The following is a 55,659-nucleotide window of genomic DNA, read 5'->3' on the forward strand; positions in this document are numbered from 1 at the left end:
TTTCGATGATCGCCTGGCGGCGCTTTTCCTGCTTGATCTCCGTCGCACGCTCCAAAAGCGTGTCGAGGTCGCCATACTCAGCCAGAAGCTGCGCAGCTGTCTTAGGGCCGATGCCGGGGATGCCCGGTACGTTGTCGACCGAGTCGCCGGTCATCGCCTGAAGATCGATCATCTTCTCGGGCGCCACGCCCCATTTTTCGATGACATCGGGAACGGCGATCTGCTTGTCCTTCATGCTGTCGTACATGTGGACGTTCGGCGTGACGAGTTGCATCAGATCCTTGTCCGAGGACACGATGGTCACGTCGGCGCCGACCGCTTCGGCCTGGCGAGCATAGGTCGCGATGATGTCGTCGGCCTCGAAACCTTCGGTCTCGATGCACGGCAGGTTGAAGGCGCGCGTCGCGTGGCGGATGAGGCCGAACTGAGGAATGAGTTCATCGGGTGGCGTCGAGCGGTTTGCCTTGTAGGCGTCGTAGAGATCCTTGCGGAACGTCTTTGCCGAATAATCGAAGATGACGGCCAGATGCGTTGGGGTCACGCCAACCGATGTGTCGCGCGCATCGGTCAGGAGTTTCCACAGCATGTTGCAGAATCCCGACACCGCGCCCACCGGCAAACCGTCGGACTTGCGGGTCAGGGGCGGGAGTGCGTGAAAGGCTCGAAAGATGAAACCGGAGCCGTCGACAAGGAAAAGATGATCGCCTTTTTTCATGGCGTCATGGATAGCGCGGCCACCCCGGAAGGTCCATATAAAGTTCCGAGGCGAAAAGATTCTGCCTCACCAAACTGTTACTAATTTGTAATAGTCAATCTTTAGCTTTCCCTTGAAAAGCCACATTCGCGATCACAAATGATTACTACCGGCGTTTGATCGTGTTGATCGCGTCGAGGGTCTGATAGCTGGCTTGTCCCCCGCCGCATCGGACTTGGACAAAGGCCTTATCCCCTCTCCGGGCCTTTGTCCCCATTTTAGAGCCGCCATAGCCACACCTCCAGGCTATGGCGGCTTTGTTTTTCTGCTCTATCTTCCGACCGACAGCCTGCGATGAAAGTATTTGTGGTACATCGCATGCGATTTGTTGAATTGTTTTGTCGAGTATTTTGCGCCTAACTGAGAAAATGGGAATTATACCAGCGTGAGCGATCTCTGACTCTTTTTGAGGTTTCCAAATCAGTTGAGTTCTGAATCAATACCGCAAACGGAGGTTTGCGGATGACATCAGGAATTCCACTGCGCGATGACTTCGACGGCTTCGCTCTTCGGGCGTTGGCCAAAGGCACGAAGGATGCGGCACAGGCTCGGCGGCTTCTTGCCCTTGCCGAAATCTATGATGGCCATTCCCGCAGCGATGCGGCCAGGATCGGAGGCGTGACCCTGCAAATTGTCCGCGACTGGGTTATTCGCTTCAATGCGCGTGGCCCGTCGGGGCTCATCAATGGCAAAGCACCCGGCAATCAAGGAAAGCTTTCCGACGTGCATCGCCAGGCTTTGGCAAAGATCGTCGAAAGTGGCCCGATACCGGCGGTGCATGGCGTTGTGCGCTGGCGGCGCAAGGATCTTGCTCAATGGCTGTTCCAAGAATATCGGATATCCGTCGATGAAACGACCATTGGCCGCGAATTGAAGGCGCTCGGCTTTGCAAAGCTGTCTGCCCGCCCGCGCCATTACGCCCAGAACGAAGGCGACCTGGAGAGTTTTAAAAAAAGTTCCCCGCCACACTGGCAGCCATCAAAGGCAGGCTCCCGAAGAACGTCGAGATTGAGCTCTGGTGGGCCGACGAAGCTCGGATAGGCCAAAAGAACAAGATCACCCGGCGATGGGCACGCAGGGGAACAAGGCCTTCGGCACCACACGATCAACGCACGATGTGGACCTATATCTTCGGCGCTATCTGCCCCAAGAAGGGCAAAGGTGCGGGTCTCGTTCTTCCCTACTGCGACACCAGCGCCATGAACCAGCATTTGATCGAAATCAGCCAGGCCGTCGATGACGGCGCTCATGCCGTGCTGATCGTTGATCAGGCGGGGTGGCATGTCACGCCGAAGCTCGATGTGCCCGACAACATCACACTGCTCTTCCTGCCGCCACGCTCGCCCGAATTAAATCCCGTCGAGAACGTGTGGCAATTTCTGCGTGACAACTGGTTGTCCAACCGGATCTTCAAAGATTACGAGGACATCGTCGCCCATTGCTGCGACGCATGGAACAAGCTGGTCGCTCAGCCGTGGAAGATCATGTCGATTGGAATGCGTGACTGGGCGCACCGGTTTTGATTAGCGCTCGTTGGTATTAATCGTATGGACTCGGGAGCCTATCTTGCCAGCCAGCTGGCCAAGGGCTTCGCTCGTTCGCTGCAGCAGCGCGCGGCGAGGCTCGGCTTTTCGCCAGGGCAATTCCCGGTTCTTCTCGAACTCTGGGCCGAAGACGGGCTCACGCAGAAGCAGTTGCTGGCTCGCGTCGATATCGAACAGGCGACCATGGCGAACACGCTTGCACGCATGGCGCGCGACGGGCTGATCGATCGCCGTCCGCATCCGTCCGACAAGCGCGCCCAGCTGATCTTCCTCACGGACAAGGCCAAGGGCATGGAAGACGACGCGATCGAGGCGGCGCGTGAAGCCGACCTCGCGCTCTTTCAGGGCTTCAAAAGCTTCGAACGCGAATTGACCCTCGAATATATCCGCCGTCTTCTAGACAATGCCAAGAAGCTCAGAGTTGGCGCAATTCCGCTGGTGTTATGGTCGTCGCGTTGCAAGGGCGGTCAAACCCGTCTCCGCGCACTGAAAGAAAGTTCTCGCGCGAGCCAGCTTCACGCTCGGTTCGATATCAGGCTTGCCGAGAAGCAGACCCTGCAACTGTTCGCAGCCTTCCTCGATAACGATCTGGCGCTGGAGTTCCGTTTCGACACCTTCGGTCACGACCTGAATCCCCAGGCTGTGACCAAGGCCGATGATGGCACGTACGATGGAACGGGCGGCCGCATCGTGCTCGAGGATGCCTGTGAAGCTCCGGTCCACCTTGATCTTGTCGAAGGGCAGGGCACGCAGGTTCGAAAGTGACGAGAAGCCCGTTCCGAAGTCGTCCATGACGATGCGTGCCAAGCCCGTGCAGACGCATCAGCGTTGCGATGACATTGCTTCGGTCGCGCACGAATGCAGCCTCGGTCATTTCCGGCTCCAGCCTATGAGGCGCCAGACCGGTCTCCTCGAGGATTGCTGCGACCCGTTCGCAGAGGTTCGGAAGCATGAACTGCACCGGCGAGACGTTGACGGCGATCGACAGCGGCTGCGGCCAGCGCGCCGCTTCGGTACAGGCCTGGCGCAGCACCCATTCACCCAGCTGCACGATCACGCCGCTTTCCTAGGCAATGCTGATGAAAACCTCGGGGTCACTCATGCCGTGCCCCAGCCGGTTCCACCGCATCAGCGCTTCATAGCCGGTGATTGAGCCGGTTCTGCTGTCGAGAATCGGCTGGTCATTCACGGATAGCTGGCTGCGCGTCGTCGCGTGCCGCAACTCGGCCTCGATCTGCCGACGGGCGCGGACTGCCCCGTCCATCTCCGCGTCGAGGAAGCAGGCCTTGCTGCGACCAGCATGCTTGGCGCGGTAAAGTGCAGTGTCGGCATTGTCGCTCAGCTGCTGTGCGGTGCTCCCATCCGTGGGATAGATCGCAATGCCGACGCTGGCGCCGACGGCCGTCGGATCGCGGGCGATGTCCATTTCGGCCGCCAGACCGCCAAGGATGAGATCGGCGAGCCTGCGCGCCGCGTCCGGCTGCTGCTTGCCCGTCTGGATGATCGCAAACTCGTTGCCGCCCAGACGGGCAACGGTATCGCCTTCGCCTGCCACGCGCTGCAGGATCGCCGAGGCCTTGCAGAGGATCCGGTCGCCTTCGGCGTGTCCAAAGATGTCGTTGACGGCATTGAAACGGTCGAGGTCCAAACAGAAAACGGCAATCTGCGTGCGCTTGCGCTGTGCCAATTGAAGCGCATGCCGGATACGTGTGTCGAATAGCGAGCGGTTCGGCAATCCGGTCAAAACATCGTGCTGCGCCAGATGTTCGATCATTTTCTCGGCGCGCTTGCGCTCGGTCAGATCGCGAAGCACGAGAACCTCGCAGTTGCGTCCGCGGTAGACCATACGGGGGGCCATGGTTTCCACCGGAATCTCGCGTTCGTCCCTGGTGGTCAGCAGCGTTTCCTGATGGGAGATCGTTGCACGCCCATCCATGCTCATCAGCAAGGAGGTCGCATCAGTCCCGACCAATTCGACCAGTTGCCAGCCTGACATTTCCTGGAAGCGCTCATTGGCGTCGACGATTCTCCCTTCGCGCAGGATGAACAGTCCTTTCGACGCGTTTGCAAGGCCTCGGAGATCGGTCAGATGGCTCTCCAGGAACGCTCCGACGAGCGCAACCAGGATCAGGGCTGTCGATACTGCCATGATGATTGCGGCGAGTGTCTTTGGCTCAACAACCGTTGCCGTCACGTCTCGCCCAGCCTGCGGAACGAGAGCTATAGTGCTCATGGATGTGAAATGCATCGCGGCGATGGCGAGCACCATGGCGATCGCCGACACGCGCAGTCGCTTCGCGCCGGTCAGTTTCTTGAAAGAGAGAAAGGCAAGGCTGGAAAGCACGGCACCTATCGAGAGAGCAACGAGTGTTGTAGACGATGTCGACCTGTGCCTCGATCGCCTCCATCCCCGTCAGGTGCATCGACCCGATGCCCAGCGCCATCAAGACTCCACCCGAGACGAAAGAATAATCGCTCGCTTCCTCGGAGGCGACAAGAATCGCCAACCAGGAAACGCATATGGCGAACACGACGGAGAGCGCCGTCAGGCCGAGCCCGGAGGTGATCGTAAAGCCACCATCGTAGGCGAGCATTGAGATGAAATGTGTGGCCCAGATGCCGACGCCGCAGGCAAATGCCGAAGCCATGATCCAGTTTCGTTGCTGCCCAAGATCGCATTCACGGGCGCGAGACAGAAGCAGTATCGAGGCAAGGTTGCCGATTAGGCAAACGACGACGGCGGCAATGATCACGCGCCAGTCATGGTTGTCGCCAATGCAGGTGACCACAGAGAACATATCTCACTTCGAACAACGATTGGCGACAGATTATTTAGGCTCTCCTGGATTACTGTAAATTGTATCTGCGATTTCATACCCTCATCTTCCGGTATCCCTGAGCTTTGTTCTTTTTCAACCGACACTTTTTTGCCCGGTCTTTTTCGCCTCGAAAGCGATCGACCTTTGGTCTATCGTCCCGCGGAATTTCGAAAGGAGTCGGAAATGACCGATGTTATGCCAGTGCTTTCGCGCGCGGACCAGAATTTGCCATCAAGCCTCGACAAGCTGTTCGAACTCTTGCGGATCAAATCCATCTCAACCGACCCGGCCTACAGGGCCGAGTGCCGCAAGGCGGCCGAATGGCTGGTTTCCTATCTCAAGACGCTTGGGTTCGATGCTTCTGTGCGCGACACGCCCGGTCATCCCATGGTTGTCGCCCATCACGCCGCTGCGAGCGCCGACGCGCCGCATGTGCTGTTTTATGGTCACTACGACGTGCAGCCGGTCGATCCCATCGAACTCTGGGAGAACGACCCTTTCGAGCCGTCGATCAAAGATCTGGGCAACGGCCGGAAGATCCTCACCGGTCGCGGTACCGCCGACGACAAGGGCCAGTTGATGACCTTCGTAGAGGCCTGCCGTGCATATAAGGAAATCAATGGTGGGTTGCCCTGCCGCATCACCATCCTCTTCGAGGGCGAAGAGGAATCGGGTTCGCCTTCGCTGAAGCCATTCCTTGACGCCAACGCCGTGGAATTGAAGGCGGACTACGCACTCGTTTGCGACACCGGCATGTGGGATCGTGATACACCGGCGATTGCCGCAGCGCTTCGTGGTCTTGTCGGGGAGGAGGTCGTCGTAACCGCGGCCGATCGCGATCTGCATTCCGGCCTCTTCGGCGGTGCGGCGGCAAACCCGATTCACATCCTGACTGCCGCGCTTGCCGGGCTGCATGATGAAACCGGCCGCATCACCCTTGAAGGCTTCTATGACGGCGTCGAGGAAACCCCGGCCAATATCAAGGCATCCTGGGAAACTCTCGGCAAGACGGCGGAGACCTTCCTCGGCGAGGTCGGTCTGTCGATCCCCTCTGGCGAAAAGGGCCGGTCGGTCCTTGAGCTGACATGGGCGCGTCCGACCGCCGAGATCAACGGCATCTGGGGCGGCTATACGGGCGAGGGCTTCAAGACGGTGATTGCAGCCAAGGCCTCTGCCAAGGTTTCCTTTCGCCTCGTCGGCACGCAGGATCCGGATGCTGTCCGGGAAAGCTTCCGCCGCTACATCAGCTCGAAAATCCCCGCGGATTGCTCGGTCGAGTTCCATCCGCATGGCGGCTCGCCGGCCATCCACCTCTCCTACGATTCTCCGGTGCTGACGAAGGCCAAGAATGCGCTTTCTGACGAGTGGCCGAAGCCTGCCGTTGTGATCGGCATGGGCGGATCGATCCCGATCGTCGGCGACTTCCAGAAGATGCTCGGCATGGAGTCGTTGCTCGTCGGCTTCGGTCTCAGCGACGACCGCATCCACTCGCCGAACGAGAAGTACGAACTCGTCTCCTACCATAAGGGTATCCGCTCCTGGATTCGAATCCTGGACGCGCTGGCCAAGTAACGGGCTGGAAAGGCGTTCTCATTCGAACGTCAGAAAAACAAAAAGGCCGGAACAAACCGGCCTTTCGTCATCCGCTCCACTTCGATGCCAGTACATCCGTGGTCAAGGGGGAAGCGAATGTTGCAGCCAAGGTGATCTGGAAAGGTTAACGATTGGTTAACGGCAGCCACGGCCAGATCGATGGAAGCGGCAACGTTGCTTGCGCGCACAGCTTTCCATCAGCTGCAATATGTTGGCCATCATGTCGCAATGCGGCGGCCGTATTTCAAGTAGGGCAATGCATTTCGAGGCTTTCTCTCGTTCAACTCGGGTTCATCCGAGCGAACTACAAATCATTGAAAGAAAAAGGTGATTGAGGTGAGATCGGCGCGAGGCGGCGAATGCCTAAACCATGCGCGAGATACGCTGGCACCCTTTCGGAAAACGCGGGCAGCACGGTTGCCTGCGTCGTCAAAGGAGTTGAAACGTGAAGTCCATACTGATGCAGGCCGCCGCGGCGGCCGCGCTTTTACTCGCACCGGCGATTGCTGAGGCAGCCGAGGGATTTGCGACAGCCAACGTCAACATGCGCGCCGGACCGAGCACGCAATATCCCGCCGTAACTGTGATTCCCGCCGGCGAATCGGTAGAGATCCATGGTTGCCTCGCGGATGTGCCGTGGTGCGATGTGGAATTCCATGGCGGTCGTGGCTGGGTCGCCGGTCGCTATGTCCAGGCACTCTATCAGAGCCGGCGCGTCTACGTCGGGCCAGAATACTACCGCCCCCTCGGAATTCCGACCGTGGTCTTCAGCGTCGGAAACTACTGGGATCGCAACTACCGCAATCGCGATTTCTATCGCGACCGCGATCGTTGGCGCCGTAACCCCGTCTATGATCGCCCGCCGGCTGTCGTTCGCCCAGTACGCCCCCCGGAATTCGACCGAAATCCTGCACCCGGTCGCCCACGGCCTGATTTTGACCGGGGACCCGACCCGCGGCCGGACTTCGGTCGCGGCCCGGATCGCAGGCCCGACGGAAGCCGCAGGCCGGACCGTCGCCCGGAGCAAGGCTTATCACCTGCTCGGCAGCCAGATTTCGACCGCGGCCCCGGCCGTCAGGATTTTCAGGGACGGCCCAATGACAATCGTCGGGACTTCCAGCGACCGCCGCAGCGAAACGATGACGCAAATCAGCGTCGCCGCGGCGATGGCGGTCGTGGGCCGCCTCCTTGCCAGCCGGGTGATCCGGCCTGCGGCAACCAACAGTGATGAATCCGGGCGGTTGCAAGGCCGCCCTTCTTGCAGCCGACATGAGAAGGCCCGGCGCTCTGGGAGAGACGCCGGGCCTGATCGCGATCGGCACGTTTGAGGGGAGACGGCCGACCCGTAGCGAAACGTGTAGGGCGTGTTTCGCTACGGAATTAATTCACTAGTTCGCTAATAGTTCCCTGCTACCAGAGAGAAACGGAGTTCTGCCGATAGACGAGCAGCTCGCGCATCTCTGCGAACGGGCCGTGCAGCATCTTCAGGCGGCTTTCTTCCATCTTTGTCAGCCGGTAGCGGCGCGCAAACTCATGCACGCTCCAGACTTCGCGCAGCTTGAATTCTTCGATATTGCTAATGTCGATGCTCATAAATGCCTACATCTGCGCGCTCTGCGCTAATCCTAGGCGCAATTCGACGTGCTATATGTCAGATTTGTGACGGTAGCAACGAATGGCAGCTATGCCATAAAAGCGTGGCTTGATAAGCTAAATGAAGCAAAGCCCGGGCCGAGTGGGCGCCGGGCTTTGCTTATCTTTATCAGCGCCAATCGCCGTCACGTCCACGATCCCATCCGTAGGATCTCTCATAGCGCCAACCATAGCGGGGCGGGGGACCGCGCCATCCATAGCGGCGGTCGTCGCGCCATCCGTAGCGCGGCGGCGGCGGCCGGTTCCAGTTCGGTCGGCAATTTCCCCACCGAGTGAGATGATAGCCGCGACCGCAAGCATAATCGACAAGCACCGTATTCTCGGCCGCAGCACCGTTTACCGGCGCGACCGGCATCGCTTCAGCCGCGGAAACACCAAATCCACAAATGGCGATCGCGGCTGCAATCATTCTCATACGCATCTCTGCACCTCTGTTATGCAAGTCCCTTGCACGTGGATTAGAGAGCTCGTTGGGTGAACGGGGGCTGAACCAAATTTGACATTGTTGGGGCAATCGTTGGCCCCGTTCTAACCACGTCTTAACCACCCCTTAAATCGCCGCATTTAAAGTTCAACCGACTGGAGAACCGTTTGGCAAAACGCGGTTTCTGCGATGTTGCAGCTTAGAGCGAAGATGGGGTGCACCGGGTACTAGATGGCGGGCGGAGGCAAATCACGCGACAGGATCGAACCGTCTTTCAGCGGCCGCGACGACCGCGACGATGATGACGATTTCTCGCTCGATGCCGACGACCGTGTGGTGCGTGGACGCTCGAGCAAGCGGGTGGCTCCAAAATCGTCTCGCACACGGCAGCCCGAGAGACGCAAGCGCGGCCGCGGGGAACGCGAAGGTGGAAGCTTCTTCGGCTTCATCCGTCGTATTGTCTACTGGTGTATCGTTTTTGGCATCTGGGCCGGCATCGGCATTACCGGCCTCGTCGTCTACTACGGATCGCGCATGCCAAGCGCCAGCACCTGGGCCATTCCCGAGCGCCCCCCGAACGTCAAGATCACTGCGGTCGATGGCAGCGTCATCGCCAATCGCGGCACGACAGGCGGCGAAGCGATCGCGCTCGAAGACATGTCGCCATACATTCCCGAAGCGATCGTGGCCATCGAAGACCGCCGCTTCTATTCGCATTTCGGCGTCGACCCGCTTGGCCTCGCACGCGCCTTCGTCACCAACCTGACGACCGGGCACATGGTCCAGGGCGGCTCGACGCTGACGCAGCAGCTTGCAAAGAACCTCTTCCTGTCACCGGACCGCACGCTCGAGCGCAAGGTGCAGGAAGTCCTGCTCGCGCTTTGGCTCGAGCAGAAATATACCAAGGATCAGATCCTTGCCATGTATCTTAATCGCGTCTTTTTCGGATCGAACGCCTATGGCGTCGAAGCTGCCTCGCGCCGCTACTTCAACAAGTCCGCACGTGATGTGAACCTTGGCGAAGCCGCTCTGCTAGCTGGCCTTGTTAAGGCGCCGTCGCGCCTTTCGCCGGCGCGCGATCCGCAAGCGGCGAACGCCCGTGCGCAGGTCGTGCTGCAGACGATGCGGGATCAGGGCTACATCACCGATGACGAAGTGAAGACCGCGATGTCGCAAACGCCGGCCAAGGCGAAGCGCTATTGGTCGGGCGCCGGGCACTATGTGGCGGATATGGTCATGGACCAGCTGCCCGGCCTGATTGGCGACGTCAAGGAGGACATCGTCGTCGATACGACGATCGACAAGACGCTGGAGAAGCGGGCCGAGCAGTCGCTGAACGACGTGTTGGGCAAGGATGGTGCCAAGCTCGACGCCTCGCAGGCTGCGTTGGTCTCACTCGACGGGACCGGCGCTATCCGCGCGCTCGTCGGCGGCAGGGACTATGCCGACAGCCAGTTCAATCGTGCGGTCACGGCCAAGCGGCAGCCGGGTTCATCCTTCAAGCCTTTCGTGTATGCGGCGGCGCTGGAAAAGGGCCTGACGCCGTTCTCCGTATTCAATGACGCGCCGATCCGCATCGGCGATTGGACGCCCGAGAACTACGAGAAGAAGTATAATGGCGAAGTGACACTTGCGACGGCCCTTGCAAAGTCGCTGAACACCGTCGCCGCCCAGCTCGTCATGTATGATGGGCCGGACCAGGTCATCAAGCTGGCACACCGTCTCGGCATCGAATCGGAACTGCAGCCCAATGCCTCTATTGCGCTCGGCACGTCGGAAGTGTCGTTGACCGAGCTCACAGGCGCCTATGCAGCGTTCATGAACGGCGGCTATAAGGCAACGCCGCACGTGATCCGGCGCGTGACGACGGCTGACGGCAGCAAGGTGCTGTATGAGAACACCTACGACAACCCGCCCCGTGTGCTGTCGGAAGCCATTGCCGCCAACATGAATACGATGATGATGGGCGTCATCAACCAGGGAACGGGAAAAAGTGCCAAGCTTTCCGGTTGGCAGGCAGCCGGCAAGACCGGCACCACCCAGAATTCCCGCGACGCGCTGTTCGTTGGCTTCACCAGCAACCTGACCACCGGCGTGTGGTTCGGCAATGACGATGGCAAGCCGATGAAGAAGGTGACAGGCGGCGGGCTGCCGGCCAAGGCATGGCAGGAGTTCATGGTCGCAGCCCACAAAGGTCTGTCGCCGGCACCGCTGTTCGGCAACGGGCAGTTTATGGCAGACCCGGCCAATTCTGGCTTCGGCGATCAGCCGGTGGCGTCTGCCGAGCCCGGTGTGGCGCCGCCGCTTGAGGAGCCGACGACGATTGGCAGCATCCTTTCTGGTGTCTTTGGCGAATCGGCCGATGTGAGCGGGCGTTATCCACAGGCGCCCGACCGGCCAAAACGGCAGCCGATGGCCCCGACCCATGGCGGCCCGATCCCTCCCGCCGATGTCGCTCAGGATGGTGGCTACGGGGACGGCGATGCGCTTCCGCCGGGCGATATTGGCGAGCCTGAACCATCGCCGGGCGGTCGTCCGAGACGGACGACTCTCCTCGACCTGATTATGGGACAATAGTCAACGAGTTTTGGCCAGGAAAACGCGATCGTCCTATGCCCGTCAAAATTAATTGTTGGGCGCTTGTTTTGCCGGTTTTCTGGCTGGTTCTCGCCTTGCAGTCCCGAAAACCGCTCCTTATATACGCGGCATCACCGCAATCACGATTGCGTTAATCTTAAAGACCCATCCCGTAAGGGGCTGTCAGGGAAATGCCTTCTCGGGGTTCCGACAGCTTGCTTCAAGGAGAGAATGACATGGCAAAAGTAATTGGTATCGACCTCGGAACGACAAATTCCTGCGTCGCGGTCATGGACGGCAAAGACGCAAAGGTCATTGAGAATGCGGAAGGTGCGCGTACGACCCCTTCCATGGTGGCATTTTCTGACGATGGCGAACGCCTCGTCGGCCAGCCGGCCAAGCGCCAGGCGGTCACCAACCCCACGAACACCCTCTTCGCAGTAAAGCGCCTGATTGGCCGCCGCTACGAGGATCCGACCGTTGAGAAGGACAAGAGCCTCGTCCCCTTCCATATCGTCAAGGGCGACAATGGCGACGCATGGGTCGAGGCCCAGAGCAAGTCCTATTCTCCGGCACAAATCTCCGCGATGATCCTTCAGAAGATGAAGGAAACCGCCGAATCCTATCTCGGTGAAAAGGTCGAGAAGGCTGTTATCACCGTTCCCGCATACTTCAACGACGCACAGCGCCAGGCAACCAAGGATGCCGGAAAGATCGCTGGCCTCGAAGTTCTGCGCATCATCAACGAGCCGACGGCGGCTGCACTCGCCTACGGTCTCGACAAGAAGGATGGCAAGACGATTGCCGTTTACGATCTTGGTGGCGGTACCTTCGATATCTCGATCCTCGAAATCGGTGACGGCGTCTTCGAAGTGAAGTCGACCAATGGCGATACCTTCCTCGGCGGTGAAGACTTCGACATGCGTCTCGTCGAATATCTCGTTGCCGAGTTCAAGAAGGACAACGGCATCGACCTCAAGGGCGACAAGCTTGCTCTGCAGCGCCTCAAGGAAGCTGCTGAAAAGGCGAAGATCGAACTGTCGTCGGCCCAGCAGACCGAAATCAACCTGCCGTTCATCACGGCTGATGCGACCGGCCCGAAACACCTGACGCTGAAGCTGACGCGCGCCAAGCTCGAAAGCTTGGTTGATGATCTGGTCCAGCGTACGATCGCACCGTGCAAGGCAGCTCTGAAGGATGCAGGTGTCACGCCTGCTGAAATCGATGAAGTCGTTCTCGTTGGCGGCATGAGCCGCATGCCGAAGGTCCAGGAAGTCGTCAAGCAGCTGTTCGGCAAGGAACCCCACAAGGGCGTCAACCCTGACGAAGTCGTGGCACTCGGCGCAGCCATCCAGGCCGGTGTTCTGCAGGGCGACGTCAAGGACGTTCTGCTTCTCGACGTAACCCCGCTGTCCCTCGGTATCGAGACCCTTGGTGGCGTCTTTACGCGTCTGATCGAGCGTAACACCACGATCCCGACGAAGAAGTCGCAGACCTTCTCGACCGCCGACGACAACCAGCAGGCCGTCACCATCCGCGTTTCGCAGGGCGAGCGTGAAATGGCTGCCGACAACAAGCTGCTCGGCCAGTTCGACCTCGTTGGCCTGCCGCCGGCACCGCGTGGCGTTCCGCAGATCGAAGTCACCTTCGATATCGACGCCAACGGCATCGTCCAGGTTTCGGCCAAGGACAAGGGCACCGGCAAGGAACAGCAGATCCGCATCCAGGCCTCGGGTGGTCTCTCCGACGCCGACATCGAGAAGATGGTCAAGGACGCCGAAGCCAATGCTGAAGCCGACAAGAAGCGTCGCGAAGGCGTAGAAGCCAAGAACCAGGCCGAAAGCCTGATTCACTCCACGGAAAAGTCGCTGAAGGATTACGGCGACAAGGTCTCTGAAGCCGACCGTACTGCGATCTCCGACGCGATCGCTGCTCTGAAGTCTGCCGTCGAAGCAACCGAGCCGGATGCTGAAGACATCAAGGCAAAGACCCAGACCCTCATGGAAGTTTCCATGAAGCTCGGTCAGGCGATCTATGAAGCCCAGCAGGCGGAAGCCGGCTCTGCCGACGCTTCGGCGGAAGGCGGCGATGACAATGTCGTCGATGCCGACTACGAAGAAGTCAAGGACGACGACCGCAAGAAGTCCGCTTAAGCGAGGCGAAGCGGTCAAGCTTGAAACTGACATTCCGGCTGTCTTTGCGGCAGCCGGAAATCCATTTCCGGGGTCTAATCCTTAATGGCAAAAGCCGATTTTTACGAAACGCTGAGTGTCGCCAAGACGGCGGACGAAAAAGAGCTGAAAAGCGCCTTCCGCAAACTCGCCATGAAGTACCATCCGGACAAGAATCCGGGCGACCATGACGCTGAGCGCAAGTTCAAGGAGATCAACGAAGCCTACGAGATGCTCAAGGATCCGCAGAAGCGCGCGGCCTATGACCGTTACGGTCACGCAGCCTTCGAACACGGAGGCATGGGCGGTGGTGGCGGTTTTGGCGGCGGCGGATTCTCCGACATTTTCGAGGATATCTTCGGTGAGATGATGGGCGGCGGCCGTCAGCGCCAGCGCTCTTCCGGCGGCCGCGAGCGTGGCGCCGATCTTCGCTACAACATGGAAATTTCGCTGGAGGAGTCCTTCTCCGGCAAGACGGCGCAAATCCGGGTTCCGACATCGATTACCTGCGACGTCTGTTCCGGCTCGGGCGCAAAGCCCGGCACGCAACCGAAGACCTGCGGCACCTGCCAGGGTTCGGGCCGCGTGCGTGCTGCACAGGGCTTCTTCTCGATCGAGCGCACATGCCCGACCTGCCATGGTCGCGGTACGATCATTCCCGATCCCTGCACGAAGTGCCACGGCCAGGGCCGCGTCACCGAAGAGCGGTCGCTCTCCGTGAATATTCCGGCTGGCATCGAAGACGGCACGCGGATTCGCCTGCAGGGCGAAGGCGAAGCTGGCATGCGCGGCGGTCCGGCGGGTGATCTCTATATCTTTCTGTCGGTCAAGCCGCATGAATTCTACCAGCGTGACGGCGCGGACCTCTACTGCACGATCCCGATCTCGATGACGACGGCCGCTCTCGGCGGTACCTTTGACGTAGCGACGCTCGACGGCACGAAGTCACGCGTGACGGTGCCGGAGGGCACGCAGGCTGGCAAGCAATTCCGCCTGAAGGGCAAGGGTATGCCGGTGCTGCGTTCGCCGCAAACGGGCGACCTCTATATCCAGATCCAGATTGAGACGCCGCAGAAACTGACGAAGCGTCAACGTGAACTTCTTCAGGAGTTCGAGCAGCTTTCCTCGAAGGAGAACAATCCGGAATCGACCGGGTTCTTCGCGCGAATGAAGGAATTCTTCGAGAACTGATCAATCATCGATGAAACGTCGCAAAGGCCCGGTTGTTGTAACCGGGCCTTTGTTATTTGCTGTTCCGGCTCGACTATACACGGTTGTTGCGCTGGCTCGACGTTCACATTCAAAATCGCTTTATTATCCTGGATCAACCAAATGATTGGTGGGACATTGAGATAATAAAAGGTTAAATTGGTGAGCCTAGCAACATCGCAGCGCCGGGGGACACTTGGAACGCCGTCTCGCAGCCATCCTCGCAGCAGACATCGTCGGCTACAGCCGATTGATGGGCTCAGACGAATCCGGGACCCTGAGCGCGGTGAAAAACTGCCGCACGGAGCTTCTCAATCCGAAGATTGCGCAGCATCGCGGCCGCGTCGTCAAGCTGACCGGCGATGGCATGCTGGTCGAATTCTCCAGTATCGTGAATGCCGTCGCCTGCGCCGATGAGGTGCAGCGGGAAGCTGCTCAGCGAAACCTGTCGGTCCTGGAGGAGGACAAGCGCATCGAATTTCGCATCGGCATCCATCTGGGCGATGTGATCGTTGAGGAGGGCGATATCTTCGGGGATGGCGTCAATGTTGCCGCCCGACTGGAAACACTGGCTGAACCCGGTGGCATTGCCGTTTCCGCCTCGGTCAGAGACCATGTCGGTTCACGGCTCGACCTGTCCTTCGAGGATCGCGGTGAACACAGGCTCAAGAACATCAAGGAGCCGGTCCGGGTCTATGCGATCTCCCCGCGGCGGGCATTGCCATTGAAGGTGAACAAGGCCGCGTTGACCGCTGCCAGGGAAAAGCACAAGCAGCTCGTTGCCGTGCTGCCTTTCACCAACATGAGCGGCGACGCCGAGCAGGAGTATTTTTCGGACGGCATCACCGAAGACATCATCACCGATCTCTCCAAGGTTTCGAACCTTTACGTCGTCGCGCGCAATACCGCCTTCACCTACAAGGGCAAATCCGTGCAGGTGAAGCAGGTCGCAGCCGAGCTTGGCGTCGATTTCGTTCTCGAGGGGAGCGTGCGCAAGGTCGGGCAGCGTGTCCGCATCACCGGGCAGCTGATCGATGCGAGGAATGGTGGTCACCTGTGGGCCGATCGGTTTGACCGCGATCTGACCGATATCTTTGCCATCCAGGACGAGATCACCCACGCGATCGTCGATCAACTCAAGATCAAGCTGCTGCCCGAGGAGCGGCGAGCGATCGAAGCCGAACCGACATCCAATGTCGAAGCCTATACCTATTATCTGCGCGGCCGGCAGCTTTCCCACACCTGGACAAGACCTTACCTGCTTCTGGCGCGGCGCATGTTTGCAACGGCGGTCGCGCTGGATCCGGAATATGCGCGTGCCTTTGCCGGCATGGCGGATTGCGAGTCGGCGCTGCGCGACTGGCACGCCGGTGAGTATACGCTGCAGGGGATTCTCAGCCTGAGCGCCAAGGCGCTCGCACTCGATCCAAACCTTGCGGAGGCACATGCCTCGCGAGGCTTGGCCTTGCACCAGGACGGCCGAGACGAGGAGGCGCTTGTCGAGTTCGAGAAGGCTCTCGCTTTGGAACCCGATCTCTATGAGGTCAACTTCCATTACGGACGCTTCCTCTTCATGCAGGGCAAGTTCGAGGGCGCGATCACCTTTTTCACCAGGGCAGCCGAGATACGCCCCGACGACTATCTATCGCCGATCCACCTGATGAGCGCCTGTCGGTCGCTTGGGCTGATGGAGGAACGGGAGCATTGGGCGCGCGTATGCATCGAGCGCGCCGAGCAGGCGTTGGAGCGCCATCCGGAAAATTCGGGACCCGCTCATCGTGGAGCGCTTGCGTTGGCTCACCTGGGCGACGCCGAAGGAGCAAAGGAATGGGTTAAGCGTGCCCAGATGATCGATCCAGACGACATTGTTGCGCAATACAACATCGCGTGCGTCTATGCGCTGCTGAACGAATGCGACGCCGCGCTCGACCTGCTGGAAGCGCTACTGCCGCAGTCGTCTTGCTATCACATCCTGTGGTTCAAGCATGATTCGGACCTCGATTCGGTGCGCGATCATCCGCGATTCGAGAAGATGCTGGATGCGATAGCGGCATGTTCGGCCTCGATGGACTTCAAGGAGGCATCGGAATAGCGTCGTCGCCCGCCGACTGCTCCATAATGAAACAAGCGCGCCCGCGCTTCTGCCTTGCGTTAACGCAGGCAGTGAATGGCGCTTTGCAAAGATACACAAAGCCACCAGTATCTTCCCGGGGATCAACCAAAAAACCGAGGGCAACTTCCATGACGGCAGCAGCCACTTCTTTGTCTTTCCAGTCTGACGATGTCGATGTTCTTGCCGGCGCGCTCTATGCTTGGTGTGCCGAGCGCAACATCAAGCTGCGCAGCCAGCAGGGACTTTCCATCGCCAGCATCGCGATCGATCTCTATCATGCCGGCCATCAGACACAGGACGATCTGCTTGTCGCGCTTCACGAGTGCGAACTGCACTGACTGACTGCAGAACTCAGCCCAAAGCCTCGGCGTAGCTGTCACCGGTCATGATCGACAGGATGGTTTTTACGGCCTCCTTGCCCGCCGTGGAGCGAAGCTTGTCGTAGTGGAGGGCGAGCTCATAGGCTTCGGGACTCAGCCCCGGTCGCGCTAATCCGTCAGTCGGGTTGGCCCCCTCGAACAACTCCGAAATATCCACGCCGAGAAAGACCGCGATCTGGTGAAGTTTGCTTGCAGATACGCGATTGGTGCCTTTCTCGTATTTCTGAATCTGTTGAAAAGTCAGCCCCAGCGCCTCTCCCAGTTCCAGCTGCGATATGCGTCGTTTGGCCCTGAGTGTCCGTACATTTCTGCCGACAATAATATCTACCGGATCTGGCACTGCTGTGTTCCCTTATAATACAATCAAATGCGCTAGTACTATGCCCGCCTTTTGTAATATCGCAACCTGATAGTTGCAAACTTCATCCTGCTTTTGCTGTGGTTTTTGAGCCTGCAGCCATACACTTTCGGCGTAGGCATAGACTGTAACGTGCACGCTATTCCGATGCCAGTTAAGGGCGGCAAGCGCGTGCGAATGGCAGGTCATTTTACTTGTCGTGACCGTCCACTGATTCTCTCTCGCTTCCATGCCCTGGCAAACTTGACCGAAGCGTCGGCGACTCTTATTTTAGAACGGTTCTAAAATCGAGGTTGTCATGCTGCGCAAGCTTTTGAGGTTATCCAAGCGTTCGTTCGATTCTTTGTCCGAACAGGAAATACTCGCACTCGCGATTGGGTCCGAGGAGGAGGATGCGCGCATCTATCTCGCCTACGCCGACATGTTGCGCAGCAACTATCCCGCGTCTGCGAAAGTCTTCGACGAGATGGCCGAGGTCGAAGACACGCATCGCAAGTCCCTGATTGCAATCTATCGCCAGCGGTTCGGCGAGCGCATCACGCTCATTCGTCGAGAGCATGTGCAAGGGTTTTATGAACGCAAGCCCGACTGGCTGCGGCGCAGCCTTCCGCTGGAAAAGATCCGGAGCGAAGCCGAAGCGATGGAGCGGCAGGCCTATCGCTTCTATGTCGAAGCGGCCCGGCGCGTCACGGATGCGCAGACCCGACAGTTGCTCGGTGACCTCGCATTGGCGGAGCAGGGCCACGAGGACATTACCCGCATCCTGGGCGACAAGCACACGCCTGCGCAGGTCAAGGCGGAGGAAGATCACGCCGCTCGCCGCCAACTGGTGCTCACCTATGTGCAGCCCGGCCTTGCCGGCCTGATGGACGGCTCGGTGTCGACGTTGGCCCCGATCTTCGCAGCCGCCTTTGCCACTCACGACACCTGGCAGACCTTTCTTGTCGGCATGTCGGCATCCGTGGGCGCCGGCATCTCGATGGGCTTCACGGAAGCGGCGCACGACGACGGTAAGATTTCAGGCCGCGGTTCCCCGATCAAACGCGGTATCGCCTGCGGTGTCATGACCGCGCTTGGCGGTCTCGGTCATACACTGCCCTACCTGATACCGAATTTCTGGACCGCAACGACGATGGCCGTGGTCATTGCGATCTTCGAGCTCTGGGCGATTGCCTTCATCCAGAACAGGTACATGGAAACGCCATTCCTGCGCGCCGCACTGCAGGTGGTCGTTGGCGGCAGCCTTGTTCTCGGTGCCGGCATTCTGATCGGCAATGGGTGAGGCGAGGTCCGACGCAGCCGGAGCAATTCGATCCAGTGAATCGATTGCTACACCTAGCGCCTGAGCCTTAGCGAAGCCCGGGATATGGTGCTGCGAAGTTCCCAACGAGTAAAGGCCGGCATCTCGCCAGCCTTTATTCCTCAATCCGATATCGTCTACTTCAGAGCACCGACGAGAACGTCGCGGCCATTTTCGATAGTGACCCAGCGGCCGGCATTGTTGCTCGACTGGCGCTTGATAAAGGAATAGGGGGTGTCGAACCACGGCTTGACGTTGGATGCCAGGTTGTCGAGCACGAAGTCGCCGTTGCTGGTGCGCAGCGTCAGCACAGCATGGCCCTCGCCGTCTGGCTTGCGGACCACCGTGAGAAGAAGATTAGCCGGCGAAACTCCGCGCTGGATAAGGATGCGACGCTTCAACAAGGCGAAATCCTCGCAATCGCCGGCGGTCGTCGGATAGGCCCAGACCTCATCCCTGCCGTAGATTTCCTTGTCGGTCATCGGCGTGATGCTGTGGTTGACCATGGAGTTGACCGAGCGCACCATTCCCCATTTCGCATCCGACATCTCGGCCGGCGAGACATTGCGGTTCGGGCCGCATTCATTGCGATGGGTCTGGCAGAAGTCGTAATGGCCGATCGGTTGGGAAGTGGCAGCGCCAGTGACCATCGAAAGGTTGTTGGTGGAAGCCGGCGTCGCGGCTGTCGACATAGCAAACACGGCCATCATGGCCACGACGAAACCCTTGATCCGCACGCCCGCTCTTCCCTTGCATCGCCCATGTATTGTTAACAAAAAGTTAACGGACGGAGGCTCGGAGAGTCAATCGTTACTTCTGGGGAGGGGGCTGCTACCCACCAACATGGTTAAAATCCGTTAGGATTTGGCACAGCTGGTATCGTTTGGCTTAGCGGATCAGCCCTTTGACCGCAGCAAACATGCGCGCGATGTCCTGGGGTCGCGACAGCCGGTGATCGCCATCACGCACCAAGGTCAGCACGACGTCGTCGGCGGGAAGATGTTCCACGAGCTTCATGGCGTGCTGATAGGGAACGTCGGGATCCTTCATGCCTTGCAGGATATGCACCGGGCAGTGGGTCTCGATGATGCCCTTGAGCACGCTGTTATCGCGCCCGTCCTCCATGAGCGCCCGCGTATAGATGTTCGGCTCCGGGCTGTAGGCCGATTGCTCTTCGAAGTATCCGTGCTCGACCAGCGAGGCTTTCTCTTTCTTCGTGAGGTTCGGTTCGATCAGATCGGAGGTAAAGTCGGGAGCCGGCGCAATCAGTACCATACCGTCCACCTTCGGCCCGTCCTGCCGCTTGGCGAGCTCCTGGGCGAGCCGCAAGGCAATCCATCCGCCCATCGACGATCCGACGATGAGAATGCGTTCGGGTGCTTTATGGAGGATCACGGCAAGCGCTTCCTCCAGCCAGCGCGAGATCGTCCCGTCGGTAAATTTGCCGCCGGATAGACCATGACCGGAATAGTCGAGGCGCAGGCATGCGAGGCCATTTTCCGCTGCGAACTTGTCCAATTCGACCGCCTTGCTGCCGCTCATGTCGGAGCGGTATCCGGATAGCCAGACGAGGGTTGGGCCACCTGCTTGGCCAGATTGGCTTCGCGCGAAATATGCGATCTCGCGCGCAGCTTCGCCCTGTCCGACGGTCAGATATTCTTGGTCATGAGTGAGATTTGCGTCAGACATCGCGGAACTCCAGTTGTTTTGGCCTATAAAACAGATTCTTGACAGGCTGACAGCAGATGATTTTTCCGCTAAAGGATGTTACTGACTCCGTTGCAGCGATGGCGAAACTACGTTTGTACGTCCGTTATTGGAGGTGCCAGGCTGCAGCGATCCGAAACAACGCGAGGAGAATACGACCATTCGCAGACCTTTTAAAAACGACGCGCCCGTTAAGGAAGGGCCGCGCTCGAACAGGGAAATTCGCATTCCCAAAGTTCAGCTGATCGATGCTGAAGGACAGAATTTAGGCGTCGTGGCCACAGACCAGGCCCTGAGAATGGCAGAAGAAGCCGGACTCGACCTGGTGGAAATTTCCCCCAATGCTGAACCGCCTGTGTGCAAGATCCTCGATCTGGGCAAGCTGAAATACGCAAACCAGAAGAAGGCGGCTGAGGCGCGCAAGAAGCAGAAGATCGTCGAAGTCAAAGAAATCAAGATGCGCCCGAACATCGACACCCATGACTATGAGGTGAAGATGAAGGCGATGGGCCGCTTCTTTGAGGAAGGCGACAAAGTCAAAGTGACACTGAAGTTCCGCGGCCGTGAAATGGCGCACCAGGAACTCGGCATGAAGCTGCTGCAGCAAGTGAAGGCCGATACGACCGAGTTCGCAAAGGTCGAAGCCGAGCCCAAGCTCGAAGGCCGCCAGATGATGATGGTGCTTGCGCCGAAGTGAAGCGCACGCCACTCTCGTATCAAAGCCGTCCGTGAGGGCGGCTTTTGTATTTTGGGTTGGTGCTTACCCAATCTGACAGGATGTGCTCAACGGCAGGCTCATGGCGGCCGGCTCGATCTGGCTACCTCGCGGCTGGGTGGGCTTGAGGTGAAACTGACGCTCTCCGCCATGCCCGCCCGCCCGCCGGCAATGGCCTAGAAGATTCATCGGCTGCCCCGTTGCACTTTTATGACGCTGCGGTTATAAGCGCGCGTCCGAACTGACCGGCAGGGCATGCCGTGGCAGTTTCGAATGCTTGCGGAACGGTTCGTCACCGGAGCCGCAGATCAACAACAACGCTCCCGCACCTTGTTGCGACGGCCGGTATCGGGCATCGCGAGAAGGCTTCTTTGGTGAAGCAGCCGGGGGTACAGAAACGGAGTAGCAAAATGCCCAAGATGAAGACGAAGTCCTCCGCCAAGAAGCGGTTCAAGATCACCGCGACCGGAAAGGTCAAGGCTGCAGCTGCTGGCAAGCGCCATGGCATGATCAAGCGTACCAACAAGTTCATCCGCGATGCACGTGGCACCATGGTTCTCGCAGAACCGGATGGCCGCAAGGTCGTGAAGAACTACCTGCCGAACGGTCTCTGAGACTATTCCGCGAACGCTTTAGATTAAGGAGATCATGAAATGGCACGTGTAAAAAGAGGCGTTACCGCCCACGCCAAGCACAAGAAGGTTCTGAAGGCCGCCAAGGGCTTTTATGGCCGCCGCAAGAACACCATCCGCGCCGCGAAGGCTGCCGTCGATCGTTCGAAGCAGTACGCTTATCGCGACCGCAAGATCAACAAGCGCAACTTCCGCGCCCTCTGGATCCAGCGCATCAACGCTGCTGTCCGCGAATTCGGCCTGACCTACGGCCGTTTCATCGACGGCCTGAACAAGGCTGGCATCGAAGTCGACCGCAAGGTTCTCTCCGACATGGCTATCCATGAGCCGGAAGCATTCGGTGCACTCGTTGCTGCCTCCAAGAAGGCGCTCGAGTACCTGAAGGACGCTGGTACGAAGAACGAGTTTGAAGCAGCCGTCAACTAAGCCGGCGCCATTCGAACTTTTGTTTCGATGATTTTGAACCCGCGCTGGCAAGGCTTGCGCGGGTTCTTTTGTTTCTACCGAAAGGCTTCGGGAAGGTTCGGCAGAGGCCCAGCGGGGTCCGGTTGGTGATGTGCCGTTCGAGGCCACGGTCGAACTGGGCAAACACACAGGCTTTCTCAGCCGCTTTTTATGGTGTGCCCGGTTGATTGGCCGCGTGCACATGGGTAGTGATCTGCGACGCTTCATCGTGGCAATCCAGCTATCCGATGCATGTTTTCGTGAATTATCGACAAGACTGACGCCCCGTGAGGCAGGAAAAGATGACCGAACTCGAAACCCTGGAAAAGCAACTTCTGTCTGATGTGGCAGCCGCTGCCGACGAGCCGGCGATCGAAGCCGTGCGTGTCGGCGCGCTCGGCAAGAAGGGTTCGGTCTCCGAGCTCCTGAAGACGCTTGGTTCGATGACGCCGCAAGAGCGCCAGACGCGCGGCGCCGCCATCAACGCGCTGAAGAACGCCGTGATGGATGCGATCACGGCCCGCAAGGCGGAGCTCAAGAAGGCAGCGATCGATGCACGCCTGAAGGCAGAAACTGTCGACGTCAGTCTGCCCGTCCGCTCGTCGCCGGCCGAGCGTGGCCGCATCCATCCGATCAGCCAGATCGTCGACGAGATCACCGCGATCTTCGGCGACATGGGCTTCTCGATCGCCGAGGGCCCCGATATCGAGACCGATTACTATAACTTCACGGCACTGAACTTCCCGGAAGGCCATCCGGCCCGCGAGATGCACGACACCTTCTTCTTCAATCCTGATGAGAACGGTGAGCGCAAGGTGTTGCGCACACACACCTCGCCGGTGCAAGTGCGCACCATGGAAGCGCAGAAGCCGCCGATCCGCATCATCATCCCGGGCAAGACCTACCGCCAGGACAGCGATGCCACCCACTCGCCGATGTTCCATCAGGTCGAAGGCCTGGTCGTCGACAAGAAGGCCGACGTTGCCAATATCCGTTGGGTGTTGGAAGAATTCTGCAAGACCTTCTTCGAGGTCGACAGCGTGACGATGCGTTTCCGCCCGTCCTTCTTCCCCTTTACTGAACCGTCCTTCGAGGTCGACATCCAGTGCGACCGCTCCGGCCCGATCGTCAAGTTTGGCGAAGGCACCGACTGGATGGAAATCCTCGGCTGCGGCATGGTGCACCCGAACGTGCTGCGCGCCGGTGGCCTCGATCCAGACGAGTATCAGGGCTTTGCCTGGGGCATGGGTCTCGACCGCATCGCCATGCTGAAGTACGGCATGCCCGACCTGCGCGACTTCTTCAACGCCGACGTCCGCTGGATGACCCATTACGGCTTCCGCCCGCTCGACATGCCGACGCTGTTCGGTGGTCTGAGCGCGTAAGGGAGGATAGAGATTATGAAGTTCACACTTTCCTGGCTGAAGGATCATCTGGAAACGGATGCCACCCTCGATGAAATCTGCACCCGCCTGACCCAGATCGGGCTCGAGGTCGAGGACGTCGACGACAAGGCGGCGTTCAAGCCCTTCGTCATCGCCAAGGTGCTGTCGGCGGAAAAGCATCCGCAGGCCGATCGCTTGAAGGTCCTGTCGGTCGACACAGGCAACGGCGCTCCCGTCCAGGTGGTCTGCGGTGCGCCGAATGCGCGCGCCGGCCTGATCGGCGCCTTCGCGGCACCCGGCACCTATGTTCCAGGCATCGAGGCGATGCTTGCCGTCGGCAACATCCGCGGTGTCGAGAGCCACGGCATGATGTGCTCCGAGAAGGAACTGATGATCTCCGATAATCACGAAGGGATTATCGACCTGCCGGAAGATGCGCCGATTGGCCAAAGCTATGCGGCTTATGCCCATCTCGATGATCCGCTGATCGAGATCAATCTGACGCCGAACCGTCCGGATTGTACCTCGATCTACGGCATCGCCCGCGATCTGGCAGCCTCCGGCCTCGGTACGCTAAAGACGCGTTCCGTGGCATCCTTCGCTGTCGACGGCGAAACACCGGTCAAGCTGACGCTCGATCTCGACGACGCCAAGCTCTGCCCGGGCTTTGCGCTGCGTCTGGTGCGCGGCGTCAACAACGGCCCGAGCCCGAAATGGGTGCAGCAGCGGCTGCTCGCCATCGGCCTTCGCCCGATCAATGCGCTTGTCGACATCACCAACTACATGACCTTCGATCAGGGCCGGCCGATGCACGTCTTCGACGCCGCCAAGGTCAGGGGTAACCTGACCGTGCGCCGCGCCAAAGAAGGCGAGACCGTCCTCGCCCTCGATCAGCGGGAATACACGCTCAATGCCAACAACGTCGTCATATCAGACGAAGAGGGTATCGAGTCGATCGGCGGCATCATGGGCGGCGAGCATTCCGGCTGCGATGAAAACACCACCGATGTGCTGCTCGAATCCGCGCTCTGGGATCCGATGAACATCGCCAAGTCTGGCCGTGGCCTCGGCATCATCACCGATGCCCGCTATCGCTTCGAGCGCGGCGTCGATCCGGAATACATGGTTCCGGGCCTCGAGCGCACCACCGAACTGGTCCTCGAATTCTGCGGCGGCACTGCCGCCAGGGCAGAGGTCGTCGGCTACAAGGGCTACGAGCCGAAAATCGTCGATTTCCCCTTCTCCGAGGTGAGGCGGCTGACGGGCCTCGACGTTTCCACTGAGGAAAGCACCGAGATCCTGACGCGTCTCGGCTTCAAGGTTACGGGCTCCGGCGAGCGTGTCTCGGTCGCCGTTCCCTCCTGGCGTCCCGATGTCGATGGCAAGGCCGATCTCGTCGAAGAGGTCATGCGCATTCACGGCGTCGATAACATCAAGCCGGCGCCGCTGGAAAGCCATGCGGCCGTCAACGGCAAGATCCTGACGGCGCTGCAGATCCGCACCCGCATCGCCAAGCGTGCACTTGCTTCGCGTGGCATGCTGGAAGCGGTCAACTGGTCCTTCATTTCTGAAGATCAGGCGAAACTCTTCGGCGGCGGCTCGCCGGCGCTCAAGCTTGCCAACCCGATTGCGTCAGACATGTCCGACATGCGCCCCTCGCTGCTGCCGGGCCTGCTCAGCGCCGCCCAGCGCAATGCCGACAAGGGCTTTGGCGACGTCGCCATCTTCGAAGTGTCCGGTACCTATGAGAACGACCGGCCGGAAGGCCAGCGCCGCGTCGCTGGCGGCATCCGCCGCGGGAGCGCATCGCTGGCCGGCGCTGGCCGCATGTGGTCGAACAATGTCAAGGGCGGCGGCAAGCCGGTCGATGTCTTCGATGCCAAGGCCGATGCGCTCGCCGTGATCGAAGCCTGCGGCCTGCCGATGGGCAACATCCAGATCGAACAGGGCGGGCCTGAATGGTACCACCCCGGCCGCTCCGGCACGATCAAGATGGGTCCGAAGGTCGTGCTTGGCTATTTCGGCGAATTCCATCCCTCGACGCTTGAGGCGCTCGATGTTTCCGGCGCGCTGTGCGGCTTCGAAGTCTATGTCGACGCCATGCCCGAGCCGAAGAAGAAAGCGACCCGCACCAAGCCGGCGCTGGAGCTTTCGCCGTTCCAGGCCGTCAAGCGCGACTTCGCCTTCGTCGTCGACAAGGCAGTGGAAGCTGGCGCGATCATCAAGGCTGCGAGCGGTGCTGACCGCAAGCTGGTCACATCAGTCAATGTCTTCGACGTCTTCGAAGGTGCGTCGCTCGGCGACGGCAAGAAGTCGGTGGCAATTGAGGTGCAGATCCAGCCGGTCGAGCGCACGCTGACGGACGAGGATTTCGAGGCGCTGACCGAGAAGATCGTCGCCAGCGTGACAAAGTTCACCGGCGGCGTCCTCAGAGGTTGAGCGCATCGCACTTCGTAAGATCAAACGTCGGCGATCGTCTCGCCGGCGTTTCTATGTGTGCAGATAGTAGAGCTTGTTGACGATCATCCAGCGGCCTTCGATCTTCAGCATCGACAGATAGTCGGTAAAGAGCATTCCGGCGAAATTGTCGCTGACCTTCACGCTCGCCGCATCGCCGACGACGTCAAGCATCTGGATGTCCATGTGCGGCTGCGTTCCGGGTGGTGCCGAGCCTTCGGCGACGATTGCGGCAATGAATTCTTCCCGGTTCAGCCACTCGACGGCGTTTTCGTAGTGCCCGATGATGGCGCATTGCGGATGAAAGGCCTTCCGCAATGCGGCTTCGTTGGCGAAGGTCATGCCTTCGACGTAGAGATGAACGACTGCTTCGATTGCTTGCTGGTCCGACATGCATCACCTCGCCAGAACATGTCCATAGCATAGTGCAGGGACTGCTTGCGGCAAGGTCGCCGAAGGATGCGGCATGCGTTTGAGGCTTCAAACCTTTCGGTTAGAGGTTGGTCATCGCGAGTGATGCCTCCGTGTAGCGCTTGCCGGCGATCTGATCGAGCGGAATGGCGTCGCTCAGCTCAGCCAGTTCGGATGCGCTGAGTGCGATGTCCGCTGCCGCGGCGTTCTGCTCGAGATGATGGAACTTGCGGGCGCCGGGGATCGGCACGACGTCGTCTCCCTGGTGCAGCACCCAGGCGAGGGCAAGCTGCGCGGCCGTCACGCCCTTTTCCTCCGCGAGCGTTTCGAGTTTGGCCACGAGGGCGGCGTTCGCGTCGAAATTGCCGGACTGGAAGCGGGGCAGCTGACGCCGGAAGTCGTCGACGCCGAGATCCTCCGGCTTCTTTATCGAGCCTGTCAGAAAGCCGCGGCCGAGCGGGCTATAGGGCACAAAGCCGATGCCCAGTTCGCGGCAGGTGTCGAGAACGCCGTCTTCGGGATCGCGGGACCAAAGCGAATATTCGCTCTGCAGGGCCGCGATCGGGTGGACCGCATGCGCACGACGGATCGTGGCGCTGCCGGCCTCCGAGAGACCGAGTGCGCGAACCTTGCCTTCCCGCACCAGCTCCGCCATGGCGCCCACAGTGTCTTCGATCGGCACATCAGGATCCACCCGATGCTGGTAGAAGAGGTCGATCGTCTCGACGCCGAGGCGCTTCAGCGAAGCCTCGGCGACCCGCTTCACGTTTTCCGGGCGGCTGTCGAGACCCGTCATTGCGGCCGGTCCCGATTTCTCCGAATCGAGCTTGAAGCCGAACTTGGTGGCGATGACGAAGCGGTCGCGCACCGGCTTCAATGCCCGGCCGAGAAGCTGTTCATTGGTATAGGGACCGTACACTTCGGCCGTATCGAAGAAGGTGATGCCGAGTTCGACGGCGCGGTGCAGCGTCTTGATCGCCTCGTTCTCGTCGCTTGCGCCATAGGCGAAGCTCATGCCCATGCAGCCGAGGCCGACGGCAGAGACGGTCAGATCGTTTCCGAGTTTGCGGGTTTTCATGCGAAGGCTCCCTTGTCGAGCGAAGTTCAAACCGCGGTCGATACCGGCGGTACCGAAGTAACGTAGCGCCCGATCAATCATCAAAAAATACGTGCAATATATAACAGGCTGTTCTAACTGTTGGATCAATGAACCGGACACAGCTTGCCCAACTCGCCGTTCTTGCCGCCGTTTCCGAACGGCGAAGCTTTCGCGCAGCCGCCAAGGAATTGCAGATCGCGCCTTCTGCTGTCAGCCATGCGATCTCAAGCCTTGAAGAAAGCCTCGGCGTCCGGCTGCTGGCGCGAACGACACGCAGCGTGGCGCCGACCGAGGAGGGACGCCTTCTGCTGCAGCGCCTGAAGCCGGCGCTGGAGGAGATCGGGATCGCGCTGGAAGCCCTCACCGAGGCCGGCGGAAGACCGGCCGGCAATCTACGCATCACCGCCCCGCGCTTTGCCTCGGACATCCTTCTTGCGCCGCGGCTCGGCGAGTTCCTGAACCGCTATCCCGACATCACCCTGGAGATCGCCAATGAGGATGGCTTCACCGATATTGTCAGGGAAGGTTTCGATGCCGGGATCCGGCTGGAGGAGAGCCTTGAGGCGGATATGATCGCAGTGCGGGCCTCGCCCAGCCTGACGACGGTGATTGCGGGTTCTCCCGAGTATTTCGGGCGACACCCCAAGCCTCTGCATCCTTCCGATCTCGTCCATCATCGCTGCATCAAGCGGCGCTTCACCAATGGCACGATCTATCGCTGGGAGTTCGAGAAGGATGGGCAGGAACTCGTCGTTGCAGTCGACGGGCCGTTGATCGTCGCCGAGGACAGGCTCGCGTTGATGGCAGCACTGAACGGCGCCGGGCTCGCTTATCTCTTCGATCTGCGTGTCGAGAACGAACTGGCAAGCGGCAAGCTCGTCCGCGTGCTCGAAGACTGGTGTTCACCCTATCCCGGGCCGTTCATCTACTATCCCAGCCGACGCCAGATGCGGCCCGCTCTGCGCGCCTTCATCGACTTCTTCCGGTATATTGGCTGACGCGGGAGTGACGCCACGGGCATTCACTCCCACCTGATCGACAATCAGGCGGCGACCTTCTGGTTTGCGGCTGTTGTTGCAAGCTGCGACAGCGTCTTGTCGGTTGCCGTTTCTTCCTGCAGCGTCTTGTCGAGCAGGGCGACGACATCCTTCTTGCCGAGCGTCTGCGCCCAGGTCTTCAGCGTGCCGTAGCGGGCGATGTCGTATTGCTCCACCGCCTGCGCCGAGGAAATGAGACCTGCATCGATAGCCGCCGACCCTTTGAATTCTTCGATGATCTCTTCGCCTTCGGCAATGATGCCTTGGATAGCCTCGCAGGTCTTGCCCTGAGCGCGCCTGCCGACCAGTTCGAAAACCTCCTGCAGGCGCTCGACATGTCCCTCGGTCTGCTCCCGATGCTTTTCGAAGCCGGCCTTCGGCTCCTTCGATTGGGCCGCACGGGCCATTTTCGGCAACGCGCAGAATCTGCCGTTCGGCAAAGTAGATATCTTTCAACGTAGCGTAGAATAGATCGTCGAGGGTCTTTTCGGGTGGTGCCGATCACCAATGAAGGCAGACTGAGGCGCGTTCAACCAACGGGAGCTGTTCGTGAAGAAACCAGGATCGCTGAAGGGCTTGGAAGAGCTGGGACGCGCGCGCCTTTCGAAGAATTTCTTCATGCGCGACTTCCTGCATTCGGAAATTGCTGATTTCTATCGCATTCCAAACATCCCGGATAATCCGGAGCTGGCGATCGAAGCCGGAAGGCGGCTTTGCGAGGAACTGCTGGAACCGCTGCAGGCGACCTTCGGCCGGTTGCATATCCGCTCCGGCTATCGCTCCGCTGAGGTCAACCAGTTCGGCAATCGCAATAATCTCAACTGCTCGTCAAACGCGGCGACGACCGCTGACCATATCTGGGATGTTCGCGACTTCGATGGCTGCATGGGCGCCACCGCCTGCGTCGTCGTACCGTGGATGGTCGACAACTACAGGAATGAAGAGGACTGGCAGCGGCTCGCCTGGTGGATTCACGACCATCTGCCCTATGCATCGCTCTGTTTCTTTCCGAAGCTCTGGGCTTTCAATATCCAGTGGCACGAGCGGCCGCGGCGCGTGATCCAGAGCTATGTCAGACCGCGCGGCATCCTGACCAAGCCCGGCATGGAGAATTGGGAGGGCAGCCACGCGCACTACTATGAGGGCTTTGCACCGCTCAGAAATTGATGCGGTAGCGAATGTGCCCGTCGCTCTCGACGTAGCTGTCGTAAAGCGCCCGCGCTGTCTTGTTCTGCTCGCTCGTGTGCCAGTAGAGGCGCAACCAGCCGTTTTTCCTGCAGAGCGAAACGAGATCGTCCATCAATGCCCGGCCCACGCCCATGCCGCGGGCGTTAGGATCGACAAACAGGTCCTCGAGGTAGCAATCCTTGCCGCGGATCCAGGTGCCTTCGTGCGTCAGGCAGAGCGTGAAGCCCATGACCCGGCCGTCCACGTCAGCTACGCGCATGAAGATCGCGGACGCCGGATCGAAGACCCGGCGCCACGTCGCATCGGTGATGTCGGCATCGACCGTGACTTCATAGAAGGCGAGGTAGCCGGCCCAAAGCTCGCGCCAGCGCGCCTCGTCCTCGGGTCTCGCGTCGCGGATCGTCACGGTCATCGTTTCCTCCCGTCAGGCGCCGGCCTTGTCGAGCAGCGCCATGGCGTCGCCAGACAGCGCAAGCGTCGCCGACCGGGTCAGGCTCTCAAGCTGGGACAGGCTGGTAGCACTGGCGATCGGCGCCGTCACGCCCTTCTTTCTGAGCAGCCAGGCAAGCGCAATCTCGGCCGGCTTGGCGCCCGTCTCCACAGCCACCTTGTCGAGCGCTGCGAGGATCCGCAAGCCCTTGTCGTCGAGGTATTGAGCGACGCGGCCTTCGCGGGCACGGCCTTCCGTGTCGGCCTTCGTGCAATACTTTCCGGAGAGGAAGCCAGCGGCCAGGCTGAAATAGGTGATGACGCCGATGTCTTCCTTGACGCAGAGATCGGCCAGCGGCCCCTCGAAGCTTGCGCGTTCATAGAGATTGTATTCCGGCTGGATGACGTCATAGCGCGGCGCGCCGGACGTCTCGGCCGCATCGAAGGAGGCCCGGAGCTGCGCAGCGTCCAGGTTAGAGCAGCCGATCGCGCGGATCTTGCCCTGCTGCTTCAGCTTGGCGAACGCGCCGAGCGTTTCCTCGTAGGGCGTGTTCTCGTCCGGCCAGTGCGAGAGGTATAGGTCGATATGGTCGGTCCGCAGCCGGCGCAATGAATCCTCGACTGCTTTCAGGATGTAGCTCTCCTTCAGCGTCTTGCCCTGTCCCATGTCGGAGCCGACCTTGGTGATGATGACGGCCTTGTCGCGGGAAACCTTGCCGCGCTTCAGCCACTTGCCGATGATCTCCTCGGAATCGCCGCCCTTGTTGCCGGGCACCCAGGCCGAATAGACATCAGCCGTGTCGATTGTGTTGAGGCCAGCGTCGAAGAAGGCGTCGAGAATGTCAAAGGAGGTCTTCTCATCGGCGGTCCAGCCGAAGACGTTGCCGCCGAAGACGATCGGGGCGATCGAAAGGCCAGTTTTTCCAAGACGGCGCATATCCATGGCGCTCTCCTAAAGTGCTGAATTGATTGAAATCGCTGCCGCGGCAGAACACCGCCGGGGATTAACCTAGCGCGGCGAGGGCCAGATGGAAACCAACTCCGCGAATTGTGATCGCGCCATTGCGCCGCAGTCGTCGCCTCACTAAGGTGCCCGAAAATCGAACCAGGAGAGGACCCAGGCTATGCTGCGTTTTGGTATTCTTTCGACCGCGAAGATCGGCCGCGAACTCGTCGTCCCGGCTATCCAGGATGCGGAAAACTGCGTCGTGACGGCTGTTGCCAGCCGCGATCTGGCGAGAGCGCGCGAGATGGCGGATCGTTTCTCCGTTCCCCACGCCTTCGGCTCCTACGAGGAAATGCTGGCCTCCGACAAGATCGACGCCGTCTATATCCCGCTGCCGACGTCGCAGCACGTCGAGTGGACGATCAAGGCCGCCGATGCCGGCAAGCATGTGCTCTGCGAAAAGCCGATCGCGCTCAAGGCCGATGAGATCGACAGCCTGATCGCCGCCCGCGATCGCAACAAGGTCCTGATCACCGAAGCCTACATGGTCACCTATGCGCCGGTCTGGCGGAAGGTGCGCTCGCTGATCGCAGACGGTGCGATCGGCACGCTTCAGCATGTCCAGGGTGCCTTCACCTATTTCAATCGCGACCCCGGCAACATGCGCAACATTCCGGAGCTCGGCGGCGGCGCGCTTCCCGATATTGGCGTCTACCCGACGATCAGCACGCGCTTCTCGACAGGCAAGGAGCCGCTGCGCGTACAGGCGGTCACCCGACGCGACCCGGAGTTCGGTACAGACATCTATTCCAGCGTCAAGGCCGACTTCGGTGACTTCGAACTGAGCTTCTATATCGCCACCCAGCTTGCCAACCGCCAGGTCATGGTGTTCCACGGCACGGATGGCTTTATCGAGGTCAAGTCGCCGTTCAACGCCGACCGCTGGGGCGCCGAGGAGATCGAGCTCACCAACCGCAGCCACAATGAATCAACGATCTTCCGCTTCCCGGATAGCCGGCAATACAAACGCGAAGCCGAAGCGTTTGCGCGTGCAGCCAAGGGCGAGAAGGAAGAGGTCGTGACGCTGGAGAGCTCGAAGCTCAGCCAAAAATTCATCGACGCGATCTACCGCGCCAGCGAGAAGGACGGCTGGGAAATTGTCTGAGGTTTATTCGCGGCGGAGCACAAATCGCAGGTAGCCGACGCAGCTAAAGCCTAGCGAGGTGACCGAGGCAAATGTCATCGCCGCGAGTGGCTGCAGCGATGGCGAAATCGCGATCAGCGCGGCGAACAGACCGTAGTTCAAGAGGACGGCGATCGTCAGGATGGACGCGACACCAGCGTCACTGACGGCCAATCTGCCGCCAGTGGTCACGTTGCTCCAACGCAAGAGAGTGCGCATTACGATGAGCGCAGCGAGCAGGCTGAGAGCACGCGCGATGAAAGGGCTTAGTGCGGCATGCAGCAAGAGGTAGAGTAGAACGTCGGCTGCCGCGCCGACGATCGACAGTGCAAGGAAGCGCCAAAACAACGCACTGCGCGCGCGCTCAGCCATTGATCGCCAGCATACCCGCAATGATAAAGACTGCACCTATCGCGTAGCGTAGCGTCAGGGCTTCGCCGAGAAAAACCTGCGCCAGCAAAGGCACGAAGCAGAACGTCAATCCCATGAAGGAATAGGCCATGGTCAACGGCACGGCCTTGAGGACATAGATCCAGATGATAGTGCCCAGACCGTAGAGGAGAAGCGCCGCGACCAGCACGGGGTTGAGAAACAGCGCGAGCAGATTGCGTACACTAAGTTCGCCGGCGGTCGCACTTGTCATTTTGAACAGGACCTGGCCGGAGGCGATGAGCAGCGGCGTGCCGATAAGGCCGACCCAGTTGCTGATTGAAAGGTTGGAGAGCATGAGGCCGTCTTTCAATTCGTAGCTTGCCTGTCTTCCATATAGAAGATGTCACGCCCGATATCGTCGCAGACGAATGTCGGGGGGACCGGGTGAACGGCTCTCAGAAACGAGTGCGTATACGGGAAGAAGTTGAAATGCGGGTTGAACGTGTAGCGATATTCGCGCTCCCGCGGCACGACGATGATGAGCTGTCGCTTGGCAATACGGCGCAGTTCGGCGATGGCTTGCCGATAGTCGAGAATATGCTCGATGACGTGAGTGCAGATCACGGTATCGAATTCGCCATCGGCGAAAGGCAATCTCTCCACCTTGGCGGCCACGTATTCGATGCCGGCAAGCGACGATGCATCATCGATCACGAAATCCACCCCGACGAGCCGGGTAAGGTTTGGATGTGCCGACTGGATGCGGCTCAGCAAGGTTCCGGTGCCGCAGCCGACGTCACATATGCTTCCGCCTTCGATCGATCCCACAATCCGGTCAATGCATGCTGCGGAATTGTCGGTCCCTTCGTGAACACGCGGATGATTGCGGTAGAGTTCGGCATATTCCTCCGCGGAAAGGAATGGCGCCCGTTCGCGAAATCTCGCAAGGTGACTGATATGATCACCCCAGACACGCTTCGCCGCCCAGCGAAAGACGCCGGAGTCCCGCAAAAATGGCGGCAGAACGTCTTCAAGAACGAAGCGAATTCGGTTCGTGGTTTCTCTGTTCATGAAAATTATACCATGTCACGCTGAGCAATCATGCGATGCGAGCCGTCTTTTTGTGTGGGGTAGTCGTGCGCTCGGACGTCGTCGATCCGTTGCTTCTGGCCGCGACGTTCAAATAGAAAATGCGCAGCTGTTCTGAACGCGAGCGCGCGACGGAATCGAGAATGAGACCTGCGGTGAAGACCATGAATGAGATCATCATCAGTGCCATGGACAAGACCCAGGTCGGCATCCGATTGACGAGGCCGGTTTGAAAATACTCCATCAGCACGGGTGCCATGAAAGCCATGCTTGCCAGCATGAAAAAACTGCTGATGATGCCAAAGAAGGCGAAGGGACGTGTCTCCTTCATCAGCATCGCGAACATCCAGAGGATCTTGGCGCCGTCCTTGAACGTGGAAAGCTTCGAATGAGAGCCTTCAGGCCGGCGGCCGTAATCCAGCTCCAGTTCGCTGACAGGCAGCTTCAGCCGTGATGCATGAACCGACATTTCCGTCTCGATCTCGAAGCCTGCCGAGACGGCAGGGAAGCTTTTGACAAAACGACGCGAAAAGACGCGATAGCCCGAGAAGATGTCGGTAAAATCCGTGCCGAAGATTGTTCGGTACAGCATGTTGAAGATCTTGTTGCCGAAGGCATGTCCCTGTCTGCCAGCGTCGGCGTGGACGCCGCGTCGCGTGCCCACCACCATGTCGGCGCGCTCGGTCAGCAGCGTCCGGATGAGCTCCTCGGCGTCCTCGGGTGAGTACGTCCCGTCGCCATCCGCCATGATGTAGATGTCGGCGTCGATGTCGGCGAACATGCGCCGGACAACGTGACCTTTGCCCTGCCGCCGTTCGCGCACGACGTGGGCGCCCGCGAGCATCGCGCGGAGCGCGGTACCATCCCGTCGAGTTGTTGTCGTAGACATGAACGGGGGCGCCCGGTAGCGCGGACTTGAAGCCCCGGACAACGGCGCCGATGGTGGCGGCCTCGTTATAGCAGGGTAAGAGCACGGCAATATTCAGATTGTCGATACGCGATCCAGTCATGATCACACCCGTGGCGAAGAAATCCGCACAAGAATAGATGCCGGCCGTTAACAAGTAGCTATGAAGCCCGCGAAAGCCGCCTGTCAGCAAGACTTTTACGGTTTCTTGATAGGACAGCAGTAGGATCTTGCTACTCAAAACGGTGAGATCCGCTTCATGACGAATGTTGCCCAGATGGTCGATGTTTCCACCTCTCCATCGTCGATCGCAAAGCTGCGCGCCTTGATGTCCGGGCTATGGCCGTCGGTGCTTCTTTACAGCGCCCTCCTTGTTGCCGCGATCCTTGCCCTGAAGCTGCCCGGCGCGACCGATTATGTCGGCGCGGACAATGATGACGGCATGCGGCTCGTCGAAGTGCGCGATTTCCTCAACGGGCAGGGCTGGTTCGACCTGATGCAATACCGTATGGGGCTGGGCGACGGCACCCTGATGCACTGGTCCCGCCTGATTGACCTTCCAATCGCGACCCTGATCAGATTTTTCGACTTCTTTCTGCCGCAGGGGCGGGCAGAGGCGCTTGCGCTGGCCGTCTGGCCGCTTTCACTGACCGTCCCCAGCCTGTGGGCCATGGGGCTTGCCGGCCGCCGCGTCGGCGGCGCGTTCGGAATGCACGTCGCGCTGGGACTGACGGCATTTCTGCTGATCCCCAGCAACCGCTTCCTGCCTGGCGCCATCGACCACCACAATGTCCAGTTCGCACTTGTCGCAATTATGACCGCGATGCTACTCGACGAAGACCATCGACCGCTCAGCTATGCGGCCGCCGGATTAGCGGCGGCCACTGCAATTGCGATCGGGGTTGAGACGACGCCCTTCGTGGCGGCAGTGTGTATCGTCGTCGCTGTCTCATGGGCGTGGGAAGGTGAGCCGTTTGCGCACGCGGCCAAGGCTTTCGGGCTTGCATTGGCTCTATCCATCAGCCTGTTTTTCTTTGGCACCGTCCCGCCGCGCCTCTATTCGGCGGTCACCTGTGATAACCTGTCGCTCGGCTATTACAGCCTCGCGGCGATCGGTGGCGGGCTGTTGCTCTTTGCCGCCACTTTCGCAAGCAGAGGAAGGCGGTTGCTGCGTTTTGTCGCTTTGGGCGGGATCGGCGCGCTCGTCCTCGTCTCCGCCATCACGATCGCTCCGCAATGCCTCCATAATCCGCTCGCTGACCTCGATCCCCTTCTTGTCAAGCTCTGGCTGGACGGCGTTGAGGAGGCGCAGTCGATCCTTGCCCTCAATCGGCAGGACCCGTTTACGCTAGGCTTCTACTATGCGACCGGCGTCTTCGCACTTGCCACCTGCGTGTTCCGCCTCGTTTACGGCGACCGGGTGCGGGTCCATCTGGTCCTGCTTTTCCTCCTCACCGTGAGTTGGGCAATCGCCGCTTTTCAGGTGCGCGGGACTATGTTTGCCAATCTTCTCGCAATTCTGCCGCTGACGTCGCTGATTATCGACATGCGCCGGATATCGGCCAGCGACAGCGACGATGTCGCGGCCGCCTTCTGCTACCTTTCCACCGTTCTCATGAGCGTGGCGACGGTTTGGGGGCTCGCAGGAGGGCTGATCGGTATGCAGGTGGAGAACGGCGAAAGCATTCTGAAAGCGGCGCCCGCAAAGCCGTCCTGCTCATCGAAGTCGTCCCTGGCGCCATTGACCGATGTGCCGGTGGGGCTGGTGGTCGCGCCGTCCGACGTGGGTGTCTCGGTTCTCCGCTTTACGGAAAACCGGATCCTGGCAGCGCCGTACCATCGAAACCAGGGTGGCATGCTCACGGAAATGCACATCGGCCTGGCAGAGCCACAGGAAGCCGAGGCTTTCCTGAAGGGAGCTGGCGTCACGGTTCTCGCCTTCTGCGCCGACAATCCGCAGACCAGGGAACTTGCGAAAATGCAGCCGGATGGTCTCTACGCGCAACTCGCGAAAGGCGTCGTTCCGGCTTACCTGAAGCCCATGCCGACGCCCGAGGGCGCGCCTGTTCGGTTCTTTCGCTACGTGCCCATCGGTTCGTAAGATTTACACGAAACGTCGACGATCGCGGATACGATCGAAAGCGTAGAGGCCGAGAAGGCAGATCAGAAGGCCGGCGTCATAGCAGACGATGGCGGCGGCTAGGTCGAGAAAGGATGTCGACGAGACCCCAGCTGCGCCGGCATAGGCGACGCAGACGAGGCAGCCGACCAGCACCATCGAAAAGATCGAGCGCATCGGCGCGGTAACGAAACCCAATGTTGTGGCCGTCAGAGCGATCATCAGCATCTCCTGATTCACTTCAGTATAGCGTGTCTATCTTGTCGAACAATTAATCGAGCGGTTTCTTACCGTTTTCCCCATGTTCGCAATCGGCACAGTTGGGTCCAACGGGCAATCTAAGTCAGCCCGAGAGTGCTGTCGGCGGTGGTGCCGGTGGCATGGACCCGGGAAATCCGCAGCGGCAACAGCGATCCGTCGCGGACGGAGGCAAAGGAAAGAGCCTGCCCCGACGCCATGGTCACGACCAGGTCTCCGCCGATGCCGATTGTGGTCTCCCCGGGGAAAATGGAGAGGTGATCGATTGTCGGCTTTGCTGCTCTGTCAACCTTTGATGTTGAATGAAAAATAGCTTGACCGCCGATTTTCGTTACGGGAAAGCACAAAAAACCGTGCCCCCTTTGGAGGCTGCTCTTTGCTGCCTCATCGGGTAGAACAGGATTATGAGCAACGTCTTTGAGAATGATTCGCCGAGCAATCTTACCGAGTACTCGGTTTCGGAACTTTCCGGCTCGATCAAGCGCACCGTCGAGACTGCCTTCGACCAGGTACGCGTGCGCGGCGAGATTTCCGGATACAGAGGTCCGCACTCTTCCGGGCACGCCTATTTTGCCTTGAAGGATGATCGTGCCCGCATTGACGCCGTCGTCTGGAAGGGCACCTTTTCCAGGCTGAAATTCCGCCCCGAAGAGGGGATGGAGGTGATCGCCACCGGCAAGGTGACGACCTTTCCGGGCTCGTCGAAGTATCAGATTGTCATCGAGACGCTGGAGCCGGCCGGCGCCGGCGCGCTGATGGCGCTGATCGAAGAGCGCAAGCGCAGGCTTGGCGCCGAAGGCCTCTTCGATCAGTCCCGCAAGCGGCGACTGCCGTTCATGCCCAGGGTGATCGGCGTCGTGACCTCGCCGACGGGCGCCGTCATTCGCGACATTCTCCACCGCATATCCGATCGCTTCCCGGTTCATGTCATCGTCTGGCCGGTAAAGGTGCAGGGTGAGGGCTCCGGCGAGGAAGTCGCCAACGCCATCAGAGGCTTCAACAGTTTCGAGCCACGCGGGGAAATGCCGCGTCCGGACGTCCTGATCGTCGCGCGCGGGGGTGGTAGCCTCGAGGATCTCTGGAGCTTCAACGACGAAATCGTGGTGCGCGCCGCCGCCGAGAGTCAGATTCCGGTGATCTCGGCCGTCGGTCACGAAACCGACTGGACGTTGATCGACTATGCCGCCGACGTGCGCGCGCCGACGCCGACCGGTGCGGCCGAGATGGCGGTTCCCGTAAAGGTCGAATTGGAGGCCCAGACGGCGGGGCTCGCGGCGCGCCTGCAGGGTTGCATGAGCCGCCGCATGGATCATCATCGCCAGTCCCTACGGGCCTTGATCCGCGCTCTGCCCTCGCTGGATCAGCTGTTGGCCCTGCCACGTCGCCGGTTTGATGAGGCCGCCGCCGGTCTCGGCCGCGGCCTCGAACTCAACACGATCAACAAGCGCGGCAGCTTGGAGCGGACGGCCGCACATCTGCGGCCCGATGTTCTATCGAACCGCATTGCAGAGCGTCGCCAGTACCTGAACGAACGAATGACGCGTGCCGAGCGGACGATCGAGCGCCTCATCGATCGCTCGAAATCGCGGGTTGGCCGTGCCGATGCAATCTTCACCACGCTGCCGACGCGCCTGAAGACGCAGACCGCTCGCTTGCGCGATCACCTCACCAATCTGTCGCGTCACGCCGACACAGCGGTGAGGCACCAGCTAACGCGGGCACGCGGCGAGCTCACGGCCCAGGACCGCATGCTGCAGTCGTTGTCTTACAAGAACGTGCTGAAGCGTGGTTACGCCGTTATCAGGGACGACGAGAACAGGCCCGTGTCGCAGGCTGCAACGCTCTCATCCGGCATGAGTATTTCGATCGAGTTTGCGGATGGTCACGTTGGCGCGGTGACCACCGAAGGAGGCCCGTCCTCTTCCACGCAGAGGAAGCGGACGGCGAAGCCGCAAGAGGAGCGCGCGCCGCCGAAACAGGGCAGTCTCTTTTAGGTAGCCGCTGGCGTTTCGATTCGGGCGATGACATCATTGAAATGCAACATATGCGTGTTATTCTACCGGTAAATGGGAGGGAGTGACATGAGGCTTGCATCGTTCATGTCGAAAGCCTGTTCGCCGCGCAAAGGCAATCAATCTGGAAACCTGGGCGGAGGGTCGGGCTTGCTCGAGCGCTGTGCCGGACTGGAGAAATTGCTGCGTCAGGTGACCTATAGCGAAGCCGACAAGGCGCGCATTGCGATGCTGATCATCGACCAGGCGTGGAGAAGAGCGATACGGGCCCTTTCGTCATTCTTCGCCGCAACCGGGGCAATCTTCTGAAACGGCCGGGGACCGGCGGTGCGGTCCTGACTGCGAACGGTCGCATCGATTGGGTGGGATCGCTGGAATTGCGTGACGAGCCGATCAACAAAATCGCCATGCAAAACACGGCGCGGGTGATGACCGATCTCGGGGCCGATATCTTGGGCGTCGTGGAGGTCGAAAGCCGGCCTGTCCTTTCCGCTTTCAACAGGCAGGTGTTGCCAGCCGTGGGCGGTACTCCTTCGACCAAGTCATGGTCATCGACGGCAATGATGAGCGTGGGATCGATGTCGGGGTGATGACCCGAAAGAGCTTCCTGCTCGATATCATGCGCAGCCACGTCGATGATCGGGATGCGGCCGGCGATCCGATTTTCTGACGCGATTGCCCTGAATACTACGTGACGACCTCAGCCGGAGCGACGCTGCTCGTCATGGTCAACCATTTTAAGAGCAAAGGCTTCGGCAGCGCCCAGTCCTCGGATGCGCGAGACATCGCCGACAAGCGCATCGCCGAAGGGCTGGAGTATATCGCGCTGATCGGCGACTTGAACGACACGCCCGACAGCGCGCCTCTGGCGCCGCTGAAGGGGAGCACGCTTCGGGATGCTTTTGCTCATCCGGATTTCGACGACGGTGGCTTTCCCGGCACCTTCGGTCTCGGCAATGCTGGAAACAGGGATAGACGACCTGTTTCTGTCGCTGAAGCTTTTGCAGAAAATCGAGCGTGGCGGTGTTTTCGGCAGGGGAGCCTGGCCCGGGAGCCGTCCGAAGCGCTGGGACACCTATCCGCAGCTGAAACACGCGGCATCGGACCATGCTGCAATCTGGGTCGACCTGGACATCTAACGAGGCGTCGCGCAGCCCGAACCATCGGCCGGCGTGCGCGTGGGACATATTCTTCAGCTATTCGAAGGTCGCTAGAAACTTGCGCAGCAGCGCGTCGAGTTCGGCTTTTTCCTCGGCGCTGAAGGCCTGCATCAAACGTTGCTGATTGGCCACGTGGGCGCCGGCGGCGCCCTCCACCGCAACAAGCCCGACCTCGGTCAGGGCGATGAGCACACTTCGCCGATCGTCAGGATTGAGGACGCGTTCGACCAGGCCCGCCTTCTCCAACTGGTCGATCCGGTTCGTCATCGTACCGGAACTGACCATCGTCATCGACAGCAGATCGCCGGGCGAGAGCCGATAGGGCACGCCCGAGCGTCTGAGGGTCGCAAGCACGTCGAAGGCGGAGGAGGAAAGCCCGTGCCGCTGCAACACCTGCTCGACCTCGCGGGCGAGATGCGTCGTCAGCCGTTTCAACCGGCCCATGATGCCCATCGCCTCTGTGTCGAGGTCGGGACGCTCCTTGCGCCATTGCGCAAGTATCTTGTCGACGCGATCCATCCGGCAGCTCGTTCTCCTGAGGAACTGTTATCATCGTGTATCTTGACGTCAAGGTAAATGATGATAAGCTCTATTTATCTTGATATAGAGATTCTTGAGATGAAGAAATATCCTGCGCCTCTGTCCGATGTGCTGATCACTGCGTTGGCTCCGACTATCTGGGGCAGCACATATTTCGTGACCACATCCTTTCTTCCGCACGGATATCCGCTGACGGTGGCTTTCCTGCGTGCTTTCCCGGCCGGGCTGCTGCTACTTGCGATCGTGCGGAAACTGCCGCAGGGCGTCTGGTGGTTCCGCGCCTTCGTGCTTGGCGGCCTCAATTTCTCGTTCTTCTGGGCGATGTTGTTTGTGTCGGCCTATCGGTTGCCGGGCGGTGTCGCCGCGACCGTTGGCGCCATTCAGCCGCTTGTCGTCATCCTGCTGTCGCGCCTCTTCCTCGCCAGGCCGATCCAGGCTCTTGCCGTTAGTGCTGGGCTCTTTGGGATGATGGGTGTCGCGCTATTGGTCCTCACGCCGAATGCGGCGCTGGATCCGATTGGCGTTGCTGCCGGTCTCGCCGGCGCGGTCTCGATGGCCTTCGGCACGGTGCTGACGAGGCGTTGGGTGACGCCCGTTTCGAACCTTGCTTTTACTGCATGGCAGCTGACGGCCGGCGGTATCCTGCTCGCGCCCGTCGCATTTCTCTTCGAACCCGCGTTCCCGGCGCCAACTGCGGCCAATATCCTCGGCATAGCCTATCTCGGCCTGATCGGCGCGGCGTTTACCTATCTGCTGTGGTTCCGGGGGCTCGCGCGCATTGAGCCCTCCGCTGCGGCCCCACTGGGTTTCCTAAGCCCGGTCACCGCCACCCTTCTCGGTTGGCTGGGTCTCGGACAAAGCCTGACGCCCGCGCAGCTTTTCGGCTTTGCAATGGTGCTCGCAAGCGTCTGGCTCAGTCAGCGTACGATGTCCGTCAGGCCCATTCGCCCTGACGCATCACCGGAGCGCGCGAGCCGTCCGGCTTAATGCCGTCGATATCGACTTGGCCCGAGCCGATCATCCAGTCGATGTGGATCAGGCTCGAGTTGCCTCCTTGAGCCTTAATCTGTTCCTGTGTCAGGCTGGCGCCATCGATGAAGCACTTCGAGTAGCACTGGCCGAGCGCGATGTGGCACGAGGCGTTTTCGTCGAACAGCGTGTTGTAGAAGAGAATGCCGCTGGCCGAGATCGGCGACGAATGCGGCACCAGTGCCACCTCGCCGAGCCGGCGCGCACCCTCGTCGGTGTCCAGCACCTTGTTCAGCACTTCCTCGCCGCGCGAGGCCTTCGCCTCGACGATCCGGCCGCCTTCAAAGCGGACCTGGATATTGTCGATCAGCGTGCCCTGATGCGACACCGGCTTGGTGCTCGAGACGTGGCCCTCGACGCGCAGCGCATGCGGCGTCGTGAAGACTTCCTCGGTCGGGATATTCGGATTGCAGGTAATGCCGTTCTTGGCAACAGACGAGCCGCCATGCCACTCGTGACCGTCAGCGAGGCCGACCGTCAAATCGGTGCCGGGACCTGTGAAATGCAGCGAGGCGAAGCGTGCACCATTCAGCCAGCTTGAGCGTTTGGCAAGGTTGGCGTTGTGCTCGGCCCACGCGGCGATCGGGTCTTCGACGTCGACGCGCGATGCGGCGAAGATCGCCTTGGCGAGCTTGGCGACCGCAATCGCCTCCGGATCGTCGGGAAAGACGAGCGCTGCCCAGGACGGGTTGGGATAGGATACGATGTTCCAGTTGATGTCGAAATTCGAGATCTTTTCCAGCGCGGGCTTGTAGGCGGCAGAGTTCGCCCGGTTGGCACGGCCCACCTTGGCGGGATCCTGCTCAGACAGCAGCATCGGGTTGTCGCCGGAAACGGCAAGGCGGGCGGCACCCTTGGCATAGGCCTTCGCCATACCATCGTAAAGCCAGTCGGAGGCGCGGTCGAAGCTCTGGTCGTTGCCGTACCGATAGCGTGCGAGTGTCACTTCCTCGTCGGAATAGAATACCGTCACCAGGCCAGCGCCCGCCATATAGGCATGCTTCGTGATCAGACGGACAAGGGGGAGGGCGACCACAGGAGCTGTGATTACCAGATCCTGACCCGTCTGCAGCTGCAGGCCGACCTTGATGGCCACTTCCGCAAGCTTCTCAAGCTTTGCCGGATCCACGGAGGTCTGGCTTTGGGGCATAAAATTCATGATCGGTCACTCCTCGAACGAAACGGACTGACCGGTAGACTTAGACCCCTTTGCGGCGAAATTGAAGCTCCCTTGTCAGCCGATGGTTGCTCGTTGCCGCCATCGGTTTTGTTGGGACCAGGCCGCCGACGCGGATGGTTGCTGCAGCAGGGCCGCGTCGTGACGTTTCAGAAAGGCCATCAGCCGGTCAGCGTAGTCAGGCGCAACCGCGACCTTGACGCTCGGCCGGTCGGAGAGTGCTGCTCGCCAGGCCTGTACGCGTGATAGGCCGGCGAAAATACCGCTGTCACCGATTGTGTCGAACACGTCGAAGTAGCGGAAAATCGGCGCAAATACGGCATCGACCAGACTGAAGCTGGCGCCCGCGAAATAGGGGCCGCTGTTCAGTTCCGCTTCAATGGTCGCGAATTTCGACGCGACGACTTTCCGTTTGGCCTCGAGCTGCGCTCGATCCTGTGTCGTCTCATAGACCCAGAGATCGGACAGGATCGAAGAGCCGAACTCCATCCAGTCGCGGTGGCGGGCGCGAGTGATGGCATCCGCCAGGTGAAGGCGAGGCCCGTCTTGGGTCTCTTCCAGATATTCGCAAATCACGCTGCTCTCGAAGAGTATCTCTTGGCTGCCGTCGCTGTTGCGAACGCAAAGCAGAGGCACCTTGCCGAGCGGCGAAATCTCGAGAAACCAGTCGGGCTTGTCTGCGAGATCGATGTTGATCCGCTCGAAGGGGACTCCCTTCTCCGCAAGCGCGATCGCGGCGCGCTGTACGTAAGGGCAGAGATGATGGCTGACAAGCAAAAGAACGGAACCGGACGGTTCGGTGCGCAAAGGATCCATGGCGCAGTCTCCATTGTAGATGTAAGTGCATGTAATGTTTCTTGCGTCGCAGTTCAAGATAAATGTAAATGCATCTATGCATGAAGAACGAGATAAAGTGAGTCCGTCGGACGCCGCGATCAATGCCTGGATCAGGCTTATGCGTGCGCAGCAACGGCTGCTCGGCCGGATCGAAGCGGATCTCAAGTCGGCCGGATTGCCCTCGCTTGGTTGGTACGATGTGCTCTGGGAATTGGTGCGGTCGCCGCAAGGCAGATTGCGACCGTTCGAGATCGAAGAGCGCACGCTGCTTGCCCAGTACAATCTCTCGCGCCTGATCGATCGCCTTGAGAAAGAAGGCCTGGTCCAGCGCGAAACCTTCGATCAGGATGGGCGCGGGCGGTGGGTGGTTGTCACCGAAAGCGGCCGCGCGCTGCAGAAGCGCATGTGGCAGGTCTATGCCAAGGCCATCGAAGACAATCTCGGTTCGAAGTTGAGCGAGGCCGATGCCGTCGCGCTTGCGTCTCTGCTGGCACGCTTCAGCTGAGTTCAGGCGATGAGAGGTGCGGCCGAGGCCTTCAGCGTCCTCAACGCGTCCTTCGGATCGAGCCGAACCTGCAGCCCGCGCTGTCCGCCATTGATGTAGACCTGCGTTTCGACAAGTGCCGCCTCTTCGATCGCGGTCGGGACGAACTTCCGCTGCCCGAAAGGGCTGATGCCGCCGACGTGGTAGCCTGTCAGGCGCTCGGCATCGGCGGGCTTCATCATGTTGGCGGACTTGCCGCCGAAGACGTTTGCCACCTTCTTCATACTGACCTCGCGATCGGAGGGAACGACAACGCAGACTGCCTTGCCGTCGACCTCCGCCATTAGCGTCTTCAACACGCGATGCGGCTCCTCGCCAAGCGCCTCGGCAGCCTGCAGGCCGACACGCTCTGCATTCGGGTCGTAGTCATAGGTGTGAACCGTAAAGGTAACCCCTGCCTTGCTGAGGACTTGTGTGGCGCGCGTCGTTTTGGACATCGATCACGCCTCGAAGAAGCTGCCGTAGATCTCGGGCTTGAAGCCGATCAGCAGCCTGCCGTGCGCCTCGATAACGGGACGCTTGATCATTGACTGCTGCGCCAGCATCAACGCGATCGCCTTGCCCTCGTCGAGATTGTCGCGGTCGGCCTCCGGCAGCTTGCGAAAGGTCGTGCCTGCGCGGTTGAGCACGGTCTCCCAGCCTGCGTCCTTCGTCCATGCTTGCAGATGCGCGCGATCGATTCCGACCGCCTTGTAGTCGTGAAACTGGTAGGCGATATCGTGCTCCTCCAGCCAGTTGCGCGCCTTCTTCATCGTGTCGCAGTTCTTGATGCCGTAGATCGTGACGGTCACTTAGTCCTCCAGCGTTCCGGGTTTGCGCATCGCCTTGCTGGCGGTCTTGCAAGCAATCTTCATCAGGTCGGCGCGGCGGCGAACGAGCCGTTCGGAACTGCGCGTAACGATCAGCCCGGCCTGCGGCGCCCGAATCTCGATGCTGCCATCAGCCATACCGGGCCGGGTGATCAACGTGGCAAGAATGTCGCCTTCGACAACCTGCTCGCCGATGTTGCGGTGGAACAGAACCGTACCGGCCTCCGGCGCACGGACCATCTCGATATTGTCGAGCGGTACCGCTGGTCCTTCGAAGGCGGGCAGTGAAACAGCGGCGTCGATGGCGCCGCGGCTTGCCAGAAACGTCCAAAGCCCCTCGGCATCCTTCATCGCCATCCCGGGATAGACATCGCGGCGGCCGCGAAGCTCGACGGTCACAGACAGCTTGCCGGGCAGGCGCGATCGCTTCTCCGGCGTCTCGTACTTCCAGGCAAAACCGACGGCTTCTTCAAACGCCGAACTCTCGCCATCCGATAGAAGAACCGCCTCCATCTCCATCGCCGATGCGAGATCGGCCGCCTCCGGCCAGAAAGCCTCATCGATATAAGCATATTGCAGCGACTCATCATCGCAATGCAGATCGATCACCAGATCGCATCCAAGCGCCATGTGCAGCAACTGGCGTTTCAGTTTGTCGACTGCCGCAAGACGCTCGAGCTTCTCAAGAAGCCCGTCGCGATCCTTCACCGAAATCAGCGGAAATTCCCGATTGAAGTTGGTGCGCGATCCAAGATCGAAGCGGCCCTGAAGTTCGCCGAAATGAGACTGGGCCGCACCGATCGGGTTGGCATGCGGGACGACGATAATGTCGCTCTTGATCTGGCCGGCACTTTCGGACTGGCGCAAACTTTCGCACAGATAATGCACCAAAGCGGTGCCAGGCAGTTCGTCGGCGTGCAGGGCTGCCTGAATATAAACCTTCGGCGCCGCGGGATCGCTGCCCTTGAAGCGAAGAACGGGAAGGCGCCATTCGATACCCGCCGTGTCGCCCGCAATGATGATTTCGGACGTATTCATATCGCTCTCCCCGTCATGCCGTCGTCGCAGGAGCTTTAAGCGACTCTCATAGCCCTCGGCAAGCCGTTATCCTCGCACCTGCAGCGGCCAACGATCGACATACTCGTAGCCACGTTCGCGCGGACGATTGCGGAGCAGTACGAATTCGCGCGGCGACGACCACGGGTCTCAGCAGAGCGACGCGCGGCATCTCGTCGCTGTCGTAGAGTAGTGTGGCATGAGGATGAAGGTTGCGAGTTATTCTGGCGTCTTCGCCGAGATTGTGCATCTCGATGCCGATCTGCACATGCAGTTACCGCAGCAGCTCCCGGTCACCGTTGCCGCTGGGGACGATGGCGTTTCGTGGAGACGTCCTGAAGGTCGCGACATGATCAAATGACAGTTCGAACTGGCAGGCGTCGATGGCACTGGCGGCCCGACGGCTGCGAAGATCACCGCATCTGAAATCCGCGTGCTCTAGTCCACGTTAGCGAGACATGCAGAAGCTCGGGTGGATGCGGTGATGCGAAGGGAAGGTGAGCCAGCTGGAGCCGCCTTTGGGCCTCCAGGGATTCACTGAGCGATTGCCCGTCCGGCAAAATCGCAAAGAAGCGTTTCTCATTGTCGAAGCGTGATGCGCGCGGGCTGATTTTCGGGGAAGTCGAAGGATGCCTGTCGGCTCTGTTCGTGCATGACCAGCTACCGGGGCATCTGCCCGCCTTTCGTTCTCCAGGGAATGCAGGGATCGTAATACCTGATCTTGAAATGAAGAAAAGAAAAAGAGCATTGAATCATGATTCGCGGCATGGCGTTTGGTGCCGCGCAAGAAACGGGTTGAATTCAGCGCTCGGCTACACGATTTTCAGGGTGATCCAGCATGGAGGCAGTGACCATGAAACAGGCAACGCACCACTATCTGATCTTCGAAACCGCCGCCGGCTTTTGCGGTCTTGCCTGGAGCGATGTCGGCGTCACGCGTTTCCAATTGCCGACGTCGAGCGCCGAGGCGACGGAGCGCCTTCTCCTGCGTCGCATCCCAGGCGCCGAACCCACAGCGCCACCTCCTGCAGTCACCGAGGCGGTGGCGGCGGTAAAGCGCTATTTCCACGGAGAGCCGACGGATTTCTCGGCCATCAAGCTTGACCTCACTGGCCAGGATGCCTTCTTCAAACAGATCTACGATGCCGCCCGGCAGGTCGGCTGGGGTCACACGACCACCTATGGCGCACTCGCAAAGCAACTCGGCGCGGGGCCGGAGGCGGCGCGCGATGTCGGCCAGGCGATGGCGAAAAATCCGGTGGCGTTGATCATCCCTTGCCATCGTGTTCTTGCGGCCGGAAACAAGATCGGCGGCTTTTCCGCACCGTGAGGTTCGTCGTCCAAGCAGAAGATGCTCGAACTCGAGGGCGTCAGCCTGGCGCCGCCGAAACCGGCGCAGCAATCCCTCGATTTATGATAGGGTTTGGAAGTCGCATCAGGCGATTGCGACCGGTAATCGTTGCCACTCGATGGTTAAACGGCTTATAACCAATTGAAATTGCTTGCAAATATTTCGTGGTGTCGAGAAAGACCCGACACCGAGGCCGTCAAAAAGTTAGGCTTATGATTTTAAAGGGAAAATGGCCGAAAAACTATTTTTGAGGTGTCGCCGACTATCAGAGCCTATTGACCCTTGGGATAGAATTTTTGACCGGCCATCGCTTCGCCGTTGGCGATAAAAAGTACCGTCGCGTCACATAGCAGACCCGCTATGCCATCCATCGAGGAAAATCTTTCCGCTGACGACGAAGAACCGTATTCCGGATCCGTCAGAAATTCTGGCTCTTGAATTCAAAGGAGAATTTCGGCGATCCGCGATTTGCTCGGTTTCAAAGACGATCGATATCGGTTGGTCTATTTTCCTCGGAGTTCTCCGCAGAAGCGGCGTCTCCAGCCTGCCAAAAAGACCGTCAGCGATGGTGAAGTCCGTCGCCGTCAGTAGTGTGGCTCTCGCGCCGGTTGCGATACGGCGCAATATTCGCAGATTGAACGACGCCGCTTCAAGCGATCGCAGCTCGGCTTCCGACCGGATCACGGCAAGCGTCGCCGGCGACCTGCCGGGCGTCAGTCGCGCGATATGGACAGCCCCGCGAGAAGCGGACCGTACGCGGCGAGCCTGCGGGATACGAACTCCGTGAAGAGCCGCACGCGCTTCGTCTTGCGTGTCTCCCCCTGTGTGAGAAGCCAGAGCGTTCCGTACATGTGCAGGTCGGTGCCCGGCACCCTCACCAGTAGGGGGTCGGCATCTCCGAAGAAGCACGGCAGTGTCGTGATCCCGAGCCCTTGCCGTACAGCAACGATCTGCGCCTCGGCGTCCGTGGTCCTGAATGGAACCCCCGTGGTGCGAACGTCACCCTCGCTGGCCCAATCCGGAATTCCATGAATGCTTATGACGATCCACCGGATGGGATCAGGCGCGCCCGCACGCCATGCGGCTAGTCGATCGCAGGACATGTAGACGCCGCCGAACAGCTCCGGTCCCTTCAGGCCGTGAAGATTGAGCGGCAGGGTTTTGCGGTCGTAGACGACGCGGATCGCCACGTCGGCCTCTCGGTTGGTCAGATTTGCCAGCTCGCCGGACGACAAGATTTCCATCTCGATGTCCGGATGCAGACGCGCGAAATCGGCGAAGTCCGGCATGAGCAGGTGTGTCGCGAGGGTCGGAGCCAACGTCACCCGCAGAAGCCCGCGCACGCTCTGGTCGCGCCCGAAGACGCGCGTCTCCAGCTGGTGCGACGACGCTTCCATCTGGTTCGCGAGCTCGAGGACCTCCTCGCCCGCAGCCGTCAGGCGGTACCCCGAAGGCAGCTTTTCGAACATCTGCGCCCCGAGGCGTTCCTCGAGCTGTGCGATGCGTCGCAGCACGGTCGAGTGATACACCCCGAGGCCCTCGGCGGCGGCTCGGACCGAGCCCCCGCGCGCGACGGCAAGAAAGTAGCGAACGTCATCCCAGTCGATCATGGTGCAATCCCGCACCGTGCGGTGCGCCTTCCAAAGCCCGTATCTAACACATCGAACAGCAGTACTGGCGGTCATCATAGCCTATGTCGACGAGTGCTGCCCAATTCCGAACGGCGGACACCGATCGTCGCGGCTGGCGTCAGTCGTCCAGCCGGATCGATTTCGCACCACCGATGTGCGCGCTTCCGCACTCAACAACTGACGCCCGCGGACCCATTTCGAAGTTCTCGGAGGCAGACGCTGTCCGATACGACGAAAGGAGAAGTCATGGGAAAGCTTGAGGGTAAGGTTGCTGTCATCACGGGTGGATCGAGCGGCATGGCGCTGGCGAGCGCCAAGCGGTTCGTTGAAGAAGGCGCCTATGTTTTCATCACGGGCCGGAGACAGGAGCCGCTCGATGAGGCCGTCAAGCTGATCGGCCGGAACGTGACCGGCGTGCGCGGCGACGCGTCCAATCTCGACGACCTCGACCGCCTGTTCGATACAGTCAACCGGGAAAAGGGCAAGATCGACATCCTGTACGCGAGCGCCGGCATGGGCGAAGCCGTCCCCCTGGGCGAGATTACCGAGCAGCACTTCGATGCGGCCTTCGGCCTGAATGCGCGCGGCACGCTGTTTACGGTTCAGAAGGCGTTGCCGCTGTTCAACGATGGTGGATCGATCTTCATGACCGGGTCAATTGCTTCGATCAAAGGGTTTCCTGGTTTCAGCGTGTATGCGGCGAGCAAGGCGACGTTGCTCGCATTCGCACGCGGGTGGCTCAACGAACTGAAGGGCAGGAAAATCCGGGTGAACGTGCTGAGCCCGGGGCAGATCGCCACACCCATTCAGGAGCAACTCTTCGACGAGGAGACGAAGCGGTATTTCGAATCCCTGGTCCCGCGGGGAAAGATGGGTGGTCCTGAGGAAATTGCGACGGTCGCGCTGTTTCTTGCTTCAGACGATTCGAGCTTCGTGAATGGGGTGGAATTGTATGTCGACGGCGGCACCTCGGCCATCTGAATCGCGCCGGATCGCGGGAAGCGGCTGACCGTCCGGCCGCGCGGAAGTCGTTCACGGCAGGACGTCTACGCGTCAATTCAGGAATTCGAACCGATGACGCGCATCGCTTGGGGTGGTGGTCCGAAGATCTCGCGAAGGTCGCCATGCAGCGAAACGGATAACCCAGCGCCGTTGAGGGCCGGGGAATCAATATCAACACGGATCGGAGAAGTATTATGAGCTATGCGATTGTAGGATTCGGTGCGGTAGGCCAGGCTCTCGCCCACGCCTTCGCCCGTAAAAACATCGACGTGACCGTCGCGAGCCGCCGGCCGCCCGAGGCGTTGGCGCCGCAGGCTCGGGCGATTGGACCCAGGGTCGTCGCCAAGTCGCTGCGGGACGCAGTCGAGGCCGACACGATCATCTTGGCGGTCCCGTTCGGGGAGCATCGTGAGCTTGCGAAGGCCCTGCCGAGCTGGGAAGGCAAGACAGTCATCGACGCGACGAACGCGTTTGGAGTTCTCCTTGAAGAGCTGGACGGCCTCCCGTCCTCCGCCTTCGTCGCGAAGGCGTTCACCGGCGCCAAGCTCGTGAAAGGTTTCAATCACCTGGTTGCGGCCAGCCTGGCTGCCGATCCGATCGTCGAGGGCGGGCACCGGGTCGTCTTTCTGTCGAGCGACGACGAGGACGCGATCGCTCCCGTGGCGGCCTTGGCCAAACAACTCGGGTTCGCACCCGTCAAGCTGGGAAAGCTCAACGAGGGTGGCGCGCTGGTGCACGCACGCGGCCGCACTTGGGGCCAGCTCATCTTCCAGGATTTGTTCAAGAAGGAGCAGTAGTCGATCTACGACCGTGTGATCGACGCCAAGAACTGGTCACGCGCGCTAACTTCTTCGAGCAGCGCGCGACCGAATATTTGAAGGCCGCAAAGTCGCGAAGGTTGGGGTGGGCCTGACGGTCGAAGCTTCCTCCGGGAAATCCCGGACGATGTCTTCGGATCGCTCCGCGGCGATGACGATGGCTCGCTGCGAGAAGATTGATGGTCTCAATCTGTCGCCGATCAGGCTCAGACAGTCGGGACCGTTCCACCGTCAACGACATATTCGGTGCCCGTTATTGAACCGGCGCGATCTGACACGAGGAACGCGATCAAATCCGCCACCTCTTTCGGCTTTGCCGGACGTCCAAGAGGGATGCCGCCAAGCGATTTCATGATGATCTGCTTGCCGCCTTCATAGTCCGTGCCCTCGTGCTCCGCGAGCCGTTTCGCCAAGTTCACCGCCGCCTCAGTCTCGATCCAGCCCGGTGACACACGCACCACACGGATGCCCTTGGGCGTGACCTCTTTCGACAAACTCTTGCTGTAGGTCGAAAGCGCCGCCTTTGCGGCCGCATAGGCGGTCGTGGATTCCGGTAGCGGCAGTTCGCGCTGGATTGAGGTGACGTGAATAATAACGCCCGATCCCCGTTCGATCATCGATGGCAACAGCGCGCGATCGATCCGAACGGCCGCCATCAGATTCTGATCCAACGCCTTTGACCATTGATAGTCATCGAGCGCAGCGAAACCGCCGCCTGGCGCGCTCGACCCGCCGAGCACGTTGACGATGATATCGATCCCGCCAAGTTGCTCCGTGACCGCCTTCGCAACAGCAGAGCATCCATCGGCCGTCGAAAGGTCAGCGGCCACGAAATGGACGCCATCGGACGAGGTTTCGGGGATCGAACGCGCGGTCGTCAGGACCCTGACACCAGCGTCGAGAAGCACCGACACCACCGCTTCGCCGAGGCCCTTTGTGCCGCCCGTTACCAGCGCCCGACGACCTTCAAGTTCTAGGCTGAAGCTCATGGGATGATCTCCAGCGATGCGATCTTGTCGCCGTCAAGCTCGAAAAAATAGCGGAGATCAACTGGGCTTCCGGGGAAGTTTCCGACCAAGTGGCTGGCGATGACGGTCTTTCCATCCTTGTCTTCGGATGCGAACGGCTCGCTCGTATATTGATACTTCGTCGTGGAATTCTCCTTCCACTGCTTGACGGTAACGCGGCCGATGTAGACCTGGCCTTCGTCTTTCACGACGGCATCTTCAGTGAAACACCGTGCGACGGCCTCACGATCAGCTTTGTCCGCGTCCGCGGTGAAATAGTCGGCGATCGGTTTTGCTAGGTCGATAGACATGATTGTTCTCCTTCTCGGAATGACCAGATCGCCCTGGGCGATGCGAATTGATCCCTCAGAAGATTGGGTTTAAGCTTCCCAAATGACAAGAACGCACGAAAAAGTAGGGTACTTACCAGAAAGTAAGGGCGATGGCCTAACACCAACCTCGGCAGCCCATGGGGTCGAACAGGCGCTCAAGATTCTCGAAGGCCGCTGGAAGCTCGTGATCCTCTTCCACTTGTTCGGCGGCAAGCTGCTGAGGTTTTCGGATCTGGAACGCGCCATTCCGGCCATCTCGCAGAAGATGCTGATCCAGCAGCTTCGACAGATGGAGAAGGACGGCATTGTTCGCCGTATCGTGCATCACCAGGTGCCGCCGAAGGTCGAATATGGTCCTACGGCCTGGGGACAGGCGCTGTGTCCGGCGCTCGACGCGCTGCTGACGTGGGCCGCCGAGCGCGAGTTCGCTGATGACACCAAAGATCTGGATGGCACTGCGTCTCGTTGAGAGACTCGTGCAGGCATTCTATTGGATCGATGATGTTGTCCACTTATCGCCGATCAAGTCGGAGCCGATTCCGCCGTTCTCCTGTATTTGCCCGCCAGGCTACTATCTGGCGGCGCGCGGGACCCCCGCGTTCCCGCAGGATCTGCTCGCCCACGAGGCCATTCAGATGTCGAACGTGGCGGGAAGTGACACGCTCGCTTTGCAGGGGCCTGGCGATGAGCGCCATACGGTGCCCTTCGGAGGACGTTTTCGGGTCGACCATGGGATCGCCGCGCGCGAGGCCTCGTCGCCGGGCGCGGCATTGCACCCGCCCATCGGTGGCTTGTCGACGATCTCTTGGTGGTTAGCCGACTCGAGGTGATCCTGCCGGATTATTCCCTGCCACCCGTCCCGCTGAGCATGCTGATTGCCCCCGAGCGCGCGCAAATCGCTCGGGTCCGGCTGCTAGTCGACTTTCCTGCTGAGCAGATTGTCGCTATTCCGGGGATCGAGAAGCCAAAGCCAGATCGCTAGCCACCGAACCTCAGTTCCAAGTCGTTGCGTTGCATGCCCGCTCCTCAGTCGCACGTTCGAGGAGGCCCCAATCCGCTAAGCCGCGCGTCGCTTTCGTCATCGGCCAGGGCAGCCATTTATGTGTGCGCCATCAGCGACGCAATAGCCTCCCGAATCCAGCGTTGGCCGCCGTGTCCGTGACTGCGCTCGTGCCACACCATTCCCACTGCGAAACCTTCGACGGGAAATGGGCAGTCTATTACCATGAGCTTGTCGGCACGGTCGCGTACGAGACGTTCTGGAACAAGGGCAACGAAGTCCGAGTAAGACACGATCTCAGGAACGAACAAGAATGAGGCTGCCGATAACACCGCATTGCGTCTGTGTCCGAGGTCAGCCAAAGCGCTGTCCACTGGCGTCACAAAGCCACCGCCGTCCAAGGAAACAATTACCTGGTCCATCTCAGCAAACTCCTCGACCGTGATTCCCTTTCGTAGTCTCGGATGTTTCCGTCGGCCAATGAGCACATAGCGCTCGTTAAACAGGTGTCGAGTACGAAGACTCGGCGAAGCGGCCTGCGGCGTCATGAGCGCCAGATCCACATCACCCCGCACCATCTGCGCGTCCAACTGCGCCACGTCGAGATTGCGCAGCGCGACACGAACTCCGGGTGCCCGCATCCTGAGTTCCACGACGAGCGGCTTGACCACCGCCGCCTGCAGATAATCTGTACAGGCGATAGAGACGGTTAGCTTGGCTTCAGCCGGGTCGAAGTTCCTATGGGAAACAACCGTGGCTCGAACCTGGTCAAGGGCCTGGCGCAAAGGCTCGAGCAACTCCATTGCTTTAGCGGTCGGTGTCATTCCTCGCTGTGCAGGTATTAGCAGTGGGTCGTCGAACTCATGCCTGAGGCGGTTTAGCTGGGCACTGACCGCTGGTTGGCTCAGATTCAGGCGCGCGGCCGCCTTCGTCACGTTCTGCTCCACGAGCAACGTCTCGAGAGTGACCAGCAGATTGAGATCCAGGCGCTTGGTATCCATTGAATGGATAGTAGCTGAACATTCCTATGATTTCAAACATAGCTCGAAACAGGCGAGACTTCCCGGCCTGAGGTCCGACCTTTCCCGCGGTCGCTGTTCACGAGCACCTGGTGGACAGCGACCGGGCGACTACGGTTCAAGACCTCAAGGTCAGGAATCTCAAGACTAGGAGAAGTTGCATGATCCAAGCCGATACCTCCACACCTCTGATCACTGTTGTCGGTGCCTCGAGCAAGCAAGGCCGCAGTGTCGCCGAGGCCCTGCTCGACAGTGGGCGCTACCGGGTGCGTGCCCTGACGCGCCGCCGCGATAGCCAGCCCGCGCAAATCTTGGCGCAGAAGGGCGCCGAGGTCGTGGTGGCACCCCTTGAACTCGGCATGGAGGCCGAGCTAACCGCGGCCATGAGCGGCTCGTACGGAGCGTTCTTGATGACGCCGCCCATCGTCAAGGTGCCGCCGGAGGAACACGAGCTTACCCTCGGCATGGAATTGGCTAACGCGGCGGTGGCCGCTGGCGTCGAACATGTGGTTTTCAGCGGGCTCGAAAATGTCGAAGCGCGTACCGGCGGCACTAAGTGGGCGCCGCACTTCACCGACAAGGCGAAGGTGGAGGACTACATTCGCAGCTTGCCCGTTCGCAGTTCGTTCGTGTACCTGGCGTTTTACTACACCAATTTCCTAGAATACTATGTGCCGCAGCGCGGGGCGGACGGCATAACGTTCCCCATATACTTGCCGCCACATATTCCCATGCCGTTCTGTGATCCGCTCACTGCCGCCGGACCGGCGGTGCGCGAGATTTTCGATCACCCCACGCAATACGCCGGCAAAACCCTCCCAGTGATCGGCGAATTTCTCTCGGCGCAAGAAATGGTGGACACTTTTGTGCGGGTCACCGGACAGCGGGCGCACTACGCCTCCGCTTTCTCGCGCGAAGAATTGTTGCACCACTTTCCGAGTTTTGCCGCCGACGAGCATCTCGTGCGCGAATTGGTGGGCATGGTGGAATACGCCGTCGAGTATGGCTATTACGCCCCCGACCGCGACCTGACGTGGAGTCGGAAAATCGATCCGCATGCGT

54 protein-coding genes and 6 pseudogenes (2 of these 60 running past the window's edge) are annotated in these 55,659 nt (G+C 60.0%); 32 read left to right on the top strand and 28 right to left on the bottom strand.

Going from position 1 to position 55,659, the window contains the following annotated elements:
- Positions 1-715, bottom strand: partial view of a DNA polymerase I gene (gene polA, locus WGT02_RS02490; protein ID WP_024313474.1) — the beginning only. 2,285 nt of this gene lie to the left of the window's left edge; 715 of the gene's 3,000 nt are visible here — the first part of the coding sequence; its start codon is at positions 713-715; the stop codon falls past the left edge of the window.
- A 501-nt stretch (positions 716-1,216) separates the two neighbouring features.
- Here polA and WGT02_RS02495 point away from each other — a divergent pair.
- Both WGT02_RS02495 and WGT02_RS02500 read left to right on the top strand, forming a co-directional pair.
- Positions 1,217-2,277, top strand: a protein-coding gene (locus WGT02_RS02495; protein WP_208245220.1) for an IS630 family transposase whose coding sequence is annotated in 2 segments (ribosomal slippage) — positions 1,217-1,709 and positions 1,709-2,277 — 1,062 coding nt in all. Because the reading frame shifts where the segments join, the coding sequence is not laid out codon by codon here.
- Between the two features lie 24 nt (positions 2,278-2,301).
- A pseudogene (locus WGT02_RS02500) lies at positions 2,302-2,715 on the top strand (MarR family winged helix-turn-helix transcriptional regulator); the annotation flags it as partial.
- 24 nt (positions 2,716-2,739) lie between these two features.
- Here the strand turns inward: WGT02_RS02500 and WGT02_RS02505 are convergent.
- Positions 2,740-5,096 (bottom strand): annotated as a pseudogene (locus tag WGT02_RS02505) (EAL domain-containing protein).
- 204 nt (positions 5,097-5,300) lie between these two features.
- Between WGT02_RS02505 and WGT02_RS02510 the strand changes: the two are divergent.
- Entirely contained in the window at positions 5,301-6,689 is a 1,389-nt protein-coding gene (locus WGT02_RS02510; RefSeq protein WP_208249241.1) for a M20/M25/M40 family metallo-hydrolase, read from the top strand.
- Positions 6,690-7,155: 466 nt separating this feature from the next.
- Positions 7,156-7,938, top strand: a complete 783-nt coding sequence (locus WGT02_RS02515; RefSeq protein ID WP_208249238.1) for an SH3 domain-containing protein — start codon at positions 7,156-7,158, stop codon at positions 7,936-7,938.
- A gap of 182 nt (positions 7,939-8,120) precedes the next feature.
- Here WGT02_RS02515 and WGT02_RS02520 read toward each other — a convergent pair whose 3' ends face one another.
- The gene (locus WGT02_RS02520; protein WP_024313477.1) at positions 8,121-8,303 is read right to left on the bottom strand and encodes a hypothetical protein; all 183 of its coding nucleotides are present in this window, start codon (positions 8,301-8,303) and stop codon (positions 8,121-8,123) included.
- A 169-nt stretch (positions 8,304-8,472) separates the two neighbouring features.
- The gene (locus WGT02_RS02525; RefSeq protein ID WP_024313478.1) at positions 8,473-8,784 is read right to left on the bottom strand and encodes a GCG_CRPN prefix-to-repeats domain-containing protein; all 312 of its coding nucleotides are present in this window, start codon (positions 8,782-8,784) and stop codon (positions 8,473-8,475) included.
- Positions 8,785-9,018: 234 nt separating this feature from the next.
- On the opposite strand from WGT02_RS02525, the gene WGT02_RS02530 reads away from it, so the two are divergent.
- From WGT02_RS02530 to WGT02_RS02550, 5 genes are all read left to right on the top strand, one after another.
- Positions 9,019-11,364 carry a transglycosylase domain-containing protein gene (locus WGT02_RS02530; protein WP_024313479.1) on the top strand — a complete coding sequence of 782 codons (2,346 nt, stop codon included), beginning with the start codon at positions 9,019-9,021 and terminating at the stop codon, positions 11,362-11,364.
- 236 nt (positions 11,365-11,600) lie between these two features.
- Positions 11,601-13,517 (top strand): molecular chaperone DnaK, encoded by a 1,917-nt coding sequence (gene dnaK / locus WGT02_RS02535; protein ID WP_024313480.1) that lies wholly within the window; start codon positions 11,601-11,603, stop codon positions 13,515-13,517.
- Between the two features lie 84 nt (positions 13,518-13,601).
- Positions 13,602-14,726 (top strand): molecular chaperone DnaJ, encoded by a 1,125-nt coding sequence (dnaJ, locus tag WGT02_RS02540; RefSeq protein WP_208249236.1) that lies wholly within the window; start codon positions 13,602-13,604, stop codon positions 14,724-14,726.
- 271 nt (positions 14,727-14,997) lie between these two features.
- The gene (locus WGT02_RS02545) at positions 14,998-16,836 is read left to right on the top strand and encodes a TPR end-of-group domain-containing protein (protein WP_339151146.1); all 1,839 of its coding nucleotides are present in this window, start codon (positions 14,998-15,000) and stop codon (positions 16,834-16,836) included.
- Between the two features lie 149 nt (positions 16,837-16,985).
- Positions 16,986-17,195, top strand: a complete 210-nt coding sequence (locus WGT02_RS02550) for a hypothetical protein (RefSeq protein ID WP_024313483.1) — start codon at positions 16,986-16,988, stop codon at positions 17,193-17,195.
- A gap of 13 nt (positions 17,196-17,208) precedes the next feature.
- Here WGT02_RS02550 and WGT02_RS02555 read toward each other — a convergent pair whose 3' ends face one another.
- Positions 17,209-17,577 (bottom strand): helix-turn-helix domain-containing protein, encoded by a 369-nt coding sequence (locus tag WGT02_RS02555; RefSeq protein WP_024313484.1) that lies wholly within the window; start codon positions 17,575-17,577, stop codon positions 17,209-17,211.
- Between the two features lie 316 nt (positions 17,578-17,893).
- On the opposite strand from WGT02_RS02555, the gene mbfA reads away from it, so the two are divergent.
- The gene (mbfA, locus tag WGT02_RS02560) at positions 17,894-18,877 is read left to right on the top strand and encodes an iron exporter MbfA (RefSeq protein WP_208249232.1); all 984 of its coding nucleotides are present in this window, start codon (positions 17,894-17,896) and stop codon (positions 18,875-18,877) included.
- 155 nt (positions 18,878-19,032) lie between these two features.
- On the opposite strand, the gene WGT02_RS02565 is transcribed toward mbfA, so the two are convergent.
- Both WGT02_RS02565 and WGT02_RS02570 read right to left on the bottom strand, forming a co-directional pair.
- On the bottom strand, positions 19,033-19,632 hold the full coding sequence (locus WGT02_RS02565) for a transglutaminase-like cysteine peptidase (RefSeq protein ID WP_024313486.1): 600 nt from the start codon (positions 19,630-19,632) through the stop codon (positions 19,033-19,035).
- Positions 19,633-19,783: 151 nt separating this feature from the next.
- A complete protein-coding gene (locus WGT02_RS02570; RefSeq protein WP_208249230.1) occupies positions 19,784-20,584 on the bottom strand; it encodes a carboxylesterase in 801 nt (266 codons plus the stop codon).
- 178 nt (positions 20,585-20,762) lie between these two features.
- Between WGT02_RS02570 and infC the strand changes: the two genes are divergently transcribed.
- The 5 genes from infC (at position 20,763) to pheT (ending at position 26,217) form a co-directional block, all read left to right on the top strand.
- Positions 20,763-21,299: a translation initiation factor IF-3 gene (gene infC / locus WGT02_RS02575; RefSeq protein ID WP_024313488.1), complete on the top strand. Its 537-nt coding sequence runs from the start codon at positions 20,763-20,765 to the stop codon at positions 21,297-21,299.
- Between the two features lie 428 nt (positions 21,300-21,727).
- Positions 21,728-21,931, top strand: coding sequence for a 50S ribosomal protein L35 (rpmI, locus tag WGT02_RS02580; protein ID WP_004108077.1), 204 nt, complete (start codon positions 21,728-21,730; stop codon positions 21,929-21,931).
- Between the two features lie 39 nt (positions 21,932-21,970).
- Entirely contained in the window at positions 21,971-22,375 is a 405-nt protein-coding gene (rplT, locus tag WGT02_RS02585) for a 50S ribosomal protein L20 (RefSeq protein ID WP_007798644.1), read from the top strand.
- A gap of 320 nt (positions 22,376-22,695) precedes the next feature.
- Complete coding sequence (gene pheS, locus WGT02_RS02590) at positions 22,696-23,778, top strand: phenylalanine--tRNA ligase subunit alpha (protein WP_024313489.1); 1,083 nt, start codon at positions 22,696-22,698, stop codon at positions 23,776-23,778.
- 15 nt (positions 23,779-23,793) lie between these two features.
- Complete coding sequence (gene pheT / locus WGT02_RS02595; RefSeq protein ID WP_208249227.1) at positions 23,794-26,217, top strand: phenylalanine--tRNA ligase subunit beta; 2,424 nt, start codon at positions 23,794-23,796, stop codon at positions 26,215-26,217.
- Positions 26,218-26,268: 51 nt separating this feature from the next.
- Here pheT and WGT02_RS02600 read toward each other — a convergent pair whose 3' ends face one another.
- Complete coding sequence (locus tag WGT02_RS02600; RefSeq protein WP_037114966.1) at positions 26,269-26,628, bottom strand: nuclear transport factor 2 family protein; 360 nt, start codon at positions 26,626-26,628, stop codon at positions 26,269-26,271.
- A 100-nt stretch (positions 26,629-26,728) separates the two neighbouring features.
- Positions 26,729-27,724, bottom strand: a complete 996-nt coding sequence (locus tag WGT02_RS02605; protein ID WP_024313492.1) for an aldo/keto reductase — start codon at positions 27,722-27,724, stop codon at positions 26,729-26,731.
- 128 nt (positions 27,725-27,852) lie between these two features.
- Here WGT02_RS02605 and WGT02_RS02610 point away from each other — a divergent pair, with 128 nt between their 5' ends.
- Positions 27,853-28,743 (top strand): LysR family transcriptional regulator, encoded by an 891-nt coding sequence (locus WGT02_RS02610; protein WP_208249224.1) that lies wholly within the window; start codon positions 27,853-27,855, stop codon positions 28,741-28,743.
- Between the two features lie 44 nt (positions 28,744-28,787).
- Here WGT02_RS02610 and WGT02_RS02615 read toward each other — a convergent pair.
- Positions 28,788-29,238 (bottom strand): annotated as a pseudogene (locus WGT02_RS02615) (ferritin-like domain-containing protein).
- Positions 29,239-29,331: 93 nt separating this feature from the next.
- On the opposite strand from WGT02_RS02615, the gene WGT02_RS02620 reads away from it, so the two are divergent.
- Entirely contained in the window at positions 29,332-29,949 is a 618-nt protein-coding gene (locus WGT02_RS02620) for a hypothetical protein (protein ID WP_024313495.1), read from the top strand.
- Here WGT02_RS02620 and WGT02_RS02625 read toward each other — a convergent pair.
- Both WGT02_RS02625 and WGT02_RS02630 read right to left on the bottom strand, forming a co-directional pair.
- The gene (locus WGT02_RS02625; protein WP_208249222.1) at positions 29,939-30,382 is read right to left on the bottom strand and encodes a GNAT family N-acetyltransferase; all 444 of its coding nucleotides are present in this window, start codon (positions 30,380-30,382) and stop codon (positions 29,939-29,941) included. The two genes, WGT02_RS02620 and WGT02_RS02625, sit on opposite strands and share 11 nt — an antisense overlap.
- A 12-nt stretch (positions 30,383-30,394) precedes the next feature.
- Entirely contained in the window at positions 30,395-31,342 is a 948-nt protein-coding gene (locus WGT02_RS02630; protein WP_208249219.1) for an aldo/keto reductase, read from the bottom strand.
- Between the two features lie 181 nt (positions 31,343-31,523).
- Here WGT02_RS02630 and WGT02_RS02635 point away from each other — a divergent pair, with 181 nt between their 5' ends.
- Positions 31,524-32,510, top strand: coding sequence for a Gfo/Idh/MocA family protein (locus WGT02_RS02635; RefSeq protein ID WP_024313498.1), 987 nt, complete (start codon positions 31,524-31,526; stop codon positions 32,508-32,510).
- Between the two features lie 3 nt (positions 32,511-32,513).
- On the opposite strand, the gene WGT02_RS02640 is transcribed toward WGT02_RS02635, so the two are convergent.
- The 4 genes and pseudogenes from WGT02_RS02640 to WGT02_RS02655 form a co-directional block, all read right to left on the bottom strand.
- Positions 32,514-32,900, bottom strand: coding sequence for a GtrA family protein (locus tag WGT02_RS02640; protein ID WP_208249217.1), 387 nt, complete (start codon positions 32,898-32,900; stop codon positions 32,514-32,516).
- The gene (locus WGT02_RS02645; RefSeq protein WP_024313500.1) at positions 32,893-33,255 is read right to left on the bottom strand and encodes a transporter; all 363 of its coding nucleotides are present in this window, start codon (positions 33,253-33,255) and stop codon (positions 32,893-32,895) included. The genes WGT02_RS02640 and WGT02_RS02645 overlap by 8 nt, the downstream gene beginning before the upstream one ends.
- An 11-nt stretch (positions 33,256-33,266) precedes the next feature.
- Positions 33,267-33,971 (bottom strand): class I SAM-dependent methyltransferase, encoded by a 705-nt coding sequence (locus tag WGT02_RS02650; protein ID WP_208249215.1) that lies wholly within the window; start codon positions 33,969-33,971, stop codon positions 33,267-33,269.
- 28 nt (positions 33,972-33,999) lie between these two features.
- Positions 34,000-34,999, bottom strand: a pseudogene (locus WGT02_RS02655) (glycosyltransferase).
- A 156-nt stretch (positions 35,000-35,155) separates the two neighbouring features.
- Between WGT02_RS02655 and WGT02_RS02660 the strand changes: the two are divergent.
- Positions 35,156-36,997, top strand: coding sequence for a hypothetical protein (locus WGT02_RS02660; protein WP_208249214.1), 1,842 nt, complete (start codon positions 35,156-35,158; stop codon positions 36,995-36,997).
- A gap of 3 nt (positions 36,998-37,000) precedes the next feature.
- Here the strand turns inward: WGT02_RS02660 and WGT02_RS02665 are convergent, their stop codons facing one another.
- A complete protein-coding gene (locus WGT02_RS02665) occupies positions 37,001-37,237 on the bottom strand; it encodes a hypothetical protein (protein ID WP_024313504.1) in 237 nt (78 codons plus the stop codon).
- A gap of 440 nt (positions 37,238-37,677) precedes the next feature.
- On the opposite strand from WGT02_RS02665, the gene xseA reads away from it, so the two are divergent.
- The 3 genes from xseA to WGT02_RS02680 all read left to right on the top strand — a co-directional run bounded on the left by xseA (position 37,678) and on the right by WGT02_RS02680 (position 39,955).
- The gene (gene xseA / locus WGT02_RS02670) at positions 37,678-39,267 is read left to right on the top strand and encodes an exodeoxyribonuclease VII large subunit (protein WP_024313506.1); all 1,590 of its coding nucleotides are present in this window, start codon (positions 37,678-37,680) and stop codon (positions 39,265-39,267) included.
- A gap of 87 nt (positions 39,268-39,354) precedes the next feature.
- Positions 39,355-39,594, top strand: a complete 240-nt coding sequence (locus WGT02_RS02675; protein WP_225039786.1) for a hypothetical protein — start codon at positions 39,355-39,357, stop codon at positions 39,592-39,594.
- 235 nt (positions 39,595-39,829) lie between these two features.
- Entirely contained in the window at positions 39,830-39,955 is a 126-nt protein-coding gene (locus WGT02_RS02680; RefSeq protein ID WP_263622918.1) for a hypothetical protein, read from the top strand.
- A gap of 30 nt (positions 39,956-39,985) precedes the next feature.
- Here the strand turns inward: WGT02_RS02680 and WGT02_RS02685 are convergent, their stop codons facing one another.
- Positions 39,986-40,195: a hypothetical protein gene (locus tag WGT02_RS02685; RefSeq protein WP_024313509.1), complete on the bottom strand. Its 210-nt coding sequence runs from the start codon at positions 40,193-40,195 to the stop codon at positions 39,986-39,988.
- Between WGT02_RS02685 and WGT02_RS02690 the strand changes: the two genes are divergently transcribed.
- Complete coding sequence (locus WGT02_RS02690) at positions 40,182-40,424, top strand: hypothetical protein (protein WP_024313510.1); 243 nt, start codon at positions 40,182-40,184, stop codon at positions 40,422-40,424. The genes WGT02_RS02685 and WGT02_RS02690 overlap by 14 nt on opposite strands.
- 57 nt (positions 40,425-40,481) lie before the next feature.
- Here WGT02_RS02690 and WGT02_RS02695 read toward each other — a convergent pair whose 3' ends face one another.
- A complete protein-coding gene (locus WGT02_RS02695) occupies positions 40,482-40,964 on the bottom strand; it encodes a MarR family winged helix-turn-helix transcriptional regulator (RefSeq protein ID WP_024313511.1) in 483 nt (160 codons plus the stop codon).
- A gap of 99 nt (positions 40,965-41,063) precedes the next feature.
- Here WGT02_RS02695 and WGT02_RS02700 point away from each other — a divergent pair, with 99 nt between their 5' ends.
- Entirely contained in the window at positions 41,064-41,972 is a 909-nt protein-coding gene (locus WGT02_RS02700; RefSeq protein ID WP_208249213.1) for an EamA family transporter, read from the top strand.
- Here the strand turns inward: WGT02_RS02700 and WGT02_RS02705 are convergent.
- Positions 41,920-43,173 (bottom strand): aminopeptidase, encoded by a 1,254-nt coding sequence (locus tag WGT02_RS02705; protein ID WP_208249212.1) that lies wholly within the window; start codon positions 43,171-43,173, stop codon positions 41,920-41,922. The genes WGT02_RS02700 and WGT02_RS02705 overlap by 53 nt on opposite strands.
- Before the next feature lie 75 nt (positions 43,174-43,248).
- Positions 43,249-44,007 carry a glutathione S-transferase family protein gene (locus WGT02_RS02710; protein ID WP_208249211.1) on the bottom strand — a complete coding sequence of 253 codons (759 nt, stop codon included), beginning with the start codon at positions 44,005-44,007 and terminating at the stop codon, positions 43,249-43,251.
- Between the two features lie 76 nt (positions 44,008-44,083).
- On the opposite strand from WGT02_RS02710, the gene WGT02_RS02715 reads away from it, so the two are divergent.
- Positions 44,084-44,533 carry a MarR family winged helix-turn-helix transcriptional regulator gene (locus WGT02_RS02715; RefSeq protein ID WP_051166632.1) on the top strand — a complete coding sequence of 150 codons (450 nt, stop codon included), beginning with the start codon at positions 44,084-44,086 and terminating at the stop codon, positions 44,531-44,533.
- A gap of 2 nt (positions 44,534-44,535) precedes the next feature.
- Here WGT02_RS02715 and ybaK read toward each other — a convergent pair whose 3' ends face one another.
- From ybaK to WGT02_RS02730, 3 genes are read right to left on the bottom strand one after another with little or no spacing between them, the layout of a single operon-like run.
- The gene (gene ybaK, locus WGT02_RS02720; RefSeq protein ID WP_208249210.1) at positions 44,536-45,009 is read right to left on the bottom strand and encodes a Cys-tRNA(Pro) deacylase; all 474 of its coding nucleotides are present in this window, start codon (positions 45,007-45,009) and stop codon (positions 44,536-44,538) included.
- A 3-nt stretch (positions 45,010-45,012) separates the two neighbouring features.
- Complete coding sequence (locus WGT02_RS02725) at positions 45,013-45,363, bottom strand: ArsC family reductase (protein ID WP_208249209.1); 351 nt, start codon at positions 45,361-45,363, stop codon at positions 45,013-45,015.
- A complete protein-coding gene (locus WGT02_RS02730; protein WP_024313518.1) occupies positions 45,364-46,419 on the bottom strand; it encodes a succinylglutamate desuccinylase/aspartoacylase family protein in 1,056 nt (351 codons plus the stop codon).
- A gap of 217 nt (positions 46,420-46,636) precedes the next feature.
- Here WGT02_RS02730 and WGT02_RS02735 point away from each other — a divergent pair, with 217 nt between their 5' ends.
- Together WGT02_RS02735 and WGT02_RS02740 are read left to right on the top strand one after the other, a co-directional pair.
- On the top strand, positions 46,637-46,798 hold the full coding sequence (locus WGT02_RS02735) for a hypothetical protein (RefSeq protein ID WP_208249208.1): 162 nt from the start codon (positions 46,637-46,639) through the stop codon (positions 46,796-46,798).
- A 492-nt stretch (positions 46,799-47,290) separates the two neighbouring features.
- Positions 47,291-47,854, top strand: a pseudogene (locus WGT02_RS02740) (methylated-DNA--[protein]-cysteine S-methyltransferase).
- Positions 47,855-48,501: 647 nt separating this feature from the next.
- Here WGT02_RS02740 and WGT02_RS02745 read toward each other — a convergent pair.
- Positions 48,502-49,398: a LysR family transcriptional regulator gene (locus WGT02_RS02745; protein WP_208249205.1), complete on the bottom strand. Its 897-nt coding sequence runs from the start codon at positions 49,396-49,398 to the stop codon at positions 48,502-48,504.
- Between the two features lie 267 nt (positions 49,399-49,665).
- Between WGT02_RS02745 and WGT02_RS02750 the strand changes: the two genes are divergently transcribed.
- Both WGT02_RS02750 and WGT02_RS02755 read left to right on the top strand, forming a co-directional pair.
- Entirely contained in the window at positions 49,666-50,400 is a 735-nt protein-coding gene (locus WGT02_RS02750; protein ID WP_024313521.1) for an SDR family NAD(P)-dependent oxidoreductase, read from the top strand.
- A 215-nt stretch (positions 50,401-50,615) separates the two neighbouring features.
- Complete coding sequence (locus tag WGT02_RS02755; protein WP_024313522.1) at positions 50,616-51,218, top strand: NADPH-dependent F420 reductase; 603 nt, start codon at positions 50,616-50,618, stop codon at positions 51,216-51,218.
- 227 nt (positions 51,219-51,445) lie between these two features.
- On the opposite strand, the gene WGT02_RS02760 is transcribed toward WGT02_RS02755, so the two are convergent.
- Both WGT02_RS02760 and WGT02_RS02765 read right to left on the bottom strand, forming a co-directional pair.
- The gene (locus WGT02_RS02760) at positions 51,446-52,228 is read right to left on the bottom strand and encodes an SDR family oxidoreductase (protein ID WP_024313523.1); all 783 of its coding nucleotides are present in this window, start codon (positions 52,226-52,228) and stop codon (positions 51,446-51,448) included.
- Positions 52,225-52,557 carry a polyketide cyclase gene (locus tag WGT02_RS02765; protein WP_024313524.1) on the bottom strand — a complete coding sequence of 111 codons (333 nt, stop codon included), beginning with the start codon at positions 52,555-52,557 and terminating at the stop codon, positions 52,225-52,227. The genes WGT02_RS02760 and WGT02_RS02765 overlap by 4 nt, the downstream gene beginning before the upstream one ends.
- A gap of 82 nt (positions 52,558-52,639) precedes the next feature.
- Here WGT02_RS02765 and WGT02_RS02770 point away from each other — a divergent pair, with 82 nt between their 5' ends.
- Complete coding sequence (locus WGT02_RS02770) at positions 52,640-53,047, top strand: helix-turn-helix domain-containing protein (RefSeq protein WP_208249202.1); 408 nt, start codon at positions 52,640-52,642, stop codon at positions 53,045-53,047.
- Between the two features lie 103 nt (positions 53,048-53,150).
- Positions 53,151-53,560 (top strand): annotated as a pseudogene (locus WGT02_RS02775) (LysR substrate-binding domain-containing protein); the annotation flags it as partial.
- A 116-nt stretch (positions 53,561-53,676) separates the two neighbouring features.
- On the opposite strand, the gene WGT02_RS02780 reads toward WGT02_RS02775, so the two are convergent.
- Positions 53,677-54,579, bottom strand: coding sequence for a LysR family transcriptional regulator (locus WGT02_RS02780; protein WP_024317726.1), 903 nt, complete (start codon positions 54,577-54,579; stop codon positions 53,677-53,679).
- A 179-nt stretch (positions 54,580-54,758) separates the two neighbouring features.
- Here WGT02_RS02780 and WGT02_RS02785 point away from each other — a divergent pair, with 179 nt between their 5' ends.
- A protein-coding gene (locus WGT02_RS02785) for an NmrA/HSCARG family protein (RefSeq protein WP_024317727.1) crosses the window boundary here: on the top strand, positions 54,759-55,659 show its 5' portion. Its footprint extends 92 nt past the window's final position; only the first 901 of its 993 coding nucleotides appear in the window; the start codon lies at positions 54,759-54,761; its stop codon lies beyond the right edge, outside the window.

Origin of the sequence: Rhizobium sp. T1470 (assembly GCF_042140505.1) — a bacterium.
Classification (GTDB): domain Bacteria; phylum Pseudomonadota; class Alphaproteobacteria; order Rhizobiales; family Rhizobiaceae; genus Rhizobium; species Rhizobium favelukesii.

Coding starts and splice junctions, on each gene's coding strand:
- WGT02_RS02510 (WP_208249241.1), top strand. CDS start 5,301: ATGACCGATGTTATGCCAGTGCTTTCGCGCGCGGACCAGAATTTGCCA.
- WGT02_RS02520 (WP_024313477.1), bottom strand. CDS start 8,303: ATGAGCATCGACATTAGCAATATCGAAGAATTCAAGCTGCGCGAAGTC.
- WGT02_RS02525 (WP_024313478.1), bottom strand. CDS start 8,784: ATGCGTATGAGAATGATTGCAGCCGCGATCGCCATTTGTGGATTTGGT.
- WGT02_RS02530 (WP_024313479.1), top strand. CDS start 9,019: ATGGCGGGCGGAGGCAAATCACGCGACAGGATCGAACCGTCTTTCAGC.
- dnaK (WP_024313480.1), top strand. CDS start 11,601: ATGGCAAAAGTAATTGGTATCGACCTCGGAACGACAAATTCCTGCGTC.
- dnaJ (WP_208249236.1), top strand. CDS start 13,602: ATGGCAAAAGCCGATTTTTACGAAACGCTGAGTGTCGCCAAGACGGCG.
- WGT02_RS02545 (WP_339151146.1), top strand. CDS start 14,998: ATGGGCTCAGACGAATCCGGGACCCTGAGCGCGGTGAAAAACTGCCGC.
- WGT02_RS02550 (WP_024313483.1), top strand. CDS start 16,986: ATGACGGCAGCAGCCACTTCTTTGTCTTTCCAGTCTGACGATGTCGAT.
- mbfA (WP_208249232.1), top strand. CDS start 17,894: ATGCTGCGCAAGCTTTTGAGGTTATCCAAGCGTTCGTTCGATTCTTTG.
- WGT02_RS02570 (WP_208249230.1), bottom strand. CDS start 20,584: ATGTCTGACGCAAATCTCACTCATGACCAAGAATATCTGACCGTCGGA.
- rpmI (WP_004108077.1), top strand. CDS start 21,728: ATGCCCAAGATGAAGACGAAGTCCTCCGCCAAGAAGCGGTTCAAGATC.
- rplT (WP_007798644.1), top strand. CDS start 21,971: ATGGCACGTGTAAAAAGAGGCGTTACCGCCCACGCCAAGCACAAGAAG.
- pheS (WP_024313489.1), top strand. CDS start 22,696: ATGACCGAACTCGAAACCCTGGAAAAGCAACTTCTGTCTGATGTGGCA.
- pheT (WP_208249227.1), top strand. CDS start 23,794: ATGAAGTTCACACTTTCCTGGCTGAAGGATCATCTGGAAACGGATGCC.
- WGT02_RS02600 (WP_037114966.1), bottom strand. CDS start 26,628: ATGTCGGACCAGCAAGCAATCGAAGCAGTCGTTCATCTCTACGTCGAA.
- WGT02_RS02605 (WP_024313492.1), bottom strand. CDS start 27,724: ATGAAAACCCGCAAACTCGGAAACGATCTGACCGTCTCTGCCGTCGGC.
- WGT02_RS02610 (WP_208249224.1), top strand. CDS start 27,853: ATGAACCGGACACAGCTTGCCCAACTCGCCGTTCTTGCCGCCGTTTCC.
- WGT02_RS02625 (WP_208249222.1), bottom strand. CDS start 30,382: ATGACCGTGACGATCCGCGACGCGAGACCCGAGGACGAGGCGCGCTGG.
- WGT02_RS02630 (WP_208249219.1), bottom strand. CDS start 31,342: ATGGATATGCGCCGTCTTGGAAAAACTGGCCTTTCGATCGCCCCGATC.
- WGT02_RS02635 (WP_024313498.1), top strand. CDS start 31,524: ATGCTGCGTTTTGGTATTCTTTCGACCGCGAAGATCGGCCGCGAACTC.
- WGT02_RS02640 (WP_208249217.1), bottom strand. CDS start 32,900: ATGGCTGAGCGCGCGCGCAGTGCGTTGTTTTGGCGCTTCCTTGCACTG.
- WGT02_RS02645 (WP_024313500.1), bottom strand. CDS start 33,255: ATGCTCTCCAACCTTTCAATCAGCAACTGGGTCGGCCTTATCGGCACG.
- WGT02_RS02650 (WP_208249215.1), bottom strand. CDS start 33,971: ATGAACAGAGAAACCACGAACCGAATTCGCTTCGTTCTTGAAGACGTT.
- WGT02_RS02660 (WP_208249214.1), top strand. CDS start 35,156: ATGACGAATGTTGCCCAGATGGTCGATGTTTCCACCTCTCCATCGTCG.
- WGT02_RS02665 (WP_024313504.1), bottom strand. CDS start 37,237: ATGATCGCTCTGACGGCCACAACATTGGGTTTCGTTACCGCGCCGATG.
- xseA (WP_024313506.1), top strand. CDS start 37,678: ATGAGCAACGTCTTTGAGAATGATTCGCCGAGCAATCTTACCGAGTAC.
- WGT02_RS02675 (WP_225039786.1), top strand. CDS start 39,355: ATGAGGCTTGCATCGTTCATGTCGAAAGCCTGTTCGCCGCGCAAAGGC.
- WGT02_RS02680 (WP_263622918.1), top strand. CDS start 39,830: ATGGTCATCGACGGCAATGATGAGCGTGGGATCGATGTCGGGGTGATG.
- WGT02_RS02690 (WP_024313510.1), top strand. CDS start 40,182: ATGCTTTTGCTCATCCGGATTTCGACGACGGTGGCTTTCCCGGCACCT.
- WGT02_RS02685 (WP_024313509.1), bottom strand. CDS start 40,195: ATGAGCAAAAGCATCCCGAAGCGTGCTCCCCTTCAGCGGCGCCAGAGG.
- WGT02_RS02695 (WP_024313511.1), bottom strand. CDS start 40,964: ATGGATCGCGTCGACAAGATACTTGCGCAATGGCGCAAGGAGCGTCCC.
- WGT02_RS02700 (WP_208249213.1), top strand. CDS start 41,064: ATGAAGAAATATCCTGCGCCTCTGTCCGATGTGCTGATCACTGCGTTG.
- WGT02_RS02705 (WP_208249212.1), bottom strand. CDS start 43,173: ATGAATTTTATGCCCCAAAGCCAGACCTCCGTGGATCCGGCAAAGCTT.
- WGT02_RS02710 (WP_208249211.1), bottom strand. CDS start 44,007: ATGGATCCTTTGCGCACCGAACCGTCCGGTTCCGTTCTTTTGCTTGTC.
- WGT02_RS02715 (WP_051166632.1), top strand. CDS start 44,084: ATGCATGAAGAACGAGATAAAGTGAGTCCGTCGGACGCCGCGATCAAT.
- ybaK (WP_208249210.1), bottom strand. CDS start 45,009: ATGTCCAAAACGACGCGCGCCACACAAGTCCTCAGCAAGGCAGGGGTT.
- WGT02_RS02730 (WP_024313518.1), bottom strand. CDS start 46,419: ATGAATACGTCCGAAATCATCATTGCGGGCGACACGGCGGGTATCGAA.
- WGT02_RS02735 (WP_208249208.1), top strand. CDS start 46,637: ATGAGGATGAAGGTTGCGAGTTATTCTGGCGTCTTCGCCGAGATTGTG.
- WGT02_RS02745 (WP_208249205.1), bottom strand. CDS start 49,398: ATGATCGACTGGGATGACGTTCGCTACTTTCTTGCCGTCGCGCGCGGG.
- WGT02_RS02750 (WP_024313521.1), top strand. CDS start 49,666: ATGGGAAAGCTTGAGGGTAAGGTTGCTGTCATCACGGGTGGATCGAGC.
- WGT02_RS02755 (WP_024313522.1), top strand. CDS start 50,616: ATGAGCTATGCGATTGTAGGATTCGGTGCGGTAGGCCAGGCTCTCGCC.
- WGT02_RS02760 (WP_024313523.1), bottom strand. CDS start 52,228: ATGAGCTTCAGCCTAGAACTTGAAGGTCGTCGGGCGCTGGTAACGGGC.
- WGT02_RS02765 (WP_024313524.1), bottom strand. CDS start 52,557: ATGTCTATCGACCTAGCAAAACCGATCGCCGACTATTTCACCGCGGAC.
- WGT02_RS02770 (WP_208249202.1), top strand. CDS start 52,640: ATGACAAGAACGCACGAAAAAGTAGGGTACTTACCAGAAAGTAAGGGC.
- WGT02_RS02780 (WP_024317726.1), bottom strand. CDS start 54,579: ATGGATACCAAGCGCCTGGATCTCAATCTGCTGGTCACTCTCGAGACG.